Consider the following 57,671-nt stretch of genomic DNA (forward strand, 5'->3'; position numbering starts at 1 on the left):
TGCGTCGCTCCATATTTACGTCAACCTGTTACCGCAAGCCGCGAATGCCAGCTTCGTATCAGTGGACATCAATGTCGCCCTTGGGGCCAGCCCAAGCGACAACCGACAGAAGTCAGGAGCAACCGCATGACGACCGAATCCGCCGCTACCGCGGCGTCCGTCCGCGCCCCCTACCGCGTCCGGGCCTCCGAACTCGTGGGTCGCGAGTGGCTCAACACCGGTGGCCGCCCGCTGGCGCTCGAGGAGCTGCGCGGCAAGATCGCAGTACTCGACTTCTGGAGTTTCTGCTGCATCAACTGCCTGCACGTGCTGGACGAGTTGCGCCCACTGGAGGAAAAGTACCGGGACGTTCTGGTGGCCATCGGCGTGCATTCGCCGAAGTTCGAGCACGAGGCAGATCCGGTGGCGTTGGCCGCTGCTGTCGAGCGGTACGAAGTCCATCGCCCGGTACTGGACGACCCGGAACTGGAAACATGGCAGGCCTACTCGGCCCGGGCCTGGCCGACCCTGGTCGTGGTGGACCCCGAAGGCTACATCGCCGCACACCTGTCCGGCGAAGGTCACGCCAACGGACTCGCAACGCTGGTCGAGGAACTGATCACCGAGCATGAGGCAAAGGGCACACTGCACCGCGGGGACGGCCCGTAGGTGGCGCCGCCCGCCCTTGACGGGGACCTCCGCTTCCCCGGCAAGGTCATGGCGCTGCCCGGAGGAACCTTCCTGACCTCCGACACCGGCCATCACCGGCTGCTTGAGCTCGACGGTGACCTCTCCACTGTCCTGCGCATCATCGGTGAGGGCACCAGAGGGCACGTCGACGGCGGCCCTGATGCGGCGCAGTTCAACGAGCCGCAAGGACTGGCCCGGCTGCCAAAAGAGGTCGCAGAGAAGGTGGGCTACGACCTCGTCGTCGCCGACACCGTCAATCACCGACTGCGCGGGGTCCAGCTCGCGACCGGCCAGGTGGTTACCATCGCCGGCAACGGAATACAGGGCCTGCTCGACGCCCGGCGGGCCCCTGCCCCGCAGAGAGGGGCCGCCTCTTCCGGAGCGTCCGCCACGGACCTCGGCACCGATCCGCTGGACGCCTCGCTGTCCTCACCCTGGGACGTGCTCTGGTCCACCCGGGCCGGCAGGCTTCTGGTGGCGATGGCAGGAACCCACCAGATCTTCTCCTTCGACCCGACATCCGGCACACTTGCAGTGTTAGCCGGCACCGGACAGGAGGGGCTGCGGGACGGGGCCCCGGTCAGGCATGGTTCGCCCAGCCCTCCGCGCTGGCTGAGGACGCCAAGGGAGACATCTGGGTCGCCGATTCGGAGACCAGCGCCCTGCGCGTTCTGCGCATGGACGAGGATGGTCAGGTCGCGGCGGTAGAGACCGCCATTGGCACAGGCCTGTTCGACTTCGGCTTCCGTGACGGCGAGGCTTCCAAGGCGCGGCTGCAACACCCGCTGGGCGTGACTGTGCTACCGGACGGATCGGTCGCCATCGCCGACACGTACAACGGGGCCGCGCGCCGGTACGACCCAGCAGCAGGGACGGTGTCCACGCTGGCACGTGGGCTGGCCGAGCCCTCGGACGCCCTGCTGGACACCTCAATAGGCGGCGAGCCCGTGCTGTTGGTTGTCGAAACAAACGCACACCAGCTCATCCGCCTCTCACTGCCGCGCGAGGCGGTCGTCGTCGACGAGGGTGCCGCGCAGACACAGCGTCCCAAGACCAAAGTCGCGTCAGGTAGGCACGAACTCGTCGTCCGCTTCTCCGCCCCCACGGGCCAGAAGCTCGGCAACCGGTGGGGCGACCCGACACAACTTAAGATTTCCTCCTCACCCGAGGAGCTGCTGCTCGAGGGAGCCGGGACTTCTGCGGGCCTGACCCGCACATTGCAGCTAAACTCCGGCGTCACGGAAGGGGTCCTGCACATCACTTCCCGCGCCGCGGCATGCGACGGGGAGGCCGGCGGCGAGATCCCGGACCACGCGGCCTGCCACCTCTACCAACAGGATTGGGGCATCCCGGTGACAATCGACCCCGACGGCGCAACGTCACTCAGTCTGGACCTGCGCGGACTCAACTAGCCATCACCTGGATGAGGCCGTCCCTCCGAAAGGGGTTTCCAAAATATGCGGCGGGCGCGATCAGCTGGGGACGTAAAGCTGCTGCAGGGTCGATTGACCGCCCATTCCCTCGGGATCCAATATGGCAGCGGGGCAGCCCCTGGCACTAGGCCGCCACGCAGCAAGGTCATTGGCGAAGACACGTACATCGACGCCCCAGGCCAGCGACAGCCCGAAAAGGAATGCCTGACGGGATGCCAGGCATTCCAGCATGCCCAAGCAGCTAAGAAATCTGCAGCCCTATGAACAGCGGCACGTGCCGCTTCCCGGCGGAATTAGTCATGGCCCTGGGGTTCCTGAAGGTCGTCGTCAGAAGCTTGGTTCTCCGGCATTCGCTTTTTCAAGCCGAAGCGCAATGGCGATTTCGATGTTATCGCTTGAGCACCAGCATGGTCCTGCCACCTCCATCGTTCCTGATCATCCAAAGAACGCTTTGGTCAGGGGCGAGCAGGTCGATAGTGCCGGTTATGTTAGCCCGACCCGCGGCAAAGACTTCGATGATCATTGCGGGAGCGTGTGGACCAGTCCGGAACGGGAATGATTCTTCCGAGCCCTGGGGGGTGGATTTGGTTGCTTACATTATGTCTCCGATGCGTGTCGGGATTGGAAGCGGCGTGCCGGCGAGTAGAGGCCTCGAGTTGGGTGTTGGAGGAGAATCCTGCGGGCCTATAGACCATGTCTCGTCGTGCCACCGACGGATGGCGTGATTCCGGGCGTCTGCCCTCGGTTCACAGCAGGTATTGGCCGACCTTCAAAAACATCGCTGACACTCGCTGGGTTGTTCCGATGCTCGAAGTCGCTGGTTGGGTCTCGTTCCCGACCCTGCAGTTGCTGCGGTCGCAATAGCCGTCGGTCGTGTGTGGCGGTGGTATCGGGAAAGGCCACCCATTCGGAAAGTGCGGTGGGGACTGCGACGCTACGCCATGTGACGTTAGCCATGCCTCTTCCTCAATCTCCATATTTGATCAAACACCGGGCCGCCCTGCCCGGTTCTTCAGGGGACGCGATACAACGGAGCGTGCGCTAGACCGCCGGCCCTGCAGAACCACTAAGAGCGTAGGTCGAGGTTTCCTTTTAATGTTCAATAGTAGACCTTGCATTGAATGTTGGACAATGACTAATATGTTCCAGTCAGTCCGGATTGGACCGGTCGCGGTATTTATTTCAGGGGAAACCTCCATGGATCTGATGACTCGTACGATGTTCAAGTCGAAAATTCACCGGGCGACGGTGACCCACGCGGATCTCAACTACGTAGGCTCGGTCACCGTAGACCTCGATCTGTTGGAGGCGGCCGACATCCTGCCCGGTGAGCTTGTCGCGATTGTCGACCTTACTAATGGGACCCGCCTGGAGACCTACACGATCGCCGGCGAACGCGGCAGCGGTGTGTTGGGTATTAATGGTCCGGCCGCCCATCTGGTTCACGTAAATGACACCGTCATCCTGATTACGTACGGAACCATGACCACCCGAGAAGCTACGTCCTACACGCCGAAGGTTGTTCACGTGGATCAGAACAACAGGATTCTCCGACTGGGCAACGACCCTGCTGAGGCAATCACCCCCGGACTGGTCCGACCACCCTTCGCATCAACCACCGGACGGTGAACTAACTATGTCGACCAACAAATCTGAGCCAAGTAGTATCACTGAACGTCCGGGACCTAGAACCAGCGGCGCCGCGGGAAACCGAGTTGCCTCCGGCCACGGCAAGCAGCGCATGGCTGGCTGGACACCGTTGAAGGTCGCGGTCCCCGGCGATGCATCAATTCCGTCAACTGATGTGACGGCAGACATACCCCTGCATGCCTGGTCAATTGCTGCAGAAGAAGAGCGACCCGGTACAGACAACGTTGTGTCTGCTCAGGGATCTCCGCCGGGCAAACGACGGATGTCCGGCTACACGGCGACAAAGGACCCCACCCAGACACCTACCAGTAACCCGCCGGCCCTACATACTGCCCCGCAACAAACTCCGAAGCGGGCTGAGGAAAGCCGCCATGACGTCAAAGCTTCTATCCATCTCCAGGGCGAAGCAGCAACAAAACCATCGGGCAAACAACGCATGGCCGGTTATACACCGATGAACAGCCGTGATCAGCCTTCGCCGGAAACCAGGCGTCTGGAAACCGGCGATGTTCCTAAGCCGGCTGTGTCCCCCGCCCCGGCAACGGCTGCAGATCCGCCTGCGCGCAAGCAGCGGATGGGGCTGCCAACCGCGAACGGCGAGAAACCGTCGGGCAGTGCCGAGGCGCCCGTTGGGCAACGTTTGGGGCAACCGGCTTCGGACTCCCCCACCCCCGCCCCGCCGAGCGCGGCCCCAAAGTCCACTCAGGCGGATGCCTCTCTCGACCGGTCGCCCAGCGCTCCCTCCCCCGGGCTTCCCAGAGAGGCCCCGGCAACTGGCTCTCAGAAGGGATCGAAGACGAAGTCAGAACGTCGTGCCTGGATAAGACCCGTGGGGATGACGGCCGGACTACTTGCGGTCGCCCTCGTCGCGGTACTTGCCGCACGCTGGCTGTTTACCCTTTCAGGCGTTCAGGACTTCGTTGCCAGCTACCCCGGACGTTCGACCATGCCGGACACAACACCTGAAGGTCTCCCCGTGTGGATGGGCTGGCAACACTACTTGAACATGTTCTTCATCGTGCTAATTGCCCGCACTGGCTTACAAATCCGTTTAGAACGCCGCCCGCCGGGCTACTGGACGCCCAAGAAGGACTCTTTTTTCTCGCCGAAGGGCAATTCCCCAAAAAAGGTCTCAATTTCCCAGTGGCTGCACCAAACCCTCGACGTGCTTTGGGTCCTGAACGGCGCCCTATTCATCATCCTGCTTTTCATCACCGGGCACTGGATGCGAATTGTCCCTACGAACTGGGACATTTTTCCGAACATGCTTTCGGCAGCACTGCAGTACGCGTCACTGAACTGGCCCACGGAAAACGGTTGGATCTACTACAACGCGCTCCAAATGCTGGCCTATTTCCTCACGGTGTTCCTTGCCGCGCCGCTGGCTGTCATATCGGGAGTCCGGATGTCGACCTGGTGGCCGGAGAAGGCTGTAAAACTTAGTAAGGCATACCCTGTCGAGTGGGCCCGGGCAGTGCACTTGCCAGTGATGGTCTATTTCTGCGCCTTCACGCTGGTCCACGTACTCCTGGTCTTCCTGACCGGCGCCATGCAGAACCTGAACCATATGTATGGTTCTCGGGACACCGTGGATGCGTGGGGCCTTGTGATCTTCCTGGCTTCCCTGCTCGTTATTGCCGCCGGCTGGCTCCTCACCAAGCCGCTGTTCATAACCCCCCTGGCTGGGAGGACTGGGACAGTGTCTAAGTGACCGACACCTCTCCGCCAGCTCGCGCTCGTCTTACCCAGCACTTTAGGGAGCAGATCGCCCACGTACGCCCGCAAGGCGGCTGCCTTCCCACCTGCGATCCGGAACCCTGGATTAACTTCAACCCTGGAGGAACAACTTGAACCACGCTTTTGTGTACGACGCCGTGCGCACCCCGTTCGGCAAGTTTGGCTCGGGCCTTGCCGGCGTGCGGCCGGATGATCTTGCCGCGCACGTCATCAAGGAGTCCGTGAAGCGGGCGCCGTCCCTGGACGTCGAGCGGATCGACGAGGTGGTATTCGGCAACGCGAACGGTGCCGGTGAGGAGAACCGCAACGTCGCCCGAATGGGCACCCTTCTGGCTGGCCTGCCGGTCTCGATCCCTGGCACGACGGTGAACCGGCTGTGCGGGTCCTCGCTGGACGCCGTCATCATTGCGTCCCGCCAGATCAATACCGGTGACGCCGACCTGATGCTGGTGGGCGGCGCGGAGTCCATGTCCCGCGCGCCGTGGGTGCTGCCCAAGACCGAGAAGCCGTACCCGGCCGGTGACATGACGCTGGCGTCCACCACGCTGGGCTGGCGTCTGGTGAACAAGGCGATGCCCAGGGAGTGGACCATTTCGAACGGTGAGGCTACCGAACTGCTGCGCGAGAAGTACGGCGTGACCCGTCAGGCGCAGGACGAGTTCGCCGCGGCCTCGCACAACCTGTCTGCCGCAGCCTGGGACGAAGGCTTTTACGACAACCTGGTCACCCCGGTCCCGGGCACGGACCTGGTCCGCGATGAGGGCATCCGCCCCGGATCCACCGCAGAGAAGCTGGCTGGGCTCAAGACCGTGTTTCGGACAGAGAACGGCACGGTCACCGCAGGCAACGCCTCACCGCTTAATGACGGCGCCTCCGCGGTCTGGATCGGTAGTGAGCTGGCCGCTGGACTGCTGGGGCTGGAACCGCTGGCCCGCATTGCCGGCCGCGGCGCGCACGCCAACGATCCGCAGTACTTCGGCTACGCCCCCGTCGAGGCTGCCAACAAAGCCCTTGAAAAGGCAGGGATCGGCTGGGACCAGGTGGGCGCCGTCGAACTTAACGAAGCCTTCGCCGCGCAGTCCCTGGCGTGCATCAATGCCTGGGGTATTGACCACTCGATCGTGAACCGGCACGGCGGGGCCATCGCCATGGGACACCCGCTGGGTGCATCCGGGACCCGGATCCTGGGCACTCTTGCCCGGTCCCTGCAGGCCTCCGGCGAACGCTGGGGCGTCGCCGCAATCTGCATCGGCGTCGGCCAGGGCCTGGCCGTCGTCCTCGAAAACGTAACCGCCCGTACCCAAAAGTAAGGCTGTGCCGAACCGCCAGACCAGATCACGCAGCAGCCGGTTATTTTGCCCAGGGTTCCAATGCTTGAAAACGAAGTTCGCTATGCCCGGCAGGAAGTTCCTGCCGGGCCCTTAAGAGGAGAAGAGAGTGAAACCGTGACACGTATCGGTATCGTGGCCGAACTTGGCCATGAGACAAGAGTGGCGGCGACTCCGGTCACCGTCAGGCAGTTGCAGGACTTGGGCTACGACGTCGTGGTGGAGAAGGGAGCGGGAGCGCGTTCCACCTTCACCGATGAAGCGTACGTCGCTGTGGGGGCCAAAATTGTAGGTGCCGATGAAGCTTGGGGAAGCGAGGTAGTGCTTCGGATCAATCCCCCCAGCGAGGACGAAATCGATCGGCTGGCCGAGGGCTCCACCCTGATTGGAATGCTGGCCCCCGCCCTGCGTCCGGAACTCGTCGAAGCTCTTGCTGCGCGTCCCATCACCGCTTTGGCACTGGACGTCGTGCCGCGCATTTCGAGGGCACAATCCATGGACGTACTAAGTTCCATGGCCAACATTGCCGGCTACCGGGCTATCATCGAGGCCGCGCACGAATTTGGCCGGTTCTTCACCGGTCAGGTGACTGCGGCGGGCAAGGTCCCGCCAGCCAAGGTTCTCGTGGCGGGAGCAGGTGTTGCAGGACTGGCAGCTATCGGCGCGGCCAGCAGCTTGGGTGCCATCGTGCGGGCCACTGACCCGCGGCCGGAGGTCGCTGACCAGGTCAAGTCCATCGGCGGGGAGTACCTCAAGGTCGAAGTTGACGAGGTCATGAAGTCGTCGGACGGGTATGCCAAGGCCACCAGCGAGGCATACAACCAGCGTGCCGCTGAGATCTACTCTGAGCAGGCGCGTGACGTCGACATCATCATCACAACCGCCCTTATCCCAGGCCGGCCGGCCCCGAAGCTGATCACCGCCGAGGACGTCGAAAGCATGAAACCGGGCAGCGTAATCATCGACATGGCCGCAGGCCAGGGCGGAAACGTGGAAGGGTCCGCCGCCGGGGAACGCGTGGTGACGGACAACGGTGTCGTGATCCTCGGATACACAGACCTGCCTGGACGGCTGCCCGCCCAAGCCTCCCAGCTGTACGGCACCAACCTGCTGAACCTGCTCAAGCTCCTCACCCCGGAGAAGAACGGGCAGCTAACGATCGATTTCGACGACGTCGTACAGCGGTCGGTGACCGTAGTACGGGAAGGTGCGAAGACGTGGCCACCACCCCCTGTCCAGGTTTCAGCCGCACCGATAAAAGCCGAGACCACGCACACGGCTGACACCTCCAATGGAAAAGCTGGGAGCAAGAAGGCAATCAGTCGCGCCGCGAAGGCAGGACTGATTACCGCGGGAATCGCGGCGCTCTTCGGCCTCAGCGCCATCGCCCCGGCCCCCCTGCCTCAGCACTTTACGGTCCTCGTGTTAGCAGTGGTGGTGGGCTTCTACGTCATCGGTAAGGTCCATCATGCCCTGCACACCCCGCTCATGTCTGTCACCAACGCCATTTCAGGAATCATCGTCGTCGGGGCCCTGCTCCAAGTCACCTCCGACAACATCATCATGCAGATTGGCGCCGCCGTCGCGATCCTGCTGGCCAGCATCAACATCTTCGGCGGCTTCGCCGTCACCCGTCGCATGCTCGCGATGTTCTCACGAGGAGACAAAGCACGTGCGTGAACATCACCGGCAAACCACCCAGAGCATCAATGAGGAGTTCACCCGTGCTTGATAGCGTCTCCGGTCCGTTGACCCCTGATTCCGTTGCAGGAGCAGCCTATATCGTCGCCGGCCTGCTGTTCATCCTGAGCCTCGCCGGTTTGAGCCAGCATGAGAAGGCCCGCGGCGGCGTCATCTACGGTATCTCCGGCATGATCGTCGCCCTGGCTGCCACCATCTGGCTCACTCTGCAAAAGGCCTGGGGAGGAGAACAGATCCTCATCGGAGTGATCTTGCTTGTGGCTGCGGTTCTGATCGGTGGTGCAATCGGCCTGTGGCGCGCCCGCGTCGTGGAAATGACCGGCATGCCCGAGCTCATCGCATTACTGCACAGCTTCGTCGGCCTCGCGGCCGTACTGGTCGGCTGGAACGGCCACCTCGAAGGACCACAGCTGCCCGGCTCCCTCCTGGCGATTCACCATGCCGAAGTCTTCATCGGGGTCTTCATTGGAGCCGTTACCTTCACGGGATCGATCGTTGCCTTCCTCAAACTGTCCGCCAGGATGAAGACGGCGCCGCTGACCCTCCCGGGAAAGAACGCCATTAACCTGGCAGCGCTCGTTGCCTTCGTCGTCCTCACGGTCTGGTACGTCAACGACTCGCAGCTGTGGCTGCTGGTCGTCGTCACCGTCCTTGCCCTCGGGCTGGGCTGGCACTTGGTGGCCTCCATCGGCGGCGGCGACATGCCCGTCGTCGTCTCCATGCTCAACAGCTACTCCGGCTGGGCCGCAGCCGCCGCGGGCTTCCTGCTGAACAACGACCTTCTCATCATCACCGGCGCCCTCGTGGGCTCCTCCGGCGCCTACCTGTCCTACATCATGTGCAAGGCCATGAACCGGTCCTTCATTTCCGTCATTGCCGGCGGCTTCGGCATCACCGCAGCTGCAAACAAAGACGCGGACTACGGAGAGCACCGGGAAATCACAGCACAGGAAACCGCGGAACTACTCACCAACGCCTCCACAGTGGTAATCATTCCCGGGTACGGCATGGCAGTCGCCCAGGCCCAGTACCCAGTCGCCGAACTTGCCCACAAACTGCGGGAACGCGGCATCGACGTCCGGTTCGGAATCCACCCTGTCGCCGGCCGTTTGCCGGGGCACATGAACGTGCTCCTGGCCGAGGCAAAGGTTCCCTATGACATCGTTCTCGAGATGGACGAAGTCAACGATGACCTGAACGGCACGTCTGTCGTCTTAGTAATTGGAGCAAATGACACCGTCAACCCCGCAGCCGCAGAGGACCCGTCCAGCCCCATCGCAGGAATGCCCGTCCTCCGCGTCTGGGAAGCAGACAACGTCGTGGTCTTCAAACGCTCCATGGCAACGGGTTACGCCGGCGTGCAGAACCCCCTCTTCTTCCGCGAAAACTCCCAGATGCTCTTCGGCGACGCCAAACAACAGGTCGAAGAGATCCTCCGTGCCTTCTAACTAGGAAGGGACCCTCTGGTGTCGGCCGCGTCAAGCTCGGGACAGCACCAGAGGGGACGGCCTATGGCAAATGCACCACAGGCCCCTTCGGCGCCAATGTCGCCTTCGGTTGTGCTTTGTCGCAAGGGCGCTTTTCAAAAGATTTTTCACAGCTCACACCGCGAGGAATGTCTCTGCCCTTAGCAGCTCGGATGATACTGTACTTAGTGGTGAATGATCGACTTTAGATAGGACAGGTGGCGGACCGTGCGAGCTGCTCCCAGCAAGGTAATTGGCCAGTCAGTCATGCGGCCAAGGCAACAGGTGGAAGATACTCTGAGGGGTGCCATTCTGTCCGGAAGCCTCAAGGGCGGCGAGATGCTGCCGCCTGAGACCGAGCTCGCCAGTCAGTTCGGCGTCAGCCGCACGACTCTTCGTGAAGCCCTCCGGGTGCTGACATCGGAGCGACTCATTCGGAAAGTTCCAGGGGCGCGCGGGGGAAACTTTGTTCAGGCAGCCGATCACAAGGCCCTCGGCGAAGCCCTGATTGACTCCGTCGAGAATCTGCTGGCGCTGGGTAGTATCCGGTTTGATGAAGTCGCCGAGGTGCGTCAGTACCTTGAAGTTCCTTCGGTGCGTCTCGCCGCCCAGCATCGTACTGACGAAGATGTCACAGAACTCCAGGCGATCGTTAAGCGTCAGAAGAGCGCTTCCATTGATGACCCGTCAGTCTCGGAGTTGGACAGAAAATTCCACACCCGGATCGCATCGGCTTCAGGAAACCGCGTGTTGGCATCATTGGTTGCCGCCCTGCACCATTCCACGGAGCCGGTTGGCTATCTGGCACTCTCACCCGAAGTTGGCCGCGAAACCGTCCAGCAACACGTAGCGATCGTGCGGGCCATTACCGACCAAGACCCCGAGGCCGCTGAAGCGGCCGTCGTCGAGCACTTGACCTACCTTAGAAGCCACATTATCGCCTACCAAAACGAGTGACTTGGTCAGAGCACTCGGAGGCACAGCCTCGTCGCTGATGTAATCCGGCCGCATTCCATCTCGGAGCCTCCCGGGCGAAATCTCCCATCTCATACTCGCTGCAGGTTGTTGCCCATTCACGACTTGATCGTTTTCATGTGAACCGCGAACTGACTTTTCGGATCCCGGGGATAGTCAGAACTTTGTCACTGAGGAAGGTCTCGTAGGCGGGAAAATCCAGGACCTTAATGCGCACGTAGTAATCGGGCGAGCCGAACAAGCGGTGCAGCTCGGTGACTTCCCCGAAGGCGGCCATCGTGTTCTAGAAGCGGTCCACGCTCTTACGGTCAATGTTGGTCAGCTCGACGTCGAGAACCAGCTCGAAGGCGCGGCCGACAGCCTTCGGGTCAATCTCGGCGCTGTACCCAGGATGACGCCGGCGGCCTCCAGACGCTGCAGGCGGCGCAGGCAGGGGCCGGGCGTGAGACCGACAGCGGCCGCTAAGTCTGCGTTGGAAATGCGGCCATCGTGCTCGAGCACACCTCAATTATCGCTTTGCCCTGGCTTTTCCGCGTCAATATATGCTGTGGAACCCGCCACGGCTGCACCATTGGCACCCGCACGCCGCGGTGAAAATGGAAGGATTGCGTCATCGCCGACATGACGTAAATTCTTCCCGGACACACAGTCTCGTGCTCCCGGAGGCGCGAGACCGCCAGGTGGTTGTGGTACTCCTTCGCGGCAGCCTGGGCATGTATACCTTGGACGTCGCGTTCGGTCTAATTGTTGTTCAGGCCGGCTCGCCCTGGTGGGCGGCGCCGGCTTTGTCCATTGCGGGTTTCGCTGGATCCCTAGAATTGCTGCTTGTGGGCATGATCGTGGCGGTCACGCCGCTGGCAACCATCGCTCTGGACACTTTCCTCGTAAATTTTCCGCCACGTCTTCTCTATTCGTTTTCCTTCCCCCTGAACGTGGTGAAGAATCCGTTCGCGAAGGCATACTCGGTGTACGCGCTGATCCACAAAGCGTGCGCAGTCACGGCCGCCTCTCGCGAGACTTGGACGCCCTGGTCAGCATGCAGGCCGCGTTCCATTGCTACTGGATCGGGGGCGGCCTCACCGGGGTACTGCTCGGATCGCTGATGCCGGGGCCGGTCAAAGGACTTGACTTCGCTTTGTGCGCGCTGTTTGTCACGCTCACAGTCGACGCGTGCGCACCCGCCAGCAAGTTCCGCTGAGCGTCGGCATCGGTACGGCGGTGTACGTGATTCTGGTGAACGTTCTTTAAGAAAGGAAGGGATAGTCCGGATGGCAGGAGGTAAGCTCGTACAGCGTCCCAGAAGACCGACGGACGTTGAATCTGCCAAGGCCGGCAAGCTCCAGCCGTCCCTTTCAGAAGCTGTGCTCGGCTCCGGGAAAGTGCCCCGAACGTACGTCCTGGGCATAGGCCTTTGCGGCATCGGCGAGTATGGTCCGGATATCCGCGTATTGCTTCACGAACTTGGCCATTTTGCCGCCCCGGAGTCCAGCCATGTCCTGCCACACAGGAACCTGCCCGGTGGGTGCGGCACCTGCGCCAATACCAACCGTTGGAACGGCTAGCGCAGCATCAACCGCTGCACCAGCCTCGGCGGGTACCATCTCCATTAGCACGCAAAAAGCGCCGGCCTCAGTCAAAGCAACGGCGTCCGTAATTAACTGCTCGGCGCCGTCCCCCCCCTGTACCCGGTAACCGCCGAGGGCGTGCTCACTCTGAGGGGTGAAGGCTATGTGCGCCATTACGGGGATGCCAGCCTGAACCATGGCACGCACAGTTTCCGCATAGAAGCTGCTCCCCTCCATTTTCACGGCGTGGGCCAGTCCCTCTTTGAGGAACCGGACACCCGTGGAAACCGCTTGTTGGGCAGATGCTTCATAGCTGCCAAACAGCAGGTCAGCGACCACGAGTGCGTGCTTCGCAGCGCGCGCGACAGACCGGCACAGCGGCAGCAACTCCTCCACTGTTACCGGGATACTGGTGTCATTTCCGAAGACGTTATTGGACGCCGAGTCCCCGACAAGGGGGACCTCTATGCCGGCCTAGTCAAAAATTTCCGCTGTGTACTGGTCGTACGCGGTGAGCATGGCGAAATGGTCACCGTTGTCTTTGGCCTGCTGCAGGTGATGAATTCGTATCCTGGTCCGGGCCTTCATAGCCGCCCCCTGCGCAGCCGCTCTGACGTCTGAAGTTCCGGGTTTCTGCTGGACATTTTCCGTAGGTCCTCTCGATGTAGCCGCAGGGCGGAAACGGATGGGTAGAACGGCCGCAGGACTCACACGCCGTGGGGGCGTGCCGCAGTCTTACCCTCGGCGGGATTTAATTTCCTCAACAAGCTGAGGAACAACGCTGAACACGTCTCCCACAATGCCAAAATCTGCCACTTCGAAGATGGGAGCGTCTTCGTCTTTGTTGATCGCAACGATCGTTTTGGCGGTTTGCATACCTGCGCGATGTTGTATAGCCCCGGAGATTCCCAGTGCGATGTACAGCTGCGGAGAAACGGACTCCCCTGTTTGGCCCACCTGATACGACTGCGGCACGTATCCCGCGTCCACCGCCGCCCGGGATGCGCCTACTGCGGCTCCGAGGCTGTCGGCGAGCTGTTCGACCAACAGGAAATCCTCCTTCGACCCGATCCCGCGTCCTCCTGCCACCACGGCCTTGGCGCCGCGAAGGGCCGGACGTCCAGCAGGCTTCGCAGTCTCCTCGATGTCGTCAATGGTGGCACCCGGGGCCACTGCCGTTGACACCGGCGCCACGGTGACCTCGGGCTCGGCGACCGGCTCTGCGCGCTTCTCGATGGAACCAGGGCGGACCGTGAGGATCATCAGGCCGCCCTCCACCGTGGATTCAGTGTTGTAGTCGCCGCCAAACACTGAATGTTGGGCAATCACCTCATCCGCATCGAACCGGAGTCCGACGGCATTGGCTGCTACCGCTCCCCGGGCGACAACCGCCAGCCGGCCGGCCACGGCTTTTGAGTCGCTCGTGTGCGGAAGGAGCACCGCCACAGGCGAGAATGCTTTGGCCGCGTCGGCCAATGCGGCGACAGCAGCGGAACCAAGTTCTGTGCCACTGTTCTCCGCGAGGGCGACGTACACCCGTTCCGCGCCAAGGCGGCCGAGCCCGGCGGCGAGGTTTGCGGAGTCAGCGGAAGCTCCCAGCACGACGGCGACCGGGGTGCCGATTGTGGCGGCAGCGCCGATCTGTTCGGCGGCCGTTGGCTTCGGTGTTCCATCGGCAGTGGTTTCAATAAATGCCAGGACGTTTCCCATGTTCTGGATTCCCTTCAAGTCAAGTCCGCGTTGGTTGGTTAAAGGACCGGAATGAATGCTTACAGAAGGCGGTTCTGGACGAGGAAGTCGGCGAGTTCGGCTGCAGCTGTGCCATCGTCGGTGATCTTCGGTCCGGCCTTTTTCGGAGGACGTTCGGTCGCGGAGACCATCACGCACCGTACGGTGGCAGATTCGGGGCCCGCCTCGATTCCCAGATCCTGCAGTGACCACGTGTCGAGGGGCTTCTTCTTTGCCTGCATAATGCTCTTGAAGTTTGGAAGGCGGGCTTCAGCAGACTTCTCAGTCACGGAGGCCACTGCCGGCAACGGTGCGCTCAGCTTGAGTGATCCTCCATCGACTTGAACACTTCCGGTCACAGAGGAGCCGGTTATAGAAATGCTCTCCAGCGAAGGCAGGAGCGGATGCCCCAGGATCTCCGCGAGCATGGCCGGCACCACGCCGCCGGCACCATCGGTAGCTTCGTTGCCGGCCAGTACGAGATCGGCGCCAATCTTACTTACGGCTGCGGCCAGGACTGTCGTTGTCTGGACCATGTCCGAACCTGCCAGCGCCGGATCGGCAACCAGGACGGCGGAATCGGCTCCCAAGGAAAGCATCTTTCGGAGGGTCTTCGTCGTATCCTCAGTTCCCATCGACAGCACAACGATTTCCGTTCCCGGCTCGGCGTCTTTATATTGCAGGGCATTTTCCAACGAACGCTCGTTTATCTCGTCCGGCACCGCGTCTGAAGCCGCTCGGTCGAGCATCCCGGTCTCCAGATTCAGTCTGCGAGTTGACCAGGTGTCCGGAACTTGTTTGATGAGAACGATTATTTTCAAGGTTCCTCTCCTTATTCATTACGGCCGCAGTGCAGCTGGTGTTGATAAATGCGGGCAGGGCGGAATCCTTCCACACCACCCCGCCCGCTGCGTTAGGTGCTGCCGCTGCCGGCTTCTGAATCGTCATGAGCCGTCGCGGTCCTGCCCCTCAGCGTCTACGGGATTTCTGTGACGCTTCAGTTACTGTGCCCGGTGACGATGACGATCTTGCCGCGGACTTTTCCCTGGGCGACGTGTTCCAAGGCTGCCGCAGCTTCATCGAGCGGGTAGGTCCGATGAATCTGCGGGTCGAGTTGGCCGGATGCGACCATTTCGAGCATCGTCTGTGTGGCTGCCCGCATCTCGTTCGGTGTGCGGTCCCGGTAATCGCTTGCCTGCAAGCCGATGAGCGAAATGTTTTTTACCAGCAAATGTCCGGGCTTGATGGCCGGCTGTCCTCCTGAGGCGAAGCCAACGATCACGACCCTGCCCTCCCATGCCGTAGCACGGATGACCTGCGTGAGGATGTCCCCTCCAAGCATCTCCAAAGTGATATCGACGCCGCGGCCGCCGGTCAGGCTCATCAGATCGTCGCGCAGGGTATCGGCTCCTGATGTCAGAACGTGGTCTGCGCCCTGGGTTTTGGCGAGTTCTGCCCGATCTTGGTCCCTGGCCAAAGCGATCACTGTGGCACCGAGCGCTTTGGCCAACTGCACGCCGGCGGATCCCACGCCCCCTCCTGCGCCGGTCACCAGGACAGTGTCGCCCGCTTTGATACCGGCACGCCGGACAAGCCCGAACCAGGCAGTGTGATAAACCAGGCCGAAGGCAGCCGCCTCGGTGAAGCCCACGCTGCCAGGCAGGGGAATGACGAGATCTTCGGCAACTTTCAGTTTCTCTGCATATCCGCCGAATTCCACGAGGGCAAGGACTCTGTCACCCGTCTTGATTCGGGTGACCCTCTCCCCCACTGCAAGGACGGTTCCGGAGGCCTCTTTTCCGGGCGAGAACGGCCGGTCCGGAAGAATCTGATAACTGCCGTCCACGACCAAAAGGTCCGGAAAGTTAACACTGGCAGCCGCGACATCGATCACGACTTCCCCCGGTCCCGGCACGGGATCTTCAACCTCTTCGACCACCAGCGAAGATGGCGGACCGAATTCCTTAACTAGTGCTGCTTTCACGGCTGTTCCTGTTCATCGAAGTGCATACTCAGCCCACACGCTGCCTGTGGGAAGCGGGGTCAGTCTCGGGTAACGAGCGGTGCTCGGTACGGGGCGCAAAACGGGGTCAAGCGGGCTTGGTAGGGCCCCCATCACATCCTCACCATCGGTGACCATCTCGGATGAAGCTGCGGACATGAAGCCGGCTTCGACGGCCTCCTCGAAGGTGTTCACGACCACGGTGCAAACCTCTTCTCCCTCCAGCACCTCGCGCCAGTGGGCAGCGCTGCGAGAGGCGAAGATCTCTTGCATTGCATCCATGACCTGCTGTTCGCGTCCTTCATCGTCCAGCAGCTCAGGCGGGAGGCCGATGATCACGTGGAGGCGTTCCCAGAATTTCTGTTCAAGTGCCGCGACGGCGACGTGGCGTCCATCGGCTGTGGGGTAAATGTTGTATCTGGGACTCCCCCCGGTCAGCAACTCGTGCCCAGGTTCCGGCCACCCGCCCCCGGCCCGTTGGGTGGCGATATACCCATATGAGAGGATCTGCAGGTTGTGCATCATGGAGATTTGGAGGTGTGCGCCCTCGCCGGTTCGGTCTTTGCGCCGCAAAGCCAGCAGGATGTTCACTACCGCCGGATAGGTCCCGCCAGCAATGTCGGCAAGGACAGTAGGCGGCAAGGCCGGCGCAGCCGGAGCTTTCGTGGCGACACCGAGAAGACCGGACTCGGCCAGGTAATTGAGGTCATGACCTGCCTTGTGGGCGTAAGGCCCCTCCGGTCCATATCCCGTGATGGAGCAGTAGATGATCCCGGGGTTGACCGCGCTGGCCGCAGCATAGCCCAGTCCGAGGCGGTCGGCTACTCCGGGCCGGAACTGCTCCACGACCACATCGGCGTCTTTAATCAGGTCCAGCACGCGGTCGCGCGCTTCGGGGTCCTTGAAATCCACGGCATACGCGGCCTTGCCCCTGTTCAGCAAAGCGTAGTTCGCGCTGGCCTCACCAAGCTTCGGGGAGTAGCTCCGCATTTCATCCCCCCTGCCAGGCCGTTCGAGCTTGACGACATCTGCTCCCGCGTCGGCCAACATGAGAGTAGCCAACGGACCGGGCAGAAGTGTAGAGAGATCCAGGACCTTAACCCCAGACAAGGGCAGGAAAGGTTCATCGTGCGGCGTCATCCGGCTACCCTCGCCCGTCCGCCACCAGGTGGCGTAATTCGTTCTTTTTGATTTTCCCGCTCGGCGTCATCGGCATGTCGTTGAGATGGAAAATCACCTCCGGCAAGTAATGCCGGGACAGGCCCTGGCCGAGCAGATACGCGGAAAGCGAATCGACGGTAAGGACAGATCCTTCCCGGAGGACGACGACGACACCGATTCGTTCCCCCAGACGCGGGTCCGGTATGCCCACCACGGCGGCCTGGATCACGTCCGGGTGGTCGAAAATCAGGGACTCAACTTCGGTGACAGGGATGTTTTCGCCTCCACGGATGATGATGTCCTTGGTACGTCCTCGGAGTGAGATCCACCGGTGCTCATCCATGCTGGCCGTGTCACCGGTGATGAACCACAGACCCTCCTGGAAAGCTTCCTCGGTGGCATCGGGACGGTCGAAGTAGCCAAACATTACACCGGGACCGCGGACGATCAGATTCCCCACCTCACCTGGAGCGACGTCATGACCCTCGTCGTCAACTACCCTTGCCTCGCTGCCAGCAAAAATGGAGCCATCTGTGCGCAGTATTCCGTCCGATTCATCGGGGGTACAGGACATCAGGATGCTGCATTCGGTCATCCCCCAGGCCGGGGCCACGTAGGCGCCGAGGGCCTTTCCTGCCTGCTCGGGCAGATTGCGCGGCACCGGCGATCCAGCGATGACCAGACATTCCAGCGGGCAGCCGGGATCGTAGGCCAGGCTGGTGCGCATCATGTCCTGCAGGAACGTGGGGGCCCCGAAGAAGCAGGTGACACCTTCGCGTTGGATCACATCGACACCGCTCTGAGCAGTCCAGCGGTCCATGTATACCCCTGTCCCGGCAAGCAGAGTCGTGAACATGATGCCCCAGACGAATCCTGTGTGGTGGCCGATTGGCGAGGCAACCAGATGGATCATCGGGTCGCCGAAAACCCTCGACCCGATGTGGTTTGCCTGATGTCGGATTGAGTACAGGAGCGTCTCGTGTGAGTGCATGGCCCCTTTCGGTTCACCGGTCGTACCTGAGGTGAAACCCAGGTAGCAGAGGCTTGCCGGATCAGGTTCCGGCAATTCCGTGGTCGGGATGCTGTCGAAGGAGGACCACAGGTGTTCGCCGTGCAGCAGGTCGCTTCCATCGTCGTCCACTACGATGACGTGTTCCAGGGAGGGCAGTTCCTCCCGCAGCTCCCGTGAGAGTTGCAGGTGCTCATTGCGGCGGTGACTGCGGGGGATGATCAGGACCTTGGCCTTGCTCCTGCGCAGGATCGGCAGTGCCTGATGCCGTCCGTACGCCACAGGAATTCCGGCGTAGACTGCCCCGATCTCGTTGATGCCGAATACTAAGGCGGTATATTCCACCCAGTTCGGAAGCATGACGACCACGGCATCACCAGGTCCTACCCCAAGGGAGTCCAGTGCTGCGGCCACGTGATGCGCTGCAGCGTCCAGCTCGAGATAGCTGATTCGGCGGGTTTCTGCATCCTCGCGGTATCCGACCAGGGCCGTCCGGGACGGGTGCTTTTGCGCGGCTTCGGTCAGCAGCGACCTGAGCGTGCGGTTCTCCCACAGCCCTTCTGCCCGCCACTGTTCAGCTTGCTCGCCGGTGAGCGGGGTGAGCTGATCCCCGAATCGTTCAGAAATGAAAGTACTCATTGATTGTCCTTCACTGTTTAGGCGGGAAGCTTGCCAACAAGGGCACGTGACGCCAGCAACATCGAACCTGCCGGATCCGCCGCAGCACGCAAGGACACTGCATCCCGAACGAAACGCTCCGCGGGGTATTCGGTGAGGTAGCCGTATCCGCCGTGGGACTGAAGTGCCCGGCCAGCCACGTCAATGGCAGTGTCACAGGCCTTCGCCAGTGTTGCTGCCGTTTGTACCGGGTCATATGGATCAGCGCCGAATGTGGCGGTGAGTGCCGTTGTGGCGCCGGCGGCCTGCTCCTGGAGTGATTGCCGGACGACGGGGATTCCGGTGAGAGGACCTCCGAACTGGTCGCGACTGGAGGCATACTCCACTGCGGCGTCGGCGGCTGCACCGGCGATCCCGGCAGCTACGGCGGCTGCTCCGAGCCGGAGCAGCCCGCGGATTTCCTGGGAGTCGACTTCTATGATGTCGGCGGACTTGGCATCTACAGACAGAGAGACGGTCCTGGCCCCTCCAAGGCCTGTGCGTTCCACCGGGGCTCCTTCCAAGGTCTCCGGCCTGAGCACATGGGCGGTTCCGGCTGGGCCGAGCACCACCACAGCAGGTAGCCCTGAGGCTGTATCAACACGGCCGATCGAGCCCTTCAGTCCTCCGCCTTCTGTCGTGAGCCGGACGTGTGCGCTGGCCTCATCGACGACGGCTACGCCGAGGGAGCCAGCATTGATTTCATCGGCGAGATCGCTGAACCGGGCATCACCACCGATGGCGGCCAGCGCTGCCTGTGCCTGAACGGATGCCCAGCCCAGTGCCGGCCACAGGCGTCCAAGCCGTTCCAGCACCAGCAGCACCGTTTCGCGAGGTGCGCCTGAACCACCGTGTTCTTCGTCCACGCCGAGCGTCCAGAGGCCCAACTCGACCAATTTGCCTTTGGCCTGGTCGACGGTTTCAGTGTTCTCATCCACGAGTGGTTGCTCTCCGGAAAGAAGGTCATTCATCAGCGAGAAGATATCCCGCTGTTCTTCATCGAGTGCGGGGCCGCGCCAGGTCATTTCCAGAACCTCTCCGTTTTGGGCTGTCGGCGTTCACCGAAAGCCTGTGAGACTTCGTGCGCTTCCTCAGTCTGCAAGTACAGGGTGAGTTGCTGGTCATGGGCCATCCGGGCCTGTCCTGAAACACCATTGTGGCGGGCGGAGAATGCGGCTTTCATCCCTCCCACTGCCAGGGGGCTGCGGGTAGTGATTTCCTGGGCGATCTCCACAGCGCGGGTCACTGCCTGGTCCTCGGGTACGACTTCATTGGCCAAACCCATGGAGAGGGCTTCGTCCGCTGAATACTTCTTGTTCAAGTACCACATTTCCTTGGCCCGCTTCCGGCCAATGGTGTCCTCGAGGTACCAGCTGCCGTATCCGGCGTCGAAGCTGCCGACCATCGGCCCTACCTGGCGGAAGACCGCGTTCTGGGAAGCCACGGTCAGGTCACACACGGTGTGCAGGACATTCCCGCCGCCGACGGCAAAACCATTGACTGCGGCGATAACGGGCTTGGGGATGGTGTCGATCGCCTGATAAACGTCGATGATCGGCAGAACCTGGGACTGGTCCAGGGACGTCATCGGGTCGTGTTCGCCTCCGATACAGAAAAACCTGTCGCCGGCACCGGTCAGCACGGCAGCCCTTAGGAGCGGATCGAGTCGCAATGTCTGCAGCGCATCGAACAGTTCCAGACATGTCTGGTGACGGAACTTGTTGCCGGATTCGGGGCGGTTGATAGTAATTACCAGGACCGCGTCATCCTGCTCGACGATCAGGTCTTCATAGGTTTTCATGCGGTCTTCCTCCCGTCCGTCCTGAAGCCTTTTCCGTTTTTGTTGCCCAAATGCCCCGCGGCGACCATCTGGCGCAGCAGTGGCGGCGGGGCAAACTTCGGGTCGAGGGTCGCCTGGTAGGCGCTCATGGTGGCGTGATTGTGGACGTCCAGTCCGATCAAATCAAGCAATTCGAGCGGGCCCAGCTTATGACCGAGACCCAGCCGGATGGCGATGTCAATGTCCTCTGCGGTCGCAAGATCCTCGTCGTAGGCCTGGATGACATCATTCAGGTACGGCATGAGCAGCGAGTTGACCAGGAAACCGGGACGGTCCTTGACGACCACCGGTTCCTTGCCAAGAGACTCCACGAAAGCGACCAGGGTGTCGATGGTCTTGTCATCCGTCTCGAGGGCCTTCACGACTTCGATGATTTTCATCAAGGGTGCCGGGTTGAAGAAGTGGAGTCCCGCGAACCGTCCCCGGTTGTCGACCGAGGTGGCGAGATCGGTGACGGAAAGAGCCGAAGTGTTGGTCAGGATCGGCACGTCGGCACTGACGATCGATGAGACTTTTGCGAAGAGCGATTTTTTGGCGTCGGGGTTCTCTGTCACCGCTTCGATGACGAGCTGGGCGTCCGCCAACTCTTCCACCTTCAGGACCCCATGTACCCGGCTCCTGATGGTGTTGCTGTCTTCTTCGGTGAGTTTGCCTCGCGCAACTCCGGTGGCCAGAAATTCCGACAGGAAACGCATACCCGCGTCAATGCGCTCCTGTGCCGTTTCGAGTACCAGGACGTCGCGTCCTGACTGAGCAATGAGTTGGGCAATACCGGCGCCCATGGTGCCGAAGCCCAGCAGTCCAATCTTTTGCATGTCCATTACTTCCTCATCCTCCGTCAGGATCCAAACAGCCGTGTGTTGTCGTATTCGTAGAAGCCCCTGCCCGTTTTCCTGCCCAGATCACCGGCGGCGACCATTCGGTCCACCATGGGCGGCGGGAAGAAGCGGGGGTCCCGGAGCTGTTCGTACAGCCTCGTGGCTACCTGCTGGTGGATGTCGAGGCCAACGATGTCCAGAAGCTGGAATGGACCCATGGGGTGGCCGAGCGCGCCCTTGACGGCGGCATCAATGGATTCCTTGGTTCCCAGTCCGGCTTCCAAAGCGGCGATGCAGGAATTTTCCCAGGGGATCAAAAACCGGTTGACGATGAAACCGGGGCGATCCTTGGTGACCACCGTGGTTTTACCCAGGGTCCCCAGAAACTCAAGTGTCGCCGCGTGTGCCCACTGCTCGGTGTGGCGTCCATCGGCCAGCTCGACCAGTTTCATCAGGGGTGCGGGATTGCAGTAATGCGTGCCGACCACGCGGCCAGGGATCTTTGAGCCGGACGCGATGCCTGTGACTGAGAGGGTGGACGTATTGGTGTGAAAGAGGGTCTGGGCGGAAACGATGTCGTCGAGCCGGCCGAAGGTTTCCTTTTTCAGATTCAGGTCTTCAAAGATTGCCTCGACGACGACGTCGGAGGCGGCCAGATCGGCGAGATCTGTCGTACCGTTGAGTGATTTTTTCGCTGTGTCAGCCTGCTCGACGGTCAACTTGCCTTTCGCCACGCTGACGTCGAAGAAGCCCCGGACGGTGTCGAGACCCCGTTGGAGGTTTTCGTCGTTGACATCGAACAGCAAGGTGTTGTGCCCTGCCCTCGCCATTACCGTGGCGATGCCCGAACCCATAGTTCCGGCGCCGAGTACGGCTACGTTTTTCTTGTCGTTGCTCATGGGAAGTCCTTTCGTGCGTGTTAGCGGACGGTCTGGCCACCGTCGATGACGATGGTCTCTCCGGTCATGTAGTCGGACGCTCCGCTGGCCAGCAGGAGGACCCAGGGCTGAATTTCTTCCGGGGTTCCCATCCGGCGGGCCGGGATGGCGCGCACGACCTTCTCGGTCAGGTCCGCGTCTTCGCGCATTTCCCTGTTGAGTTCAGTTGCGAAGTATCCGGGGGCGATCGCGTTGACTTGGATGCCTGCTTTGGCCCATTCGATTGCCATGGACCTTGTCAGGGCGATTACTCCGGCTTTGGATGCCGAGTACGCGGCGTGGTTGGCCACCCCCTGCAGTGCGAAATTGGAGGCGATGTTGATGACCTTGCCGGAGCCTTGGTCGACCAGGTGGCGTCCAGCCGCCTTGGTGACGAGGAAGACACCCCGCAGGTTGGTGGCAACGACTTGGTCCCACTCGTGGGCTGATTGTTCTAGCAGCGGGGTGCTGGCAACTATGCCGGAGTTGTTGACGACGATGTCGATTCGGCCGAACTCGTCCATGGTTTCACTGACCATTTTGTTGACCGACGCTTCGTCTGTGATGTCGGTGGTGCAGGCGAGTGCCTTACCGCCTGCGGCCCGCACTTCCTCGACGAAGGAGTCCAGTTCATGCCGGGTGCGTGAGGCCACGGTCACCGCGGCGCCGGCCATCGCCAGGGCCCAGGCTATCGAGCGGCCCAAACCTCGGCCGGCGCCGGTGACGATGGCGGCCTTCCCTGTCAGGTCGGTCATGACATCGCCTCCATTGCTCGATTCGTTTCACGGCCGATGAGTAGTCGCTGAACCTCGTTGGTTCCGTCGTATATCTGTGTGACCTTCGAATCCCTGAGGCAACGTTCCACCCCGAGTTCCTTAAAATCACCGAACGCACCGAGAATCCGTGTGCATTCCACTGACACCTCCCAGCCGAGGTCAGTGCATGACTGCTTCATGATGCCGATCTGGCCTGGAGCGATTTTGGGGTCCTCGTCCACTTGTCGTGCCACGGCCAACAGCAGCAGGCGTCCCTGCAGGATTCTGCCCCGCAGCGTCGCGAGGGCGAAGGTCAGCTCATCGGGAATTCGGGTGCCGTAGCGGTGCTTCAGGGCGTGCAAAGTGCGGGCATAGGCTGCTCGCGCCAAGCCGACTCCCTGGGCTGCGGCGCTGATACGGGATTTGACGACCGAGCTCATGACCACTGACCACCCGCCACCAGGTTCTCCGAGCAAGTGGTCATCGGGTACGAAGACGGAATCGAAAAAGACTTCAGCCGTGCTGGAGGCATGCATGCCCATCTTGTGAAACGGTTGTCCGCGGGTAACCCCTTGGGCGTTGCCATCCACCACGAAAGCGGTGATTCCCTGCCTGCCTTTTGTTCGGTCCACACTCGCGAAGCAGATGATGGTGTCGCACCGGTCGCCGGTGGTGATGAAGGTTTTCGACCCGCTGATGCGGTAACCGCCCTCAACTTTGGTGGCTGTGGTTCGCAGGCTGGCGACATCGCTCCCGGCATCGGGTTCAGTGATCGCCAGCGAACCCCAATTGCTGCCGTTGAGAAGGGGCGGGATGTGCTTTTCGGCCAGTTCTTTGCTGCCAGCCAACAGAATCGGGTAGGCGGCATGCATCTGCGTCATAAATATGAGGCTGGTGGCGGCACAGCCTGCCGTAATTTCCTCCATGGCCGCCGCGTAGGCAACGTTCGAGTCGCCGGTCCCACCCAGGTCCTTCGGAAATACCAGTCCCATGAGGTTGGCTTCGGCCAGGGCCTGGACGCTTCCTGCTGCAAACTCGTGGATAGCGTCAGCCTTGGCCGAAGCCGGCGCCACTTTATGGGCGACTATTTCGCGTGCGTGGCCACGTACCTCAAGCTCACGCCGTGAAAGCATCGCGTCGGCGGCGGGTTCGTCCAAGATTCTGTGCATGGCTTGGTAAGCCTCGGGATCGGCTTCCAGCGGGATGAATTGCTCGCTCATTTTTCTCCGTCTATCTTCGGTTCGGCGGCCTGGAGGAAGTCCGGTGACCTCTTCTCGAAGAAGGCCCGGATCCCTTCTGTCGATTCACTGCCGCCGGCAGCGGTGGCTGCCAGTCTGGTCTCCAAGCGAAGGCCGGTTCCCAATGGGGTATCCCTACTGGCGTTGAGGCACTCGAGGATAAACTGAACGGCGCGCGGACCTTGTGCGGCAATCCTTTCGGCGCACGCCATGGCCTCCGTCAGAAGGCTCTCCGGGTCCACTGGCTCCACCGGAGTAAGACCAAGTTCGTAGGCTCGATTGGCACTCAGCCTCGCCCCCGTCAGCATGAGGTGGGCAGCTGTCGCTGCCCCGATCGCCCGCGGAAGCCGCTGGGTGCCTCCATAGCCCGGAATCAGGCCAAGTGAAGCTTCGGGCAGGCCCAGTGAGGCGCGCGTTGACAGGACAGGAAACGTCGAGGCGAGGACCAGTTCGAATCCCCCGCCGAGTGCCAGGCCGTTAACCGCCGTGATCACAGGAATTCCCGATGTCTCGATGGCCCTGAAGGCTTCTTGTCCCACGTTCAGATTCCGGTGCGCGTCATCAGCACTGATGTCGTCCAGTTCTTTGAGATCCGCTCCGGCGCAGAATGCCTTATGGCCGGTGCCGGTGATCACCACTGCCTGGATACCGGGGTCAGCAGCAGCGCTTTTGACTCCATCCCCGATTCCCTGAATCACAGAGGCGTTAAGAGCGTTGTGTGCCTGTTCCCGGTTGATGGTCAGCAGGAGCACCGGGCCGTGCTGTTCATAAAGCACTTCACGCATCAGGCTAGTACCTCCGCGGAGGTTGCGTAAGTCTCCACTGCCCCGTCCTTTGTTAGCTGTTGGATTGTTTCTAAGTCATATCCCAGGCTCTCCAGTATTTCTTCTGTGTCGGCGCCCAGTTCCGGAAACCTTTCGTTCCGTGGTATCGGCTGGGACGCTAGGCGGAACGGGCTGTGCACTGAGTGGAGTCCGTCCACCCCGGGCACCGGCATCAGCGACTCGCGTGCCAGAACTTGCTGATCGGATACGACTTCAGACAGACCCTGAATGAGGGATGCCGGCACTCCGTGTTCACCGAACACCGCCAGCCAATCCGCCGCGGGGCGTTCCTGCAGTCTTTCCGCGACGCGGGCGGTGATGTCCGTTCGCTTTGCTTGACGCCCGGCGTTGTCCGCGAGGGAGGGTTCGGCGGACAGATCTTCAAGGCCAGCGATCGCGCAAAAGCGGTGCCACATCGCGTCATTGCCGATGGCCACCACGATCTCCCGGTCAGCCGTCGGGAAGCTCTGGTACACGGCCAGGACGGAATCGGTGCCTCCGCTCGGGGCGGGCTCCGGTTCACCGGCAAGGTGGGCAGCGATTCGGGGCGCCATGATTGCCAGGTCAGTGTCAAGGAGAGACACGTCAATGACTTCGCCCTGATTGGTGCGTGCCTGCCGGACGGCCGCCGCTGAGATGGCCAGCGCTGCGCACATGCCGGTAACGACATCGGAGAGCGCTGTGGAAACTCGCTGCGGCGCCCCCCCCTTGGCACCGGTGACCGACATGATTCCTGAGCGGGCCTGGGCCACAAGGTCGTATCCGGGCAGCTGGTGGTCCGGGCCGTCAAGCCCAAACCCCGACAGAGCGCAATAGATCAGACGAGGGTACTTGGCAGTCAGAGTCTGGTGATCGACCCCCAGCTTAGCCAGTTTTCCGGGATTAAGGTTCTGCATGAACACATCAGCTTTCCCAATGAGATCATGCAGAACCCGGATCCCTTCCGGGTGGCGGACGTTCACCACCACAGATTTCTTGTTTCTGTTGGCCGAGGCGAACCAGGCGGAAGCACCTTGGACAAATGGCGGCCCCCAGCTCCGGGCATCGTCGCCGAAGCCGGGACGTTCAACTTTCACAACTGTGGCACCCAGGTCCGCAAGGTACATGGAGGCGCTGGGGCCGGCATAAGAGGTTGTCATGTCCACAACCGTGAGCCCGTTCAGTGGGCCCGGAGAACTTGTGGTGGCATCGTTCACGGGATCGTCCTTGTCTATTTCGTCAGCAGCGAGGTGTGCGTTGTGTTGAACGTCAACTGGCTGGCGTTACCGCGGCACTCGCTGCTCTTCGGGATGCTCGTCCCAATGAATGTCGTCGTCCCGGGATTCTCGGCTGGCCAGTACTGCGAAGAAGGTCAACGCTGCGGCGATGATGATGTAAACGGACAGCGTCCAGGAACCGGGGATGACAGATCCCACCCAGGCCGCGACAAACGGCACCGGGGCGCTGAACATCAGGCCACCCAAGGTGTAGGCAATTCCTGATCCGCTGTAGCGCAGGCGGGTGGGAAATACTTCAGGCAGCCAGGCAGCTTGCGGGCCGTAGGTAAGTGAGTGGCAGAGCGGCAGGGCCATCAGCATGGCAAGAATCACGGCGAGGGTGTTCCCTGTGCCAATCAACCAGAAGAAGGGAAAAGCCATCAGCGCAGTCAACGCAGAACCGGCAAGCATGACGGTCCTGCGGCCGTAACGGTCGCAGAGCGTTGCAAACATCGGAATGGTGAAGATCTGCACCGCGGACGCAACGAAGACAGCCAGGAGCATGGTGTTCCGTGATACGCCGGCCGACGAGCCGTACGACAGGGCGAAAACAGTCGCCATGTAGAACGGCACATTCGCCGCGGCCATACCCAGAGCGCCAATGAGCAGGCCCTTCGGAGCGCGGCGGAAAACAACGCCGGCAGGGAATTTCTCTACGCGCTTTTCTTTCTTCAGTGAGGCGAACGCTGGGCTCTCTTCGATTTTGAGCCGGATGTACAGTCCTACAATCACCAGGACGGCGCTGAGCAGGAACGGGATGCGCCATCCCCAGGAGGTAACCGCTGCTTCGGGCAATTGTTGCACTCCCCAGAAGCTGCCGGTTGCGAGCACGAGGCCGAATGGAACGCCTACCTGGGCGAAACTGCCGTAAAAGGCTCGACGGTTTCTCGGCGCGTGTTCGACGGCCATCAGCACCGCACCTCCCCATTCACCGCCCAGGGCAAGTCCCTGAACGAGGCGGCACAGCACCAATAGGACGGGAGCCAGCAGGCCGACCTGGTCGTAGGTTGGCAGGAGGCCGACAGCGACTGTGGCCAGTCCCATCATGAGAAGACTGGTAATCAGCATCCGTTTGCGGCTGACCCGATCACCAAAGTGCCCAAAAACCAGAGCTCCAATGGGCCGGGCTACGAACGCGACGCCGAAGGTCGCGAAAGAGGCCAGGGTGCCGGCCAGCGGGTCAAGGCTCGGGAAAAAGAGCTTGCCGAGAACCAGCGCTGATGCGGTCCCAAAGATGAAGAAGTCGAAGAATTCGACTGTTGTTCCGATAAGGCTGGCGGCGGCAACGCGCCGGATGGCCGTTTTGTTGCGGGGGATTGTCGTCATTGACACAGAAAGCCTCTCGATGAGGGAAAGCTAACCGGAGGCCGGTGCCTGCCGGGGTGTGTATCCACAATAGCCATTGTCGGACATTCAATGCAAGGTCTATTATTGAACAGTTAGTCCGATGTGCAGTTACCTGCTTCTCGATGCACCCTGGCATCTGAGGAGTGACGCCTCGGAGTATCCCCGGCGGTGCGATGCGTTGCCGAATTGCCCGTCTAATCCTCGAGAGGAATCACCATGTTGTGGCTGTTCAGACACCTTGCAGTTTTGCTCGACCCCAATATCCGCGACTTTGCCGAGTGGGAGGCCGAGCTCGCCACCGCAGACATCCGCCTAACCTCATCTGCATGGGTGGGCTGGCATGAGGAGTAGCGCTAACGCCGGGTCGAGCCATTTGCTTCGAAACGGTCGGCCAAAGAAGGCTCAGTGTCAACCCGCCAATGGCTCTCCTTCGACCATGGCTGACTGAGGCCACCTGATGAGCTGACGACCTGAAATCGTGCCGTCATACAAGTAGAGCCTGACAGCCCCTCCCGGGACTGTCAGGCTCTACCATTTGGGGAGCTCAGCGCGCTAGGTTAGCGTCATTGGACAGCTTGGCCATACATCGATGAGCAGCGTCCACGGCCATATATCAATAAGGCGCGATCACTATCAGCGGCCTCGCTGCCGGACCCAGAAACACCTGCCACGGCCTTTTGGGGGCTCGATGGCGCGGAGATCCACACTGAATGTCGTCGGGAGCGATTGTGGTTCAGATCCTGGAGATCGCAGCTATCGCCCCATCGGAAGTTCCGCGGAGCTGGCGAATGCCATCCGGTGAACGTCGTCGGAGGCTATTGGGAACAGTATTCCGGTTTCAGGGAATGATCCGGTTCGCACGTAACTCGTCGAAATGCCGGAGGAACATTTCAGCGCTGTCGTCAACGCCAGTGAAACCGGCTCGGCGCGCTTTGGTCGTGGATGACATGACGTCGTACTGCGGGGTAAAGACAAAGTTCCCGTAAGACCAGTCGACGAGCTGTTCGTACGGGATCTTCATCAAGCCGCGCTCAGCTGACAGCTTTTCCCATAGCGGGGCTTTGTCAGCCATCATCTGGACCAAGTCGATTTGTTGGGCCTGAGCGGTCTCCATTCCGAAATAGTCAGCGATGATCGGCCACATGTCCTGCCAGCGGAAGGCGTCTCCGTTGGTAATGTTGTAGGCCTCGTTGGCGGCGCTGGGATCAGTAGCCATCCACGTGCATGCGTTCGCGAGGAGCTTGCCGTCCGTGACGTTGTACAGCGCCCGCGAGTTCTCAACGGATCCGGGATGCCTGAGCGGCAAGCCCAGTGCTTTGGACACGGTCGCATAGACGGCCAGCACCATCACCAGGTTCATCGGGTTGCCAATGGATAAGCCGCAAATCCCGTGGGGCCTTGCGGCAGACCAAGTCCAGGATGCTCCCTGCTGGCGCTCAACGATGTAGTCCTGCTGGTCGTAGTAGAAGTTTGGCGGCATATGGCGGGGATCTGTTTCCTGCGCGGGGGTCTTAAATTCCCCCAAGTGGTTGCCGTACCACTTGGTGCCATGCATCAGGTTGACATGCTGGAGGTTTTTTGCGACTGGCTCGATACCATCCATGAGGTTGCGCAGCATCGCCATGTTCGGCTCGACCATCTCAGCCCACGTCGGCTTCTGGATGTAGGCAGAGAAAAATACATGGTTAACATTTTCGCAGGAGTTCAGTGCATTCCTGGTGGCCTCTGCATCGAGCAGGTTTATTGCCAAGTGCCGGTAGTCCCCTTCGACCTCCGGGGTCCGGCGCGATACTGCAATGACATCCCACTCGGGGTCGGCGACCAGTTGCTTAAGCAGGCTCCGGCCGACAACGCCGGTAGCGCCAACCACAAGAGCTGTTTTCTTTGAATCGGTCATAGTGTCCTCAGTTTTCCGGAATCAGCGGATCGCTCGGCCGCCGTCGACGCTCAAGGAGACGCCGGTAATGTACTGGGCCTCCGGACTGCACAGGAATGCCGCGGCAACAGCTTGGTCCTCCGGAGTGGAGATGCGCTTGAGCGGGTGGAGGGCTTCACGGTCAATGCCGGCCTTATTGCGGAGCATGTTCTGCACCATCGGCGTATCAACAGTGCCTGGACAGATTGCGTTGACCGTGATGCCGCGGTGGGCGAGTTCGAGTGCGAGGGTGCGGGTCAGAGAAAGGACGCCGCCCTTGCTCGCGGCGTACGCAGAGTGCCAGAGACTGCCACGGAGGCCGTCGATCGAGGAGAAGTTGAGAATGGTCGCGCGATCGCCTTTTTCAAGCAGCGGAAGCATGGCCCGGCTGGATAAGAACGAGGCCGTGAGGTTGACGTTGATCACGTCATTCCAGAGTTCAAGGGTAGAGTCGGCAAGCGGCGCTTCCTCAGGATCCCTGCGTTGTTGACCAGGACATCCAGATGTCCGACCTCAGCTTCGATTTGCCGGGAAATGCGATCCCAGTCGTCCTCCGATGTGACGTCGCCGATGATCATGCCGGGTGACTCATCGCCGGTCCGGTCCATTCGGTAGACCGTCCACCCGAGTCCCTCGAACCGGTCGGCGATGGCGGCGCCGATGCCGCGCGCGGCTCCCGTGACGAGCGCAGTTCTGGTCATGTCAATTTTCCTTCTTTTTGATCAGGTGCACTGCTGCTGACAGTGCAAGACGGTAGGACTCAACGCCGAGCCCAGTTATCATTCCGGCGCATTCGGTGGCAGTGACTGAGTGCATGCCCCGAGCATCGATGTTTGTCATGTGGACCTCGATGTACGGGACGGGGATGGCTTTGAGGCAGTCCCGCAGCGCATATCCGGCATACAGGAAGCCGGCGGGGTTCATGACCAGCGCGTCCACCCCGTCGCGCACTCCCTGGTAGATCAGGCTGATGGCTTCACCCTCGATGTTCAGGTAGTGGATGTCCAGGTCAACGCCTAGACTTTCGGCTTCCTGTTGCAGGATCGCGTCGAGTTCGCTCGCGGTGGTGGTGCCATAGAGTTCAGGCTGCCGGTATCCAAGGTATTCCATGTTTGCGCCCTGGATCAGCAAGACCCTCATGCCGCGGCCTCGGCGTGAAGGACGCACATCAGTGCATAGACACCCACGTTGGCTTCCGGCCACTCTTGTCCGATAATTCGAGCGGTTTCGAGCGCTGATTCGGTTTCAAGGAACTCGACGAGCAGGCAGCGAGAAATCCGCTCATCAGGTCCTCGTAGTTCTTCTTCGGCCGACGGCGGATCCCCAGTGACGGCGAACCATGATTCGCGATGCACGATGCTTTGCCTAAGAGCAGCGCCGAGCGGTTGCAGTTCGGGGCTGGGAACGGCGGCGCCGTCCCGGGTCTCCACTGTGATCGCGACTGCCCCGCGTATCGATCCCACTACGTCACGGCGTTCACATACAGTTCGGGAAGCATGGGCGAAGCCATCAGACATGATCTCGCGTGTAAGCGTTGTCGGCTCGTTCAGCCGTTCACGGTAGGGCTGCGAGCTTAGAACGGAGGGACTGTCGACTTCGTAGGCGGTGAAGAACTGCCGCCCGGCATTGATGGCACGGTATCGGCGACCTACTGAGAATCCCGGAATCGAGAGCCGCTCAGGCAGGTGTTCCGTCACGTACCACCGTTCGTATGCAGCCTCGCGGCCGGGGAGGCAATCATTCCAGATGGCGAGTACGCCCCTGGCAGGTGTATCCGCTGCCGCTATGCCTAGCACTTGGTGAACTCGGAATCCGTGACGAGTGCAGGTGCAGATCCGGGCTCCTGGCCCAGTCGTGGGTGCATGTTGTCTCCTTCAGGAACTTTTGCTGATTCGCCCTCGCGGAAAGCAGGTGAAACCTTCGAGGCTGGTGGCCGGCGGTGGCCATCATCCCTCTACATTAGACAGGCACAAGAATGTCCTACATTTAGGTTGAAAGTCAACGGTCACTAAGAACTGGCGCTAAGGGGATGGCGGCTGTTACACGCTAAATGGCCCCAAAAAGCTGGGTAATAAACAGCAATACTAAAGTTGGACCTTGTGCAGTGAGTCTATTAAGGATACGTTCCGTGATGCCGGACACAGTGGTCCGGCTATATAACTCCGGCTCTTGTCGCCCGGGTGCTGACCGATGAAGATTGGAACCCACAATGACCCTGAACGGTACGCTCGCCCAGCCAGCGATCGACACTAAGCTTGAGGAGAAAATCTTTCGTAAGCTCGCGGTTCGGTTATTCCCCTTATTGATTCTAGGGATTCTGATCGCATACATGGATCGCGCCAACTTGGGTGTCGTCAATGCACCAATGTCGGCTGAACTGGGCCTCACTGCGAGTGCCTTTGGTCTCGCCGCCGGCGTCTTTTACCTTGGGTATCTCTTTTTGGAAGTGCCAAGCAACATCGCGATGAACCGCTTCGGTGCCCGCGCTTGGCTAGCCCGCATCATGTTCAGCTGGGGAGCGGTGACTGCGGCAATGATGTTCATCCACGACCCCATGTCGCTCAACATCACACGCTTCCTGTTGGGGGCTGCCGAAGCCGGCTTCTATCCCGGCATCGTCCTGTACATGACATTCTGGTTTCCGTCGCGCTTGTTTCCGCGCGCACTCTCCATATTTCAGTTGGGTGTCCCGATTGCGCTGGCCATTACAACGGTCATCTCCGCCGGACTCCTCCTCCTCCTGGACGGAACACTGGGCCTGTCCGGATGGCGATGGGTCTTTTTGACCCAGGGCCTTGCAACACTCGTTCTCGGCGTCGCATTCCTCGCATTTCTTCCCGCAGGCCCCCAGAATGCCAAATGGCTGACGCCGGATGAACGCGAATACATCCTCGCCCACGCTGGCGACCGTGCAGGTCACGCGCATGAACCGGGCGCCGTGAAGCGGGTCGTCAAGTCCGGCCTGGCTTGGGCCTTCGCGCTCCAGTACTTTTTCCTCACGCTATCGTTTTGGACCATTACGTATTGGATGCCGACGGTGATCAAAGACCGCTTTGGTGTTGGCACCGTTGACGCTGGTCTTCTGTCTGCTCTCCCCTGGGCTGTTTGTGCGGTGGCCATGTACCTGATCGGCAAGTCCTCCGCCCGCACTGGAGACCGCCGATGGCACCTGATCATTAGCCTTCTGGTCGGTGGCGTCGGCCTCCTCGCAAGCACGTTCTTCGACTCGCCGGTGATGGTGCTGCTTTTCCTGTGCATCGCAGCCGCCGGATCTCAGGCCGGTTTGCCCCTTTTCTTCGCGCAGGCAACGTCCGTTTTCCTGGGCACCGTTGCGGCAGTAGCTATTGCATTCATCAACTCTCTGGGAAACGTCAGTGGTTTCGTCGGACCATACGTCATTGGGGTGCTTGTTGACCTTACCGGCAACACGCGGATCGGGCTTGTGGCCATGAGTGCGGCCTTCCTGGTGTCAGCAGTACTGACATACGTGCTCACCCGCCCCTCGATAAGGCAGCTCAGATAGTGGAGCGTAAATGCCCGGGCCCCCCTGGCGTGGGTCGACCGGAAACAGGGGAGCCTGCTTTTCTAATGAAGGAGAAACCGTTGGACCAGCTCTACAAGGACGACGTACGTCCCACCTCTATTACTCAGCCTTTTGCTGAACTGAATGGCACGACCGCTGTCGTCACGGGAGCGTCGGGAGGTATTGGAGCAAAGATCAGCGAATACCTCGCACAGCTCGGAGTGACCGTGGTGGCTGTTGACTTGAACGACGCGCCCGCCCTGCACGATGACAACACTCTGTACGTCCAAGCGGACGTCTCATCCCCTGAGCAGACTGCCCAGGTCGTTAAGATGGTTGAGTCCACAGGTAAACGGCTAAGTCTTTGGGTGAACAACGCAGGCCTGATCTGTCGTGAGCTTGCCGTTGACACGTCCATCGAGGAATTCGAGCGCGTAATGTCCGTCAACGTACATGGCACGTTTTTGGGCAGCCGCGCTGCCTACGACCTGATGAAACCTTACGGAACTGGCGCCGTCGTGAACATTGCATCCATAAACGGCTTGCGCGTCCTGCGTGGGCGCACCGCCTACGGGACGAGCAAGACTGCGATCTCGTCCCTGACCAGTTATCTCGCCTCGGAATGGGCCGAGGCTGGTGTGCGCGTCAACGCCGTGGCGCCTGGGCACATCATGACTCCCATGTCAGTGTGGCATCGCTTGGATGAGCCGGCGCGCGCCGACCTGCTGGCCAGCATTCCACAAAGGCGGATCGGTCAGCCATCGGACATCGCGAGCATGGTTGCAGTACTGGCAAGCCCTCTCAGTGCCTACCTCACCGGTCAAACAATTTACGTTGATGGCGGCGTGACGCTCTAGCCAGAATCTCGGGAGCCGCTTTGGGGTGGCCGTACCATCCGGACGGCCACCCCCGGTTCCGAATGCCGAAGCAACATGTGGTCAGCACGAGCCACTGTCTTCAAGCCAGATCGAGAGGACTACCAGGATCACCCGTTACCGGCCAAGCAGCCTTTGAAAGGTATATTCCGCAACCCCAGTGAGAACAAGGCCGCCATATGGACAGGGTGCAGCCAGTGCATTTGGCTCTTGTCTCCCCTGCTCTGAGTTCAGTACGGCCCGGAGCCTGCCCAAGGACAGTGGCCGGCTTGTTCCTCATCTTCACATTCATAAGGTCAGTTTTGTTGGGCTCCTTCGGCGAGGTGCAGGTCTACGTCCAGACGCCTGACTGCCTCCATTACCTGCTCCAGCGCGGCAGCATTTAGCGCTCCGGCTTGGGAGAAGACAAGCGTCTGGTTTTTGAACGCCATCAGGGTAGGAATTGACGTGATGTTCGCGGAGCCGGCCAGGCTCTGCTCAGCTTCCGTGTCGACCTTGGCGAAGACAATATCCGCGTGCTTTCCGGCGACGGCCTCGTATGTCAGGGTGAACATGCGGCATGGCCCGCACCAGCCCGCCCAGAAACCGACGAACACGATCTCGTTATTTTTCAGCGTCTCCGCGAAGGATGTCTCGGTGATGTCGATGGTGGCCGGTTGAGGGACGAGCTCGACTGAGGGACGTGCCTGTGCTGGCGGGTTGGTCTGATTATTCGGGGAGGCTTTGCGGTTCGGTCAGATATTGGCTCCCGATCGTCGTCCCAAGCGATGACCTGCGCGCAAGTTCGATGCCGACATCGGAAAGTCGACCCAAGTGCTCATGTCGGTTGCGTTCCCAATCGCCCAGCCTGTCCTGCAGGCTCGAAGGTCTCGCTGACATGAATCGTTGTAGTTCAATGGCTAGGCCGCGGGCATCTCCGAAGGCTTTGGATGTTCCTGACGCGGTGTGTGGTCGAACGGTTCCCGCCGCGTCACCTATCAGGGCAGTGCGCCCCGTGCTCATTCTGGTAGCGGGGAGATCAAAGATGGGTTGCATGAAGACGTTCAATCTTTGAACCAGATCCCCCAGTTGCGGAGGCAGCATAGAGCGGGCCACGGCGGCCAACTGGATTCCACTGTCACCGTCCAGCTCGCCGGGCGGCAGGAACGTGGTGTATTGCCTGCCGCTCTTCCCTTTCAGCAGGTGTCGAAGGTTCTGTTCAGGTACGTTCATGTACCAGACCCAGTTGACCCGCCGCTTGCCTTGGGTCAATTCTCCGTTGGGCCCTGGAACCAGATAGCTGAGGAACTGCAGGCCATTGGCCCCATAGAACGTGAAGCGTCCCGAAAGCAGGTCTACCAAATCCTGGGGCAGCATGGCTTCGGGTTCCAGCCCTCGCCATGCCACGTATCCGGCATAAACGGTTTCCCGGGCTTCCGGATTTACCAGTTTGCGCGTTGCCGAGCCGATCCCGTCCGCGCCCACGACGAAGTCGCCCACAGCTGAAGATCCGTCGGCAAACTCCGCCCGAATCTGGTTCCCGTCAGTGCGGAGTTGGTGCAGGGTGCTGTTGAGCCGGTAGCTGTCGGCGGGGAGGGAGTCCCGGAGAGTGCGGTAGAGGGTGTCCCACGATGTCATGAGTTGGGGCGCGGCGTAACCCGTTGCCTCGCCTGTACGGTGCAGCTGTTGACGTTCGAAGAGTTCTACGCTCACTGACTCCGCGGTGAAGCCAAGTCCGCGCAACAATGCCTCGACCTCCGGTTGCATCACCACTCCGGCACCCCGGGTCTGCATCGTGCCTGATGATCGTTCGAAGACCTCGGACTCCACTCCGGCCGCCCGCAGCTCGTGGGCTGCCGCGAGTCCGGCGACGGATCCTCCGATGATGAGCGCTTTCACCGATGTTCCTTTCCCCATGGGTCTTTCCTTTGTCCCACACGCTTCTGGGGACAACTGCCGTGGTCTCCTCGTGCGCCAACTGCAGCCCCTACGGCAGGCTCGATTCGCCAAAACCCGCTGCGGTGGAAGACCAGTGGTTCGCGGCTTGCTTCCGGCATCTCAGCGTTGAGGACCGAGGCCACCACGATGTCGTGGTCCCCGCCCGGGTAGACAGCTACTATCACGCAGTCGAACCAGGCAACGGCCCCTTCGATCTTCGGGTGCTTTGATGTCGATTCCCGAGTGAGCTTCATACCGGCAAATTTGTCGGAGTTCCTTTTGCCGAAGTTCAGGGCCAAATCTGCTTGGTCCTCAGCTAGGACGCTGACGGCGAAACCACTGGCGCTCTTGATGGCCTGCCAACTGCCCGACGTCGAAGAGACGGACAAGTGAACCAATGGCGGGTCGAGCGACAGCGACACGAAAGACTGCAAGGTCAGGCCCGCAGGCCCGTCCGCGGTGTTCGCCGCTACAATGACGACGCCGGTTGGAAAAGTGCCTGCGGCACGCTTCAGGGAGTCAACCGTGACCTTGGCACCGGCAATGGTCCGGACAGTCATCGTCTGTCCCCCTCGCCTGCCTCGGCAAGGCTGATCCAGCCAGGAAAATACTGCAGCCATTCGAACTTCCACACACCGTCCTCCAACCTAAGACGGCCTTCGTAGCGGGCACCGAAGATGGGCGCGTCCAGCGTCTCCATCGTGGGCATGAAGGGCACGATGCGGTGGATCTGCATGGTTGCACGGTCGCCCCGGACATTCACCACGAAATCCGATGCAGCGTGCTGCATGTACGGCTGGCCGTTTCGAAGGTCCTTGAGTCTGCCAACGATTTCGCGTCGGCCGGACATCGGCCCAAAGGGCACCATCTCGGCTACTGCATTATCGGTAAATGCGGTTGCAAGCAGGCTGAAGTCGGCTTGGTCAAGCCCCCAGGCGTACCGGATGCATACTTCGGCGACAAGCTGCGCCTCGGTTTTGCCCGGTTGCGGCTGCCGTGTGGCCCGCCAGGGGGCGTCCAGTTCGCTGACGATCACCGGGCTGGGATTTGTCCGCCCTGGCCCCTTGTCGAGTGTCCAGCCCGAGACGTGGCGCCGGTCGCCATGGTTCCAGTCAAGCTGGAACCTGAGGTCGGCAATCCTCCAGCCGGCTGCGGTCTGTTGGTACGTGGCGACGTAGTGGCCCCCAAAGAGGAACGCGTCTATGCCCCCGTTGGTTGCCTCCGTCCCTACGGTCCCCAACAGATACGCGCTTTGCGATGCCCGGTCATTATCAATGGCAATGTACGGATTGACGATCCTGTACCTGACCAGCTTTCCGGGAAAAGCCATGTGCTGAAGCAAGGATGCAACCCCGTTGGCGCCACTGGCGCTTCCGAGTTGACTAATTGCTGCCTGCGTGTGCGGAAGAAAGGCGTCCTCAACGACGTGAGTTTCGCCAGACTCCATCGCAGTGTGTACCGCAGAGAATAGCAATGAAACGGCGGAGTAGTCGGCTGCCGTCGACTCCACATCGTTTGGGAAGGCCGCCATGCTATTTGACCTCGGTAGCGCGGCTGCCGGCGGGGAAATGCGGGAGGATGTGCTCCGCGAATTCCGCCATTACGTCGCCTACTGGCCGACGGCTGTGCTTGAAGTTGATCATGAGCTGGTCGACGCCCACCTTCTCCCAGGCCTTGAGGTACTGCAGCAGGGGTTCCCGTCCCAAGGAGAGCCCTTGGTGGATGGCTCGTGTCATGGCATTGGGGTTTTCGGACAAGTCAATGTAGGTCGCCTGGTTGAAGGGCTTGTATCCGGGTTCGCCGCGCTGCGCTGTCAGCCGGCACCAACGCTGGATGTTGAGGTCCTGCTGCTCCAAGGGCAAGGTATAGAAGAGGCAGCCGTCGACATTTTGTGCGATCCATTCCATCTCCTGCCGGCCGCCGCCGGTCATGAACACCGGGAGCCGCCCATAGGTGGGCTTCGGAAGAAGATCCGTTCCGCTCATGCTCCCCAGCGTGGAATCCAGATTGGGGAAACGGTTCTCGGTCACTTGGCGCAGCACGACAGGGATTCCTTGAACCGTTCGCCGCGGCTTTCATAGCCTACGCCGTAGGCCGGAAATTCCACTGCCCGGTCCCCCGTCGCCACGCCCAGCAGCAACCGCCCACCGGACAAATGGTCAATACTGGACGCTGCCTTCGCGGTGTCCAAGGGATGGCGGAGCGGAAGTACAACGCTGGCGGTGCCAAGGCTGATGCGCTCCGTCGTTGCTGCGAGATAGCCCAGGTAAGACCACGTGTCGAATACCTGCCCAGTATCCCCGAAACTGGGGTCCAGGAGGGGAACGTCCCGCACCCACACGCTTGAGAACCCGGCGCGTTCGGCCTGCTGGATCAGGCCAATGTGGTTGTCTATTCCCGGCACAGGGCCGTCGAATCCTTCCAGAGGTGTGATGACGCCAATGGTCATACCATCCGGACGGTGGGCATGCGTAAGCCCGGGATGCTCTGACCAAGGACGGGGATTTGCGACTTGAACATCGATGGTTGTTGATTCAATCATGCATACCAGCGTAAAGTCTGACATTGACGTTAAGGTCAAGCTCGTCAGATGAAAGGTTGGTCACATTCGCATCGGAGAACTCGCAGCCAAGTCGGGTGTTAGTACCCGCCAGCTCAGTTATTACGAAGAACAGGACCTACTCCACTCCACCCGGACCTCCAACAACTATCGCGAATACGCGCCCGAATCGCTCGAACTCGTCCAGCAGATCCGCGGACTGCTCGACGCCGGACTCCCGACACGCCTGATCCGCGTGCTGCTGCCCTGCGTCCAAGGTCCGGAGGCTGAACTTCCGCCGCAGGCAAATAGCGAAATGGAGCATTTGCTGCGTGGGGAAATTGCCAACCTCCAGGCCCGGATCGAATTACTGAGGCATAGCCGCGACCAGATCGAGTGGTACCTGGGACGGGTTGTCCTCTCCTGAAGCCGGGAGTTAGCCAGTTTCATCGCCCCACCGCATTACGTAATCGACTATGTGCATATATACATCTGACTAGCGGTCTTTATGGTTCCGGGCACCTTTGCCCCCGGTGTTGCGCGCAGCACACTGGATGTAGTGATTGCGGTCACCGATGACGCAGCAAATTGGCAAAGGAGCTATTTCAGATGACTACCCACACTGGCAAGCGGGCCTTGGTCCTGGGCGGGTCCATTGGCGGACTCACCGCCGGCCTGCTTCTTAAGGACTTGGGCTTCGACGTCTCGATCTTCGAACGGACGCCCACCGAACTAAGCAACCGGGGCGGTGGCATTGTTCTTCAGCCCGACACCCTGCGCTGGTTCCGCGAGCGAAGCAGCATCACCCCCGAAGCCGTGAGCACGTCGACTCAGTTCCTCCGGTACATCGGAGAAGGCAACAAGGTCCTCTTTGAAGAGAAGGCTGAATGGCACTACAGCTCGTGGAGCGTCATGTACAGCTCCCTCCTTTCGGACTTCGGTCGGGAGAAGTACGTGCTGGGCGAATACGCCGTTGGATTCGACCAGGACGCCGACGGTGTTGACGTCCGCTTCGTCAGCGGCCGGACCGAACACGCCGACATGGTCATCTTCGCCGACGGCATCACCTCGATCGGACGCAGGCGCCTCTACCCGGAAGCCGGGCTGTCCTACTCGGGTTACATCGGCTGGCGAGGCACCGTCCTGGAAAGTGACGTCTCCCCCGAAACGGCTGAGCTGCTCGGAAGCTCGCTGACCTACTCGATTGGGCCGAACACGCAGATCTGCATGTACCCGATCCCCGGCCCGGACAACGGCTTCGAGGTAGGAAAGCGGCTGCTTAACTACGTCTGGTACCGCAACGTCGCCGAAGGCCCGGAACTCGACGAGATCTTGACCGACAAGCGCGGGTTCACGGGCCCCGTCTCCGTTCACCCCGGCCAGGTCCAGGACCGCTACATCACGGAAATGAAGGCCGCTGCCAAGGAACTGCTGGCGCCTGCAGCCGCGGAACTCGTCAACCTCACCGCAGAGCCCTACATTCAGCCTGTCCTCGATGTCCGCACCCCCCGCATGGTCGAGGGCCGCGTTGCACTGATCGGCGATGCCGCTTTCGCGGCCCGCCCGCACGCAGCAGCGGCCGCCGCCAAAGCCGCCGCGGACGCCTGGGCCCTTGCTGCGGCCCTGGGCGAGAACGACAACATCGTCACGGCCCTGGCCAAGTGGGAACCCGGACAGCTGCAGCTCGGCAACAACCTCATCGATCGGGTGACCAGCATGGGTGCACGCTCCCAGTTCCATAACACCTGGACGCCAGGCGACCCAGACCTCCGGTTCGGCCTCTACGGCCCCGGACAGTAATACAGCACGCTCCCGTGCCGCAGTGACGCGGCACGGTTACCACCACAACCCTGAAAGGAAAGCCATGAAGGCTCTCGTTTATGACGGACCCGGAAAGATCGAGTGGCGCAACCACCCTGACCCGAAAATCCAGAACGACACCGACCTCATCCTAAAGGTCACCGCAACCACCATCTGCGGTTCCGATACCCACATCCTGAAAGGCGGCGTGCCCGACACCCCGTTCGGGACCGTCCTCGGCCACGAAGGCGTCGGCGTTGTTGAAGAGGTCGGCTCAGCAGTCCACAACGTCAAGCCCGGCGACCGCATCCTTGCCACCTGCGTGTCAGCCTGCGGTTTCTGCCGGTTCTGCACCGTCGGCATGTATGGTCAGTGCCTGACCACGGGCGGATGGGCCCTCGGGCACCTGGTCGACGGCCTCCAGGCCGAATACGGCAGGATCCCGTTCGCGCAGAACAGCGTGTACAAGATCCCGGACGAGCTCGGTGATGAGCAGGTCATCTTCCTGACCGACATCCTGGCAACCGGGTACGAGGTCGGTGTCCTCCGCGGGCAGGTGACCCCCGGTGACACCATCGTCATCGTCGGAGCAGGCCCGGTGGGTCTCTCTACGGTCCTGACCTCCAAGCTGTACTCCCCGGCGAATATCGTCGTGGTCGACCTTGTCGAGAGCCGGCGTCAGAAGGCACTCCAGCTCGGCGCAACCCACGCAGTCGGCCCGGAGGAGGCACATGACCTGGTGGCAGAGCTGACCGGCGGCCTAGGCGCGGACGTAACGATCGAAGCGGCGGGCTTCCCCAAGCCCTTCGAACTGGCAGCCTCCCTGGTCCGTCCCGGCGGGCACATCGCCAACATCGGCGTCCATGAGGAACCGGCGACCATCCACTTGGAATCGCTCTGGGCCAAACAAATCACCCTCACCACGGGCATCCCGTCCGCGCTGAGCGTGCCCGCCCTGATGAAGGCCATCGCCGCCGGAACCTTCGACCCCACGGCCCTGATCACCCACCGTCTGAAGCTCTCGGACATGGAGAAGGGTTACGAAATTTTCAAGAACGCAGCCGATACCGACGCCCTGAAAGTGGTGCTGAGCGCATGACCGAGACACGATTCCTCTCCGACCTTCCCCTCGCTGGCGACCTTGTCGGCACCAACTTCGAAGGCTGGTCCGACGAGCTTCGCCGCGAATTCGAAGAGCACGCCTTCGATGGTGCCGTCGGTTCAAGGCTACTCAGCGAAAACGACCGGGTCCGAGTCTGGGAAATCCGGCTCGCCCCTGGCGAGCGGTGGCACGCACACCGGCACGTTCTGGACTATTTCTGGACCGCCATCAACGCTGGCCGAAGCCGCCAGCACACCTTTGACGGCACCACCCGTGAAGTGTCCTACCAGGCAGGAGAAACCCGCCACTTCCACTTCGGCCCTGGTGAGTACCTGCTGCACGACATAGAGAATGTGGGCGACAACGAAATTGTTTTCACCACCGTCGAACACCTGAACTCCGACAACGAACCCCTGCCGCTGACCGAACGGTAGCAACGCGGGCGGAAGGCCCCTGGCATCGCTTTCTCAGTGATAGCCCGGGGCCTTTTCCGTCAGCCCGGCAACAGCTCCTCAACTTCCTCCCCGCCCCTGCCCGAACCGGATCTTCCGGACCACGGTCCGGGTGAGACCGAGGAAACCACCGACCACAGGGCCTACATGACCAGGTTCTGACAACAGAAAGCATTTCCAAGACGATGACCCAAACGACCGCCGAACCCAGCATCCGGTCCCATCACCCAGCTTCCCCTTCCAAAAGCGCCGGTCACGTCATTGTCGACAGCCTGCGGGCCCACGGAGTAACGAGGGTTCACATCGTTCCCGGAGAGAGCTTCCTGGACGTCCTGGATGGACTTCACGCGTCCGACATTGAGACCATTGTTTGCCGCCACGAAGGCGGTGCCAGCTACATGGCCGAAGCCGACGGCAAGATGAACCAGACACCGGGTGTCGCCATGGTGACCCGCGGACCCGGCGCCGCCAACGCCCACGTCGGCCTACATACCGCCTGGCAGGATTCCACGCCCATGGTTCTCTTCGTCGGTCTAATCCCTTTCGCCCACCGCGACCGCGAAGCTTTTCAGGAGTTCGACATCAAGGCCTGGTTCGACACCGGCGCCAAGCGGGTCATGGTGCTCGACCACGCAGAACGGGCCTCCGAACTGGTCGCCGAGGCGATGTTCGCAGCCATGAGCGGCAGGCCCGGACCGGTCGTCGTCGGGCTGCCGGAGGATGTCATCCAGCAGTTGGTTCCGAACGAGCTACACCCTCCTATTCCCGTCGCAGGCGGCGGCATGACGGGAACGGACATTGCCGCCCTGACAACGGCTTTGGAAGCGTCCACCAAGCCGCTGTTCGTGACCGGCGGAAACGACTGGTCAGTATCCGGAGCCGAAGGGCTCACCCGTTGGCTGGAACGCCACCACATCCCTGCCGCCGCCGAATGGCGGACCGAAGGCACCGTTCCCTTCAGCTCACCGTCCTATGTCGGACCGATCGGCTATGGACGCCCCCGGCCCACATATGACCTCCTCGAGGAAACAGACCTGCTGATCTTCGTCGGCACGGTGCCCGGAGATGTCATCACTGATGGTTTCCTCTACCGCCAGGACTGGAGCAGAAAGAACTTCCTAGTCACGATCGACCCGTCATTGCGCGGCCGTTCCGGTCCCGTGACCCACCAGATCGTAGCCAAACCCGACGCCTTTGTTCGCGATCTTGCCGCCCTCAGTCTCCCTGCCAAACCGGAATGGCAGGCTTGGACGGAGCGAATGCGGGCCGAGCAGGAGGCTTTCGCTAAACTCCCAAGCGCCGTACCCGCAGCCGGAAAGGCCAGGATGGATACCCTCATGGCCAACCTGGTCAGGAAACTGCCCAAGGACGCCATGGTGACCTTCGGCGCCGGCGAACACACCAACTGGGCCCACCGCTACTTCCCCACGGAATCGTACGCGTCAATGATCAGCGCGAGGAACGGATCCATGGGCTACTCCGTACCGGCCGGCGTCGCCGCATCACTTGCGTTCCCCGGCAGACTCGTCGTCACTATCGCCGGGGACGGGGAATTCCTCATGAACGGCCAGGAACTTGCCACGGCCACTCAGTATGGCGCCACTCCACTGGTCATCGTGATGGACAACCAGGAGTACGGGACCATCCGCACACATCAGGAAAAACACTACCCTTCAAGGATCTCCGGGACGCAGCTGCAGAACCCTGACTTTGCCCTCATGGCAGAAGCATTCGGCGGATTCGGTATCAGCGTCACCCGGGACAGCGACGTCCCCACTGCCGTGGACGCCGCCCTGGCAGCCATCAGTGAGCGCAAAACGTTCGCCCTCATCCACCTGATCGTTGACCAAAGAACCAAGGCCTACTGAACCGGGACCCCAACCACTACGAACGGAACTACATCCATGAGCATCTCCCCTGAGCGAGAACAACGAGTACTTGACTCCGTGCCGACAGGACTTCTGATCAACGGGCACTGGCGTCCCGCAGCATCCGCAAGGATCTTCGACGTCGAAGACCCGTCCACCGGCAAGGTCCTCATGTCCGTGGCCGACGCAACTGCCGAGGACGGCATGGCTGCGTTGAACGCAGCCGCCGACGCCCAGGAAAGCTGGGCCGCAGTCCCGCCGCGCGACCGCGGCGAAATCCTGCGCCGCGCCTTCGAGCTGGTCACCGAACGCACCGAAGACTTCGCGCTGCTGATGACCCTTGAGATGGGCAAACCCCTGGCCGAAGCCCGGGGAGAAGTCACCTATGCTGCCGAGTTCCTCCGCTGGTTCTCAGAAGAAGCTGTCCGCGCCTTCGGCCGCTACTCAATCGCGCCCGACGGCAAATCACGGCTGCTGGTGCAGAAAAAGCCCGTCGGGCCCTGCCTGCTGATTACGCCGTGGAACTTCCCGCTCGCCATGGCCACACGAAAGATCGCCCCTGCGGTAGCTGCCGGCTGCACGATGATCCTCAAACCCGCGAAGCTCACTCCCCTGACATCAATGCTTTTCGCTGCCGTCATGCAGGAAGCGGGTTTGCCAGCCGGTGTGCTTAACGTAATTTCGTCCTCAAGCGCAGGCGCTACAACCGGTCCCCTGATTCGGGACCCGCGGCTGAGGAAACTGTCCTTCACCGGATCCACGGAAATCGGCCGCCAGCTCCTGTCAGCCGCATCAGGGACCGTACTGCGCACCTCCATGGAACTGGGCGGCAACGCCCCCTTCATTGTCTTCGACGATGCCGACCTGGACGCCGCCGTCGACGGCGCGATGAAGGCCAAACTCAGGAATATGGGCGAGGCGTGCACCGCAGCGAACCGCTTCATTGTACACGAAGCAGTTGCTGACGAATTCGCCCGGAGATTTGCAAGCAAAATGTCCGGCATGACCATCGCAAGGGGCACCGAAGACGGCTCCACCGTGGGGCCGCTGATCGATGTCAAGAGTCGGGATAAGGTGCACAGCCTGGTGACTGACGCCGTGGCGGCCGGTGCGGAAGCAATTATTGGTGGCTCTCCCGTGGACGGGCCGGGTTACTTTTACAGTCCGACGATTCTTACCGGCGTTGCCGAAGGATCCCGCATCCTGGCCGAAGAGATTTTTGGTCCTGTCGCTCCGATCGTGACGTTTTCCACGGAAGCGGACGCCGTTCGGCTGGCCAACAACAGTGAGTACGGGTTGGTGGCCTACGTCTTCACGACGGATCTGAGCCGGGGACTTCGCATGGGCGAGAAACTTGAAACGGGCATGCTCGGCCTGAACGCCGGCGTCATCTCCAACGCCGCAGCACCGTTCGGCGGTGTCAAACAATCCGGGCTTGGCCGCGAAGGCGGTCTTGAAGGAATCGAGGAATACCTGTACACGCAGTACATCGGTATCGCCGACCCGACGAACGACAGCTAAGCCAACGCAGGACTTGGCAGCCGTGGCCACCGCTCGTCAGCAGATCGTGGCAGGGTCTGCCCATGCCCAATCAGGAGAAAGGAGCTGAGGAATGTTCGGACGCCGCAGCCTAAGGTCCAGACTGGAGGCGGAAATCGTGGCGCCTGCACAGCGCGGCGGCGGCCGACCGGCTCTGCGAGACGAACCCCCGAGTGCTGCGCACGGTTTCGGCGGAAGTTAGGCGATGTTGGCATTGTCCATACCCACAACGCCAGAGAATCGCGAACACCAGCCCGCAGGGCAGCTCCTATTCCCGGCGCCCCCAAGGACCGCCTCACTTAGTCTGGTGGCAAACCCATGGCCAACACCTATATGCCGGGAACACAAGAACCGGAACACAAGAAGGGGTGCTGTTTTGAGTCGGTGCCCGTTACACGGCAGGTGTCATTGTCCGGCGCCCTGAAAAGTCTCTACGCCGGATCCAATTTCATCCGGGACATGTTATGGAAAAATGTAAGAGTGAAAGTGAGACCTCATCAAATGGCCGAGCAGCTGCAGGGATGGCTGCGGGCAGTGGCCGACATTGGGTCCGCGGTCAATCAGGGCGATTCACTGGATGCCCTGCTAAACATCATCGCCGAAGCTGCCTGCAGACTCATGGCCTACGACTTCTGCGCCATCACGCTTCCAGACCCGGAAAACCGCGCACTGTTGATCCAGGGCTCCCACGGCCTGTCCGAGGAGTACATCCGGGACGTCAACGCTACGCACCCAATCCGCCTTCATGGCGTCTCAAACCCCGCCCCTTCAAGCCAGGCTTTCACACTCGGCGTCGCGGTACAGGTATCAGACATTGCAACCAACCCTTCGTTCGGCCCGTGGGGCGGGGTAGCCCAGGACCAGGGATTCGTTTCCATGATCGCTGTGCCGCTGAACACGGCAAGCGAAACGTTGGGAACGCTCAACTGCTACACAAGAAGTGCGCACAGCTTCACCAAGGAAGAGGAGTCTCTTCTGACCATGCTGGCGGACCAAGCCGCCATCGCCATCACAACCGCGAGACTGAAGTCTGACCAGGCACGAACAATTGAGCACCTGAACGTCACGAACGCCACCCTCGAGGAACAATACGATCTTCAGCGCCAAGGAGCTGAAGTGCATGAACGCCTCACAGCCCTCGCCTTGGAGGGAGGAGGTGTTCCTGCCGTCGCAGCCGCCCTCGCGGAGCTCATCTCTCGCCCGGTGACCGTTCGAGGCAGAAACGGCGCACTCTTGTGCAACGCACCGTTCGACCAGGACGCCCTCCCCGACGTCCTGACCCGAGAAATGAACTACCAGCACGCTGAGCCAGCGGCGAAGGGAGCGCAATTTCCCGCACTCGCGCAAACCCAGGTGCTGTCCAGCGACGGGACCCCCATCCCCGTTCTCCGGGAACCGGTCATGATCAAGGACGAAATCGTTGCCTGGATATGGACCACCGGGGGTCTGGAGTCCCTGACACCGCTGGATCGCCGGACCATAGAGCACGCGGCGACGGTCATGGCCCTGGAACTCCTGAGGACCCGAACGGCCGCTGAAGCCGCGTGGCGCCATTCCGGCGAGATCCTCTCCGGACTCCTGAGCGGGGCAGTCCGCGGCTCAACCGCCCTCATCCACCAGGCCGCAAGCCTCGGACACGACCTGTCCCAACCGCACGCCGTTATCGTCGCCCGGTACGAAAGCAGCAATGATGGACCGCTGCAGTACCGGCTTGCCTCGACTTTCATGCGGCTCAGCGAAAACGCCACGCCCAAGCCCCTGTTGGGGATGCATGAGGGCTATGTGGTGGCCCTTTGGCCTCTGGCGAGCGAGCCCCTGGAAAGCGCCCGGGCAGTAAGCGACGACATCCGACGGAGCCTGACCGGCAACACCTCTGCCGCCGCTTCGGCGACGACTGTGATTACCGGGCCGGTCAACAATCCTGCCGATTATCCGGAAATATTCGCCATCGCCCGAGGAGCAGTCGAACTCGCAGGGATCCGCGGCCTCCCCATCCGCACGATTGTCCTCTCCGATCTGGGAATGGCGGGCCTTTTCCTCCAGATACCAGATACTCAGCGCCTGGAACGATACTGCGAGCAGGCCCTGGGACCGCTGCGCGCTTACGACAACAGCCAAGGCACCTCACTACTGCCTACTCTCGCGGCCCTGGTCAAGAACGATCTCAACGCCAAGTCAACCGCCGAACAGATGTTCATCCACAAAAACACAGTCGACCAAAGGCGCCGTCGCATAGAAGAACTCCTTGGAGCACAACTCACAAACGTCTCGGCACTTGCACACATCGCGACGGCCTTGAACATCGAAGACGTCATCAACGCAAGGGCTACGTAGAACTAAGGACGGCGGGAGTTCGAATGCCTCCTCAATTTCTGCTCGGCTCTCGAGAAATCACCCGCCGACCCCAAGTCGGCCAGGACGTGTTCTTCTGTGCAGTCAGGTGCGGTCCGGCGGACACTCACGGCCCCATCGGAATCCCCGGACCTGAACTGTTGTCCTCGCTTTGGTCCGGCCATAACGACCGGTCCTGGAGAGAGAAGCGGGGCGACAAACTGCTGGGGGCAGTGTATTCCGCTGAACTCTGCACGCCGTTGAAGTCTGTCCCGCAGCCCATCGCCCCTCCGCAGCAACCTCAATGACAGTGTAGTGGCCCTAATGTTCAGCCTCGATGAACTGCATGGTCTAAAGTACTCAGGGCACCCCCGGTTACATGATCGGGGGTGCCCTGTTTTGTTCCCGACACTGATGTAGACCCTGCAAAACCGCGACAATGTTGCCTGGGTCTGCGGAAAAGCAACTCAAACCAATCATTGCAGTCCGAGCGATGGCTTCTTAGGGAGGAAGAGGGTTTGGGCAAGCCGCCCAAACCCTATTCCTCCCTCGTTTGACGGCCTACTACGTTATCGCGCCCGGTGAACTCCCGTGGACCGTCGGGCCCAAGCTCTACCCGATGCGGCGGTCGCTAGGACCGCGTAACTAAAGCTGCGCCGTGGTCTGTCGGGTGGGCTCCCACCAGCAGCCGTTCGACGGCATCGCTGGTCTGGTTGGTCGCCCCCAGTGCTGCGATTTGAGCGGCCATGAGTGGTGTCCTCAAGCCGGACACCGTTATCCGGCCGTGGTTGTAGACAGTGTGGGTGCGAATAACACGGGTGGAGTAAAGGTCCCGGGAGCTTCTTTCGAGAATGTTCCCGACCTTGGCGCTGATTTCAGCGGCTGCATAACGCCTGCGGGCTGTGGGATCCGCGAATATCACCTCGACGGCGGCGTGGATCTGCTGGTCGTCGGGCTCGTAATTGGACACGTTGGGCGCGGACAGTGTGACGCCTTCGTTGTCATAACAGTCCGGCAGCCGATACCTGACCTCGGCTACATCCTGGGACCGCGCAAGCAGCGCAGCGGCATCGCGGACAGCCTCGCGGAATACCTCGGGGTCGCTCTCGCTTCGCCGCAGGTAGAGAAGGTACTTCTCCTGCGCTCCAAGAGGTCACCGTTGGGTGAATCGTCGCCGGAGCGCTCGATCAGAGTCCTGGTATTAGGCCCGGTCGACTGGTAGGAGATCGTCTTTTCAACGTTCTGCTCATCTTCCATCAGCGGGTCCAGTGCTGCAACGAAAGAATCCAATTGCCCGGCGGACTCAAAGGTGATCTCCGCGTCGCCATAAAAACCCGGATAAGGTGCGGACTTCCCGAAAGGAGCGGAGATGACGGGGGAACAATTGGCCGGCAAACGGGTCAAGATGGTGCTGAAAGCCTGGCGCTCGAGCCCGCGCAGCGGCCAGAGGAGGTTCATTATGGCGACGTGTATTTGGTCTTCGGACATGTTTTCTCCGTTTCTGCCTACTTGCTGATTACCTGCGAGAGCCGGAGAGAGGGTCCTCCCTCTCCCCGGCTTGGGATCAGCGCTTGGAGCACCCTTCAACGCCTTCGGGCAGCGTTGCCTTCTGCCAGCCGTCGGAGCACGCTTCCCGTGTGACGTAGCGGCGGGAGGGGTCCTGCTCGTGTTTCTGAAGATCCTTCGCAGTGAAGGGGGTGGCCTTCATGCCAGCTGAGGGGCTGCCGCTCTTCGAGGCGCTGAGGGAGGACTCTGGCAGCATCACGTTGAAGATGTCGGCTGTTTCCTCGTCACTCACTGTGCCTGGCTTGAAGACGTTGCATCCCTCTGTGTAGGTGTCCTTGTCGCACACCTTGACATTGTCGGAGGTGACGATGTTGTACGGCACTTCGATGTCCATCGGGATGCCGTCCGGGCCCTGGAGCAGTACGGCCAGGGCGACCTTCATGGCGATGCCACCCTGGGCCGGCGGGGAGCCGATGCTGACTCCCGGCCATCCTGCCAGCAGCTGTTCGCGGAAGTACTGCGACGTTTCACCGCTGACGGGGATTTTCTTGCCGGCTGCCTTCAAGGCCTTCACGCAACCGGACTCACCGTAGCCACAGAATATCCCGTCCACATTCGGGAAAGACCCGAGGGATTTAGCTGTTTCCTTCTGCTGCTGGGCACTGTCCCATTTGCCTTCGTACTCGGTGAGAATCTTCACGTCCGGGGTCTTTTTCAAGGCTGCCCGGGCGGAGTTGTAATGCACGTTGTCAGTGGACGTCCCGACCACGCCGTGGGAGACGAAGATGTTTCCCTTGCCGCCCATCAGCTTGGTCAGCGCCGTCATTGCGTTGTAGCCCATGAACGGGGAGGTTGCATCCTTAGGGATGCTAGTGATGTAGGAGACGTTGTAGACGCAGGGTTCAGTGACTGTCGCGTCGTAGGAGACGACCGTCACGCCCTGGCCGCAGGCGTCCTTGTAGGCTGAGTTGATCGCGGTTGGTGAGAGCGGATATGTGACGATGGCGTCCGCGCCAGCCGCCACCATCGACTGGATCTGGGAGATCTGGGCCTGGGGGTCGGGCTGGGTCATTTCCTTGCGGACTTCGACGCAGCTGTTGTACGGGCTCAGCTGCGCGACCGCGTTGCCCAGGTTTGCCGCCTCCTCCTGCCATGCGTTGCCGATGTTCAGCGCTGACATATAGACGACGTATTTTTGGCCACCGGCCCGTGGGGCCTTGCCGCCACTGGGAACGCAAGCTGACGAACTGCCTTCGGCACTGCCGCTGGCGCCTGCACAGCCGGCCAGTCCCAGGCCGAGGGCGGCTATGACAGCCACCGCCCCAAGCCTGCGGATGGATTTACGCATAACTGTTTCCTTTCTCGGCTTCATCCTTGAAGCACTTTTCTTTGAAGAACGCCGACGGGCCGCCGACGCAGGTAGAGGCAGTCGGGTCAAGGACGTGCAGGGCGCTTCATGCGTTCCCTGATCCCTTCCAGACCGGGTGGTCTCGGCGGCGCATGAGCAGCAATGCGAGGAGCACCACGGCGCCGTAGAGGACGTTCTTCCAGCCTTGCGGGAACCCTGTTGCCTGGATCACTACGGTGATCGTGGTCAGCAGGATGCAGGACATAAACGTTGACTGCCAGAACCCGCGACCGCTGCCGATCACCGTGCCGCCCACGAGTACGGCCGCTATTGCTGGCATCATCCATTCGTCCCCGAGGCTGAGCTGTGCGTTGCCCGAGAATCCGAGGAGCATGATGCCGGCGATGCCCGAAGCGAGGGCCCCCACGACGTAGACGCTGATCTCCGCGCGCCGGACGGGCAGGCCGGAGATCCGGGCTGCGGCAGGCGAACTGCCGAATAACTGGATCGTGCGGCCCCAGTTGCTGCGTGCCTGGATGAAGTATCCAATCACGCCGACCAGGATGAAGATGACTACCGGAAGTCCGATGCCGAAGAGCTTTCCACTGCCGCTGAAGAGGCTGATGATCGTATCGGGTGCGGCCGGTGCCTTGGTGCCGAAAGTGACACCGATGGTGGTGCCCGTCAGGATGCCGCCCATGGCCAGAGTCACGATGAATGCCGGGATCTGGAATCGGGCGATCAGGTACCCGTCGATCAAACCCACTACGACCGACGCACCCAGGGCGAGCAGGACGCCGGTGAAAACATCATATCCAAGCACACTGGTCCATAGGGCAAGGATCGTAGCGGAAAGGGCAACAACGCCCGGGATCGACAGATCCAGTCCGCCGATCAGCATTACAAGGCCCTGCCCGAAAGCCAGAACGGCGACGAAAAGGCTCTGGGTGAGAATCGCCTCGCCCGCCGACCAGGACGGCAAACCGTCGCTGAAGATTCGGCCGGCAACCAGAACGGCGACTGAGATGATCAGCAGGACAACGGGCCGGGCGACTCCCGGGCCGAGCCGGGGGCTCTTGTCCGGCACTGACCTGACAATGGTTTCTGAAGTGGTCGTCATCGTCCTGCTCCTTCGGGGATGAGCGCCGTGTGTGGGTCCGCGGGAACATCCGGCGGAGGCTGAACTGTCTGCTTCTTTTTGCTCTCACTGCGGGCAGAGACGGCACCCACCAGGACAGCCACGATGATCAACGCCCCGGTAAAGATGGTCTGCGCCCAACCGTTAATCCCCACCACGAACAGGAACTTGGGGATCACTGTCAGTGTCAGCGCCCCCAGGATTGTTCCGATCACCGAGCCGCTGCCGCCGATGAAAGCGGTGCCGCCGATGGCGATGGCCGCGAAGGTCTGCAGCAGGTACGTGGATCCGATGGCCGCGTCGCCGGTCTGGATGGCGGCGCTGAGCACGACCCCGGCGACAGCGTAGAGCGCCCCGGCAATCGTGAACGATGCAAACTGGACCCGGGCGACAGACACACCGGACAGCCGCACGGCTTCTTCGTCCTGCCCGACGGCGAACATGTAGATCCCCAGCCGGGTACGGCGGAATACCAGCCAGGCCAGGGCCAGCACCACGATAATGATGAGGCTGCGGGGCACGAACAGCGGGCCGGTGATGAGCTGAACGAGTTCCTTCGAGACCCTCCCGCCCGGGGCCGGTAGGATCACCAGCGCAAGACCGTTCAGGATGATGAGCACCGCGAGGGTCACCGCGATTGCCGGGAGTTTGCCGACGATCACCAGCAGCGCGTTGAGCGCCCCTATCGCGGCACCCAATGCGAGCACGATCACGACAGCTACCCAGGTGTTCTGCTGGCTCAGCGTGGTTGTCAGGAGCACGTTGGCCAGCGTCACGACGCCTGCAGCCGAGAGATCGAACTGGCGTGTGAAAATCACGAGTGTGACGCCGATGGCTGCGATGACCAGCGGCAGTGAGAGAACCAGCCAGCTGTTGATGAGGAAGATGTTGAGTCCGCCGAGCTGGCGGGACGCCCAGGCCAGCAGGAAGACTGCGAGTACCAGGGCTGCACGGAAGGTGCCGTTCCGCAGCCAGGAGGCTGCTGTAACTCTGAGGTTGTTCATGGTGCGACCTCACTGGTGGTTGAGCCGATAGGTTCGAGGGGGCTGGCAGCCTTCTTGCGCCGGCCCACTGCAGCTGCCATCACTGCCGACTCCTCCATGTCGGTCCCGGTCAGTTCCGCGGCCACTTGGCCGCCATAGAGGACGACGATGCGGTCGCTCATGCCGATGAGTTCGGGGATTTCGGTTGAGTAGAGAAGGATTCCGGCGCCGTCGGCGGCTGCCCTGCGGAGGGTCCGGTAGACCTCGAGTTTTGCTGCCGGGTCGATTCCGCGGGTGGGGTCGAACATGAGCAGGATGCGTGCTCCGGTCAGGGCCGTGCGGGCGATGATCGTTTTCTGTTGGTTGCCGCCTGACAGGGGGCCGACATCCTTGGTGAGGTAATCCTCGCGAAGATAGTTCGCCTGCCCGGCTGTTTTTGCCGTGGCGTGCTCGGCCCGGGAGTTGATGAGGCCGAACTTCGACAATTTGCCCAGGACGGGGACTGACATGTTCTTCACCGACGTCATATCGGCGAAGATGCCTTCGCGTTTGCGTTCCTCCGGGACCAGAGCGATGCCCGGTCCGCATCGGAGTGCGTCCCGGGGCGAGTTGAATTTCTCGGCCTTTCCATCGACCCGGATAGTGCCCGAGGTGAGGGGTCCGGCGCCGGCGATGGCGTAGAACAGTTCTTTTTGGCCCTGTCCTTCCAGTCCGGCAACGCCGACGATCTCTCCTGGGCGCACACTCAGCGCCACGCCCCGGAGTCGCTGCTCCACCACGGCATCCGACACTTCTAGGAGCGGTTCGGCGAGGGTGTCAACGGTCCCTAATGCAGGGGGGAAGGCAACTTCGATCGACCGGCCGATCATCTGGGAAATCAACGTGTCGTGGTCGAATCCCTCCCTGGTGAAGGCCCCAACGATCTGGCCGTTGCGCATGATGCTGCCCCGGTCACAGAGCTCTTCGATCTCGGCGAGCTTGTGGGAGATGTACATGATGGCTGCCCCCCGGGCCTTAGCCGCGCGGACCTGGCGGAAGAGCCATTCCGTCTCCGGCAGAGACGCCGTGGGTTCGTCCAGGATGAGGATCCGCGGCGCCGGGTTCAGCGCCCGAACGATTTCCAGCCTTTGCTGGGCACTTAGCGGCAGTTGGCTGGCTAGCGCCTTCGGATCAATGTCGTGAACATCCCAGCGCTCCAGGATTTCCGCAGCTCGTGCCTCGACGAGTTTCCGCGGCACGACGCCACCCCTCGTCGGCAGCTCGGAGAACATCAGGTTCTCCGCCACGGTGAGGCTGGGCAGCAGCGACAGCTCCTGAAATGCGGTCCTGATGCCGGCGTGTCGGGAAGCGGCGAGCACACCCAGCTTCATCTCCTCACCGTCCACGGTTACGCTTCCGGCATTCGGGGTGAGCATGCCCGACAGGGCTTTGACGAGGGTCGATTTTCCCGCCCCGTTCTCCCCAACCAGCCCGTGAACTTCACCGGCCTCCAAACTCAGCGCCGCGTCATGCAGCGCGATGGCATCGCCGTATTTCTTGGCGAGCCCCTTGACCTCCAGTACAGCCAACGTCTTTGTTCCTTACTGCAGTGGGATCGCACATTCGATGAATGATGCGAATTGGATGCCTGCTCGTGCCGTTCCCCAGTCGTTTCCAGCAGGTGTTGCATTCGAGTATGCGATCAAAATCACAGTTCACCCATGGTCTAAGGGACACAGTGGTTAGCTTCGAAGTGTGTTGCAATACATGCGGCCACCCCGTGCAAGGCTTGTGGCAATGCAACTGCGAATGGCTTTAAAGCTTCTGGCTAGTGCGGGTATGGCTGCGGCCTATGGGGCGACGCCGACACCTTGAAGGATTCGGTGCGGGATGTGTGGCCTGGACAAGTCAGCCCTGACACGGCATTACGTGAGGCTCTGCCCTTGCCCTGCCCTTGGGTGGCTGGAACCTTCCGTGAGCCGATGCCGGGGTAGGCTATCCGAGTCGGAGCGCCAGCGCAGTCATGAGCTTCAACGCATCACACCAGCCGGCATCAGCCCGACCAGGCAAGCTTCTTTCCACTCACCCCCAGATGTTCAGGGGAACACTCCATCATGCTGAATTATGTGAACGGGCCTATCGCGAGGTGCGTGATGCAAAGAACATACTCGATACAGGCGCTGGTTAATGGTGACCAATGAAGCTATCGGACGTTGACTGGAGGACGAGCAAAGGCTGTTGACGAGCATGTCGTGCAACGGTGCACGGGCGCTAGGAGGTTGTGGCTGTGGCCACGGACTATCCTCCCTTGGGATTTCCCGGCCCGGCTCATTGCGGCAGCAGCCTGAACCGCACGAGCTCACCGGCATTTAGTCCATGCTCACCGGAAACCATACCGCCATGGTCCAAAATCATGGCGACGCCACGACGCCAGACGTCATCTCTAAAGCCCGACAACGATTCCGAGGAGTTTCATGTCTTCCGCCGCTTCCCTGTTTGACCCCATTGTGCTTGGTGCCCTCAAGCTGCCCAACCGGCTGGTTATGGCCCCGCTCACCCGCACGCGCTCCCATCCGGACGGCCGGCCCGGTCCCAAGGCCGAGCTCTACTATTCCCAGCGGTCCAGTGCCGGCATGATCATTTCCGAGGGCACCTGCATTTCTCCCCAAAGTGTTGGTAACCCCGGAGTTCCCGGCTTGTGGACTGACAAACAGGTCGAGGCCTGGAAGCCCATCTCAGATGCCGTCCACGCTGGGGGCGCAGCCTTCGTGGCACAACTTTGGCACACCGGACGAGCCTCACACCCCACCGTCCAGCCCAACGGTGAAACACCGGTTGGACCATCCGCCATCGCCGTCACGGGCCTGGGCTACGCAAGGGACGGCTGGGTTCCCTTCGTTACACCCCGCGAACTCGACATCAAAGAAATTCCCGGCATTGTCGCTGACTACGGAACAGCAGCGGAGAACGCCCTGCGGGCCGGCTTCGACGGCGTGGAACTGCACAGCGCCAACGGATACCTCATCGACCAGTTCCTCCAAGACAACGCGAACCACCGCACAGATGAGTACGGCGGCTCCATCCCCAACAGGGCCCGTCTTCTCCTCGAGGTCATGGAAGAACTGATCCGCCGCGTAGGAGCAGACCGCGTTGGCGTAAGGCTCTCCCCGAGCAGCCCATTCCAGGACATGGCTGACTCAAACCCGCAGGAACTCTTCAACTACGTGCTTCGCGCACTTGAGCCGCTGAACCTGGCATACCTGCACCTCATCGAACCGGGGATCTCCGGCTACCAGAGCAGCAACCGTCCGGCAGACGCTATCAACAGTGCCTGGGTTCGCGAACGCTACAAGGGTGCCCTGATCGTCGCTGGTGGCTACACCAAGGAAACTGCCACCAAGGCCCTCACCGCCGGAAACGCAGATGCCGTCGCGTTCGGCCGTGACTTCATCTCGAATCCCGACCTTCCCCGACGGCTCGCCGAGGACGCCCCACTGAACGAAGCCGATCCGGAAACCTTCTACGGCCGCACGGATGCGGGCTACATCGATTACCCGACCCTAACCCAAAGCCCTGACCCCCAGCCGATCAGGGCGCACGACTTCCCGGGGTAACTCCGCCATCTCAACACTGTTCGCCGGCCGCCTCGGACTCTGCAGTCATAGCATTGCAGCTGCAACCGGGCGGCCTGCGTGCAGCCGCAGTTTCCCTCTGGCTGGTGGAACAGGATTCCGCTTCTCAGGGCCAAGTCACTCCACACTTGCCAGCAGCTTTATCCCCCCGCAAGAACTGACGAAAAAGGAGAAAATCATGTTCAGCCGTAAACGTACCAGGAACACCACATCAAGAATTATCGGAACCCACAAGAAGGCCTGGAACCACGCAACATCTGAGGAGACCACTTCCGAACTGCGGAGCATCGATGACCTGGATGCGTCACCGTGGATCGGCCTTCATTTCCGACATGAGTTCCTTCTGCACCATAACCATGAAATTTTGGAGCACCTAATGCTGTCGGCACGTCCCAGAAGTTAGCTCCGGAGCTTATGAATCCAGATCCATCCAGTCGCCCGAATCGGGAATCACACTGCTGCTTCGCATCAGAGCGCACGTATGGAGTTGGCTATCAGGGCATGGCTGAAACGCCGACTGATCGACTTGAGCGTTTACTAAATACGCTCCAGCCCGACGCCCGTTCAAATCACGGCCGGCTTTAACCGGCTTCAACCGCATTGCAATGGAACCCCTGTCGCTGTTATTTCCGACGCGCGAACCCGACACCTCGGGGTTTCTCATTTCCACGGCCTGATGCCCGCCAGGGCCAGGTTCCCTTGTGCCGTGCGTACACGGCGAGCACCAGGAGACAACGACGTGTCCTTTGACGCAATCACAGCCACAGACAATTCCGCAGCCACCGCGCTGACGGACCAGGAAATTTTCGCTGCCCACGAGGGCGGCAAGTTGTCCATCGCCAGCACCGTTCCCCTCAGCAACAAGCGCGACCTCTCCATCGCCTACACGCCCGGCGTTGCCCAGGTCAGCCGCGCCATCCACGCCGATCCGGAGCTCGCCAAGAGCCACACCTGGGCCCAGCGCCTCGTGGCCGTCGTCAGCGACGGCACCGCCGTCCTCGGCCTCGGAAACATCGGCGCCAGCGCCTCGCTGCCCGTCATGGAGGGCAAGTCCGCCCTCTTCAAGGCCTTTGGCGAGCTGGACTCCATCCCGCTGGTCCTCAACACCACCGACGTCGACGAGATCGTGGAGACCCTCGTCCGGCTGC

The 57,671-nt window shown here is 61.2% G+C and carries 50 protein-coding genes and 4 pseudogenes (1 of these 54 running past the window's edge); 21 read left to right on the forward strand and 33 right to left on the reverse strand.

Annotated features, from left to right (window positions below; genetic code table 11):
* Positions 1-126 precede the first annotated feature (126 nt).
* The 8 genes and pseudogenes from AB0323_RS00005 to AB0323_RS00040 all read left to right on the forward strand — a co-directional run bounded on the left by AB0323_RS00005 (position 127) and on the right by AB0323_RS00040 (position 10,941).
* A pseudogene (locus tag AB0323_RS00005) lies at positions 127-2,081 on the forward strand (NHL domain-containing thioredoxin family protein).
* A 250-nt stretch (positions 2,082-2,331) separates the two neighbouring features.
* Entirely contained in the window at positions 2,332-2,661 is a 330-nt protein-coding gene (locus tag AB0323_RS00010) for a hypothetical protein (protein ID WP_366175575.1), read from the forward strand.
* 647 nt (positions 2,662-3,308) lie between these two features.
* Positions 3,309-3,731 carry an aspartate 1-decarboxylase gene (gene panD, locus AB0323_RS00015; RefSeq protein ID WP_366175853.1) on the forward strand — a complete coding sequence of 141 codons (423 nt, stop codon included), beginning with the start codon at positions 3,309-3,311 and terminating at the stop codon, positions 3,729-3,731.
* Positions 3,732-3,843: 112 nt separating this feature from the next.
* Positions 3,844-5,463 carry a cytochrome b/b6 domain-containing protein gene (locus AB0323_RS00020; protein WP_366175576.1) on the forward strand — a complete coding sequence of 540 codons (1,620 nt, stop codon included), beginning with the start codon at positions 3,844-3,846 and terminating at the stop codon, positions 5,461-5,463.
* A gap of 136 nt (positions 5,464-5,599) precedes the next feature.
* Positions 5,600-6,799: a thiolase family protein gene (locus AB0323_RS00025; protein WP_366175577.1), complete on the forward strand. Its 1,200-nt coding sequence runs from the start codon at positions 5,600-5,602 to the stop codon at positions 6,797-6,799.
* A gap of 135 nt (positions 6,800-6,934) precedes the next feature.
* Positions 6,935-8,497, forward strand: coding sequence for a Re/Si-specific NAD(P)(+) transhydrogenase subunit alpha (locus AB0323_RS00030; protein ID WP_366175578.1), 1,563 nt, complete (start codon positions 6,935-6,937; stop codon positions 8,495-8,497).
* A 29-nt stretch (positions 8,498-8,526) separates the two neighbouring features.
* On the forward strand, positions 8,527-9,966 hold the full coding sequence (gene pntB, locus AB0323_RS00035; protein WP_366175579.1) for a Re/Si-specific NAD(P)(+) transhydrogenase subunit beta: 1,440 nt from the start codon (positions 8,527-8,529) through the stop codon (positions 9,964-9,966).
* Between the two features lie 303 nt (positions 9,967-10,269).
* Positions 10,270-10,941, forward strand: coding sequence for a FadR/GntR family transcriptional regulator (locus tag AB0323_RS00040; RefSeq protein WP_366175580.1), 672 nt, complete (start codon positions 10,270-10,272; stop codon positions 10,939-10,941).
* 133 nt (positions 10,942-11,074) lie between these two features.
* Here the strand turns inward: AB0323_RS00040 and AB0323_RS00045 are convergent, their stop codons facing one another.
* Both AB0323_RS00045 and AB0323_RS00050 read right to left on the reverse strand, forming a co-directional pair.
* Positions 11,075-11,236 carry an Lrp/AsnC ligand binding domain-containing protein gene (locus tag AB0323_RS00045; protein ID WP_366175581.1) on the reverse strand — a complete coding sequence of 54 codons (162 nt, stop codon included), beginning with the start codon at positions 11,234-11,236 and terminating at the stop codon, positions 11,075-11,077.
* A 41-nt stretch (positions 11,237-11,277) separates the two neighbouring features.
* Entirely contained in the window at positions 11,278-11,460 is a 183-nt protein-coding gene (locus AB0323_RS00050) for an Lrp/AsnC family transcriptional regulator (RefSeq protein ID WP_366175582.1), read from the reverse strand.
* 212 nt (positions 11,461-11,672) lie between these two features.
* Here AB0323_RS00050 and AB0323_RS00055 point away from each other — a divergent pair.
* Both AB0323_RS00055 and AB0323_RS00060 read left to right on the forward strand, forming a co-directional pair.
* Positions 11,673-11,921 (forward strand): annotated as a pseudogene (locus AB0323_RS00055) (AzlC family ABC transporter permease); the annotation flags it as partial.
* A gap of 26 nt (positions 11,922-11,947) precedes the next feature.
* Positions 11,948-12,157, forward strand: coding sequence for a hypothetical protein (locus AB0323_RS00060; RefSeq protein WP_366175882.1), 210 nt, complete (start codon positions 11,948-11,950; stop codon positions 12,155-12,157).
* A 154-nt stretch (positions 12,158-12,311) separates the two neighbouring features.
* Here AB0323_RS00060 and panB read toward each other — a convergent pair.
* The 19 genes and pseudogenes from panB to AB0323_RS00155 all read right to left on the reverse strand — a co-directional run.
* Positions 12,312-13,097, reverse strand: a pseudogene (gene panB / locus AB0323_RS00065) (3-methyl-2-oxobutanoate hydroxymethyltransferase); the annotation flags it as partial.
* Between the two features lie 162 nt (positions 13,098-13,259).
* Positions 13,260-14,234, reverse strand: a complete 975-nt coding sequence (locus tag AB0323_RS00070; protein WP_366175583.1) for an electron transfer flavoprotein subunit alpha/FixB family protein — start codon at positions 14,232-14,234, stop codon at positions 13,260-13,262.
* A 59-nt stretch (positions 14,235-14,293) separates the two neighbouring features.
* Positions 14,294-15,073 carry an electron transfer flavoprotein subunit beta/FixA family protein gene (locus tag AB0323_RS00075; RefSeq protein WP_366175584.1) on the reverse strand — a complete coding sequence of 260 codons (780 nt, stop codon included), beginning with the start codon at positions 15,071-15,073 and terminating at the stop codon, positions 14,294-14,296.
* Positions 15,074-15,249: 176 nt separating this feature from the next.
* Positions 15,250-16,236: an NADPH:quinone oxidoreductase family protein gene (locus AB0323_RS00080; protein WP_366175585.1), complete on the reverse strand. Its 987-nt coding sequence runs from the start codon at positions 16,234-16,236 to the stop codon at positions 15,250-15,252.
* A 12-nt stretch (positions 16,237-16,248) separates the two neighbouring features.
* The gene (locus AB0323_RS00085) at positions 16,249-17,394 is read right to left on the reverse strand and encodes a CaiB/BaiF CoA-transferase family protein (RefSeq protein ID WP_366175586.1); all 1,146 of its coding nucleotides are present in this window, start codon (positions 17,392-17,394) and stop codon (positions 16,249-16,251) included.
* Positions 17,395-17,398: 4 nt separating this feature from the next.
* Positions 17,399-19,063 carry an AMP-binding protein gene (locus AB0323_RS00090; protein ID WP_366175587.1) on the reverse strand — a complete coding sequence of 555 codons (1,665 nt, stop codon included), beginning with the start codon at positions 19,061-19,063 and terminating at the stop codon, positions 17,399-17,401.
* A 17-nt stretch (positions 19,064-19,080) separates the two neighbouring features.
* The gene (locus AB0323_RS00095) at positions 19,081-20,106 is read right to left on the reverse strand and encodes an acyl-CoA dehydrogenase family protein (protein WP_366175588.1); all 1,026 of its coding nucleotides are present in this window, start codon (positions 20,104-20,106) and stop codon (positions 19,081-19,083) included.
* Positions 20,103-20,882, reverse strand: coding sequence for an enoyl-CoA hydratase-related protein (locus AB0323_RS00100; RefSeq protein WP_366175589.1), 780 nt, complete (start codon positions 20,880-20,882; stop codon positions 20,103-20,105). Before AB0323_RS00100 ends, AB0323_RS00095 begins: the two co-directional genes overlap by 4 nt.
* Positions 20,879-21,742 (reverse strand): 3-hydroxyacyl-CoA dehydrogenase family protein, encoded by an 864-nt coding sequence (locus AB0323_RS00105; protein WP_366175590.1) that lies wholly within the window; start codon positions 21,740-21,742, stop codon positions 20,879-20,881. Before AB0323_RS00105 ends, AB0323_RS00100 begins: the two co-directional genes overlap by 4 nt.
* A gap of 17 nt (positions 21,743-21,759) precedes the next feature.
* Positions 21,760-22,638, reverse strand: a complete 879-nt coding sequence (locus AB0323_RS00110; protein WP_366175591.1) for a 3-hydroxyacyl-CoA dehydrogenase family protein — start codon at positions 22,636-22,638, stop codon at positions 21,760-21,762.
* Positions 22,639-22,658: 20 nt separating this feature from the next.
* Positions 22,659-23,411 carry a glucose 1-dehydrogenase gene (locus AB0323_RS00115; RefSeq protein ID WP_366175592.1) on the reverse strand — a complete coding sequence of 251 codons (753 nt, stop codon included), beginning with the start codon at positions 23,409-23,411 and terminating at the stop codon, positions 22,659-22,661.
* Positions 23,408-24,631, reverse strand: coding sequence for an acyl-CoA dehydrogenase family protein (locus tag AB0323_RS00120; protein ID WP_366175593.1), 1,224 nt, complete (start codon positions 24,629-24,631; stop codon positions 23,408-23,410). Before AB0323_RS00120 ends, AB0323_RS00115 begins: the two co-directional genes overlap by 4 nt.
* Positions 24,628-25,434: an enoyl-CoA hydratase/isomerase family protein gene (locus AB0323_RS00125; RefSeq protein ID WP_366175594.1), complete on the reverse strand. Its 807-nt coding sequence runs from the start codon at positions 25,432-25,434 to the stop codon at positions 24,628-24,630. The genes AB0323_RS00120 and AB0323_RS00125 overlap by 4 nt, the downstream gene beginning before the upstream one ends.
* Positions 25,434-26,669: a CoA transferase gene (locus AB0323_RS00130; RefSeq protein ID WP_366175595.1), complete on the reverse strand. Its 1,236-nt coding sequence runs from the start codon at positions 26,667-26,669 to the stop codon at positions 25,434-25,436. Before AB0323_RS00130 ends, AB0323_RS00125 begins: the two co-directional genes overlap by 1 nt.
* Positions 26,670-26,735: 66 nt before the next feature.
* Positions 26,736-28,055, reverse strand: a complete 1,320-nt coding sequence (locus AB0323_RS00135) for an MFS transporter (protein WP_366175596.1) — start codon at positions 28,053-28,055, stop codon at positions 26,736-26,738.
* Positions 28,056-28,914: 859 nt separating this feature from the next.
* A complete protein-coding gene (locus AB0323_RS00140; protein WP_366175597.1) occupies positions 28,915-29,973 on the reverse strand; it encodes an SDR family oxidoreductase in 1,059 nt (352 codons plus the stop codon).
* Positions 29,974-29,994: 21 nt separating this feature from the next.
* Positions 29,995-30,692, reverse strand: a pseudogene (locus tag AB0323_RS00145) (SDR family oxidoreductase).
* A gap of 1 nt (position 30,693) precedes the next feature.
* Positions 30,694-31,131 carry a type II 3-dehydroquinate dehydratase gene (locus AB0323_RS00150; protein WP_366175598.1) on the reverse strand — a complete coding sequence of 146 codons (438 nt, stop codon included), beginning with the start codon at positions 31,129-31,131 and terminating at the stop codon, positions 30,694-30,696.
* Positions 31,128-31,688 carry a hypothetical protein gene (locus tag AB0323_RS00155; RefSeq protein ID WP_366175599.1) on the reverse strand — a complete coding sequence of 187 codons (561 nt, stop codon included), beginning with the start codon at positions 31,686-31,688 and terminating at the stop codon, positions 31,128-31,130. Before AB0323_RS00155 ends, AB0323_RS00150 begins: the two co-directional genes overlap by 4 nt.
* Before the next feature lie 512 nt (positions 31,689-32,200).
* Between AB0323_RS00155 and AB0323_RS00160 the strand changes: the two genes are divergently transcribed.
* Positions 32,201-33,514, forward strand: a complete 1,314-nt coding sequence (locus AB0323_RS00160) for an MFS transporter (protein ID WP_366175600.1) — start codon at positions 32,201-32,203, stop codon at positions 33,512-33,514.
* Between the two features lie 80 nt (positions 33,515-33,594).
* The gene (locus AB0323_RS00165) at positions 33,595-34,371 is read left to right on the forward strand and encodes an SDR family oxidoreductase (RefSeq protein ID WP_366175601.1); all 777 of its coding nucleotides are present in this window, start codon (positions 33,595-33,597) and stop codon (positions 34,369-34,371) included.
* A gap of 314 nt (positions 34,372-34,685) precedes the next feature.
* On the opposite strand, the gene AB0323_RS00170 is transcribed toward AB0323_RS00165, so the two are convergent.
* From AB0323_RS00170 to AB0323_RS00195, 6 genes are all read right to left on the reverse strand, one after another.
* Entirely contained in the window at positions 34,686-35,036 is a 351-nt protein-coding gene (locus tag AB0323_RS00170; protein ID WP_366175854.1) for a thioredoxin domain-containing protein, read from the reverse strand.
* Positions 35,037-35,097: 61 nt separating this feature from the next.
* Positions 35,098-36,285 carry an FAD-dependent monooxygenase gene (locus AB0323_RS00175; protein WP_366175602.1) on the reverse strand — a complete coding sequence of 396 codons (1,188 nt, stop codon included), beginning with the start codon at positions 36,283-36,285 and terminating at the stop codon, positions 35,098-35,100.
* Complete coding sequence (locus AB0323_RS00180; RefSeq protein ID WP_366175603.1) at positions 36,264-36,866, reverse strand: flavin reductase family protein; 603 nt, start codon at positions 36,864-36,866, stop codon at positions 36,264-36,266. The genes AB0323_RS00175 and AB0323_RS00180 overlap by 22 nt, the downstream gene beginning before the upstream one ends.
* Positions 36,863-37,837, reverse strand: coding sequence for a nuclear transport factor 2 family protein (locus AB0323_RS00185; protein ID WP_366175604.1), 975 nt, complete (start codon positions 37,835-37,837; stop codon positions 36,863-36,865). The genes AB0323_RS00180 and AB0323_RS00185 overlap by 4 nt, the downstream gene beginning before the upstream one ends.
* A 1-nt stretch (position 37,838) precedes the next feature.
* Entirely contained in the window at positions 37,839-38,348 is a 510-nt protein-coding gene (locus tag AB0323_RS00190) for a hypothetical protein (protein ID WP_366175605.1), read from the reverse strand.
* Entirely contained in the window at positions 38,333-38,848 is a 516-nt protein-coding gene (locus AB0323_RS00195; RefSeq protein WP_366175606.1) for an LLM class flavin-dependent oxidoreductase, read from the reverse strand. The genes AB0323_RS00190 and AB0323_RS00195 overlap by 16 nt, the downstream gene beginning before the upstream one ends.
* A 70-nt stretch (positions 38,849-38,918) precedes the next feature.
* Between AB0323_RS00195 and AB0323_RS00200 the strand changes: the two genes are divergently transcribed.
* The 7 genes from AB0323_RS00200 (at position 38,919) to AB0323_RS00230 (ending at position 47,940) form a co-directional block, all read left to right on the forward strand.
* Positions 38,919-39,272: a MerR family transcriptional regulator gene (locus tag AB0323_RS00200; RefSeq protein WP_366175855.1), complete on the forward strand. Its 354-nt coding sequence runs from the start codon at positions 38,919-38,921 to the stop codon at positions 39,270-39,272.
* Positions 39,273-39,454: 182 nt separating this feature from the next.
* Positions 39,455-40,645, forward strand: coding sequence for a hypothetical protein (locus tag AB0323_RS00205; RefSeq protein ID WP_366175607.1), 1,191 nt, complete (start codon positions 39,455-39,457; stop codon positions 40,643-40,645).
* A 64-nt stretch (positions 40,646-40,709) separates the two neighbouring features.
* Positions 40,710-41,744, forward strand: coding sequence for an alcohol dehydrogenase catalytic domain-containing protein (locus AB0323_RS00210; protein ID WP_366175608.1), 1,035 nt, complete (start codon positions 40,710-40,712; stop codon positions 41,742-41,744).
* The gene (locus AB0323_RS00215; RefSeq protein ID WP_366175609.1) at positions 41,741-42,181 is read left to right on the forward strand and encodes a hypothetical protein; all 441 of its coding nucleotides are present in this window, start codon (positions 41,741-41,743) and stop codon (positions 42,179-42,181) included. Before AB0323_RS00210 ends, AB0323_RS00215 begins: the two co-directional genes overlap by 4 nt.
* A 203-nt stretch (positions 42,182-42,384) precedes the next feature.
* A complete protein-coding gene (locus tag AB0323_RS00220) occupies positions 42,385-44,067 on the forward strand; it encodes a thiamine pyrophosphate-dependent enzyme (RefSeq protein WP_366175610.1) in 1,683 nt (560 codons plus the stop codon).
* 36 nt (positions 44,068-44,103) lie between these two features.
* Complete coding sequence (locus AB0323_RS00225; RefSeq protein ID WP_366175611.1) at positions 44,104-45,588, forward strand: NAD-dependent succinate-semialdehyde dehydrogenase; 1,485 nt, start codon at positions 44,104-44,106, stop codon at positions 45,586-45,588.
* A gap of 504 nt (positions 45,589-46,092) precedes the next feature.
* Positions 46,093-47,940: a GAF domain-containing protein gene (locus tag AB0323_RS00230; protein ID WP_366175612.1), complete on the forward strand. Its 1,848-nt coding sequence runs from the start codon at positions 46,093-46,095 to the stop codon at positions 47,938-47,940.
* Positions 47,941-48,568: 628 nt separating this feature from the next.
* Here the strand turns inward: AB0323_RS00230 and AB0323_RS00235 are convergent.
* From AB0323_RS00235 to AB0323_RS00260, 6 genes are all read right to left on the reverse strand, one after another.
* Entirely contained in the window at positions 48,569-48,907 is a 339-nt protein-coding gene (locus AB0323_RS00235; protein WP_366175613.1) for a hypothetical protein, read from the reverse strand.
* Positions 48,908-48,972: 65 nt separating this feature from the next.
* Positions 48,973-49,425: a hypothetical protein gene (locus AB0323_RS00240; protein ID WP_366175614.1), complete on the reverse strand. Its 453-nt coding sequence runs from the start codon at positions 49,423-49,425 to the stop codon at positions 48,973-48,975.
* Between the two features lie 76 nt (positions 49,426-49,501).
* Complete coding sequence (locus tag AB0323_RS00245; protein ID WP_366175615.1) at positions 49,502-50,791, reverse strand: substrate-binding domain-containing protein; 1,290 nt, start codon at positions 50,789-50,791, stop codon at positions 49,502-49,504.
* A 106-nt stretch (positions 50,792-50,897) separates the two neighbouring features.
* Entirely contained in the window at positions 50,898-51,911 is a 1,014-nt protein-coding gene (locus tag AB0323_RS00250) for an ABC transporter permease (RefSeq protein ID WP_366175616.1), read from the reverse strand.
* Positions 51,908-52,933, reverse strand: a complete 1,026-nt coding sequence (locus AB0323_RS00255; protein ID WP_366175617.1) for an ABC transporter permease — start codon at positions 52,931-52,933, stop codon at positions 51,908-51,910. Before AB0323_RS00255 ends, AB0323_RS00250 begins: the two co-directional genes overlap by 4 nt.
* Entirely contained in the window at positions 52,930-54,480 is a 1,551-nt protein-coding gene (locus AB0323_RS00260) for a sugar ABC transporter ATP-binding protein (protein WP_366175618.1), read from the reverse strand. Before AB0323_RS00260 ends, AB0323_RS00255 begins: the two co-directional genes overlap by 4 nt.
* A gap of 885 nt (positions 54,481-55,365) precedes the next feature.
* On the opposite strand from AB0323_RS00260, the gene AB0323_RS00265 reads away from it, so the two are divergent.
* Together AB0323_RS00265 and AB0323_RS00270 are read left to right on the forward strand one after the other, a co-directional pair.
* Entirely contained in the window at positions 55,366-56,505 is a 1,140-nt protein-coding gene (locus AB0323_RS00265; RefSeq protein ID WP_366175619.1) for an alkene reductase, read from the forward strand.
* 757 nt (positions 56,506-57,262) lie between these two features.
* Positions 57,263-57,671: the beginning of an NADP-dependent malic enzyme gene (locus tag AB0323_RS00270; RefSeq protein ID WP_366175620.1), read on the forward strand. The gene runs 806 nt beyond the window's last position; only the first 409 of its 1,215 coding nucleotides appear in the window; it begins with the start codon at positions 57,263-57,265; the stop codon falls past the right edge of the window.

The organism is Arthrobacter sp. NPDC080031, assembly GCF_040702485.1.
Taxonomy (GTDB): Bacteria; Actinomycetota; Actinomycetes; order Actinomycetales; family Micrococcaceae; genus Arthrobacter.

What these genes read in the sequence shown, in the direction of transcription:
- AB0323_RS00010 (WP_366175575.1), top strand. Translation starts at nt 2,332, where the DNA reads ATGCCCAAGCAGCTAAGAAATCTGCAGCCCTATGAACAGCGGCACGTG.
- panD (WP_366175853.1), top strand. Translation starts at nt 3,309, where the DNA reads ATGACTCGTACGATGTTCAAGTCGAAAATTCACCGGGCGACGGTGACC.
- AB0323_RS00020 (WP_366175576.1), top strand. Translation starts at nt 3,844, where the DNA reads ATGGCTGGCTGGACACCGTTGAAGGTCGCGGTCCCCGGCGATGCATCA.
- pntB (WP_366175579.1), top strand. Translation starts at nt 8,527, where the DNA reads ATGAGGAGTTCACCCGTGCTTGATAGCGTCTCCGGTCCGTTGACCCCT.
- AB0323_RS00045 (WP_366175581.1), bottom strand. Translation starts at nt 11,236, where the DNA reads ATGGCCGCCTTCGGGGAAGTCACCGAGCTGCACCGCTTGTTCGGCTCG.
- AB0323_RS00070 (WP_366175583.1), bottom strand. Translation starts at nt 14,234, where the DNA reads ATGGGAAACGTCCTGGCATTTATTGAAACCACTGCCGATGGAACACCG.
- AB0323_RS00085 (WP_366175586.1), bottom strand. Translation starts at nt 17,394, where the DNA reads ATGACGCCGCACGATGAACCTTTCCTGCCCTTGTCTGGGGTTAAGGTC.
- AB0323_RS00090 (WP_366175587.1), bottom strand. Translation starts at nt 19,063, where the DNA reads ATGAGTACTTTCATTTCTGAACGATTCGGGGATCAGCTCACCCCGCTC.
- AB0323_RS00095 (WP_366175588.1), bottom strand. Translation starts at nt 20,106, where the DNA reads ATGACCTGGCGCGGCCCCGCACTCGATGAAGAACAGCGGGATATCTTC.
- AB0323_RS00100 (WP_366175589.1), bottom strand. Translation starts at nt 20,882, where the DNA reads ATGAAAACCTATGAAGACCTGATCGTCGAGCAGGATGACGCGGTCCTG.
- AB0323_RS00105 (WP_366175590.1), bottom strand. Translation starts at nt 21,742, where the DNA reads ATGGACATGCAAAAGATTGGACTGCTGGGCTTCGGCACCATGGGCGCC.
- AB0323_RS00110 (WP_366175591.1), bottom strand. Translation starts at nt 22,638, where the DNA reads ATGAGCAACGACAAGAAAAACGTAGCCGTACTCGGCGCCGGAACTATG.
- AB0323_RS00115 (WP_366175592.1), bottom strand. Translation starts at nt 23,411, where the DNA reads ATGACCGACCTGACAGGGAAGGCCGCCATCGTCACCGGCGCCGGCCGA.
- AB0323_RS00120 (WP_366175593.1), bottom strand. Translation starts at nt 24,631, where the DNA reads ATGAGCGAGCAATTCATCCCGCTGGAAGCCGATCCCGAGGCTTACCAA.
- AB0323_RS00125 (WP_366175594.1), bottom strand. Translation starts at nt 25,434, where the DNA reads ATGCGTGAAGTGCTTTATGAACAGCACGGCCCGGTGCTCCTGCTGACC.
- AB0323_RS00135 (WP_366175596.1), bottom strand. Translation starts at nt 28,055, where the DNA reads ATGACGACAATCCCCCGCAACAAAACGGCCATCCGGCGCGTTGCCGCC.
- AB0323_RS00140 (WP_366175597.1), bottom strand. Translation starts at nt 29,973, where the DNA reads ATGACCGATTCAAAGAAAACAGCTCTTGTGGTTGGCGCTACCGGCGTT.
- AB0323_RS00150 (WP_366175598.1), bottom strand. Translation starts at nt 31,131, where the DNA reads ATGAGGGTCTTGCTGATCCAGGGCGCAAACATGGAATACCTTGGATAC.
- AB0323_RS00160 (WP_366175600.1), top strand. Translation starts at nt 32,201, where the DNA reads ATGACCCTGAACGGTACGCTCGCCCAGCCAGCGATCGACACTAAGCTT.
- AB0323_RS00175 (WP_366175602.1), bottom strand. Translation starts at nt 36,285, where the DNA reads ATGGGGAAAGGAACATCGGTGAAAGCGCTCATCATCGGAGGATCCGTC.
- AB0323_RS00180 (WP_366175603.1), bottom strand. Translation starts at nt 36,866, where the DNA reads ATGACTGTCCGGACCATTGCCGGTGCCAAGGTCACGGTTGACTCCCTG.
- AB0323_RS00185 (WP_366175604.1), bottom strand. Translation starts at nt 37,837, where the DNA reads ATGGCGGCCTTCCCAAACGATGTGGAGTCGACGGCAGCCGACTACTCC.
- AB0323_RS00195 (WP_366175606.1), bottom strand. Translation starts at nt 38,848, where the DNA reads ATGATTGAATCAACAACCATCGATGTTCAAGTCGCAAATCCCCGTCCT.
- AB0323_RS00205 (WP_366175607.1), top strand. Translation starts at nt 39,455, where the DNA reads ATGACTACCCACACTGGCAAGCGGGCCTTGGTCCTGGGCGGGTCCATT.
- AB0323_RS00210 (WP_366175608.1), top strand. Translation starts at nt 40,710, where the DNA reads ATGAAGGCTCTCGTTTATGACGGACCCGGAAAGATCGAGTGGCGCAAC.
- AB0323_RS00215 (WP_366175609.1), top strand. Translation starts at nt 41,741, where the DNA reads ATGACCGAGACACGATTCCTCTCCGACCTTCCCCTCGCTGGCGACCTT.
- AB0323_RS00220 (WP_366175610.1), top strand. Translation starts at nt 42,385, where the DNA reads ATGACCCAAACGACCGCCGAACCCAGCATCCGGTCCCATCACCCAGCT.
- AB0323_RS00225 (WP_366175611.1), top strand. Translation starts at nt 44,104, where the DNA reads ATGAGCATCTCCCCTGAGCGAGAACAACGAGTACTTGACTCCGTGCCG.
- AB0323_RS00240 (WP_366175614.1), bottom strand. Translation starts at nt 49,425, where the DNA reads ATGTCCGAAGACCAAATACACGTCGCCATAATGAACCTCCTCTGGCCG.
- AB0323_RS00245 (WP_366175615.1), bottom strand. Translation starts at nt 50,791, where the DNA reads ATGCGTAAATCCATCCGCAGGCTTGGGGCGGTGGCTGTCATAGCCGCC.
- AB0323_RS00250 (WP_366175616.1), bottom strand. Translation starts at nt 51,911, where the DNA reads ATGACGACCACTTCAGAAACCATTGTCAGGTCAGTGCCGGACAAGAGC.
- AB0323_RS00255 (WP_366175617.1), bottom strand. Translation starts at nt 52,933, where the DNA reads ATGAACAACCTCAGAGTTACAGCAGCCTCCTGGCTGCGGAACGGCACC.
- AB0323_RS00265 (WP_366175619.1), top strand. Translation starts at nt 55,366, where the DNA reads ATGTCTTCCGCCGCTTCCCTGTTTGACCCCATTGTGCTTGGTGCCCTC.